This window comes from Vagococcus martis, from assembly GCF_002026305.1.
GTDB classification, from domain to species: Bacteria; Bacillota; Bacilli; order Lactobacillales; family Vagococcaceae; genus Vagococcus; species Vagococcus martis.
Window position 1 is genome coordinate 2,290,686 of the sequence record NZ_MVAB01000001.1, and the last position, 57,671, is coordinate 2,348,356.

A 57,671-nucleotide genomic window follows, 5' to 3' on the forward strand; every position below is an offset into this window, starting at 1 on the left:
TTTCAAATCATCAATTTCCACATTCTTATACGACATTGTTAAAAGATATTCAGCAAACGGTGGAAAATATTCCGATTGAAGAAGAGTTAACCACGTTTCCGTTTGAATTAAAAGCGGAGTTGACCAATGCCTATACAACACTTGTTCCAATTTTTGGAGCAGGTGCTAGGCTTGGCACAATTCTTTTAGGGCGTATTAATAAAAAATTTAATACTGAAGATTTTATTCTTTGTGAGTATAGTGCAACAGTAGTTGGAATGCAGATGCTTTATCAAAAATCTGGTGATATCGAAAAACAAGTGCGTGAAACAAGTATGGTTCAAATGGCGCTTAAATCATTGTCATTCAGTGAGTTAAAAGCCATTAAAGCTATTTTCGAAGAACTAGATGGTGATGAAGGCATTTTAACGACATCAAGTGTTGCTGATAGAATCGGTATTACACGTTCTGTGATTGTAAATGCACTAAGAAAACTTGAATCTGGTGGGGTTATTGAGACACGGTCTCTTGGAATGAAGGGTACGTTTATCAAAATAACAAATCAACAGTTAATTGACCTACTTGATAAAGAAACGGTCGTTTAGGAGGTTTTTCATGACGATATATTTAGAATCAGATACGGCTAAAGTCAGCATAAATGAATTTGGAGCCGAATTATCAAGTTTTATTTTAAAAGAAACAGGTGTTGAGTATATTTGGCAAGCTAATCCAAACTATTGGGGACGTCATGCACCAGTATTGTTTCCGATTGTTGGCAGATTGAAAAAGAATACATACACATATAAAAGTCAACCATATCGTATGAATCAACATGGATTTGCTCGAGATATGACGTTTGATGTCATTGAACAAGACGCTTCTTCTGTTGTCTTTGAATTAAAAAGTAATCAAGAAACATTAGAAAAATACCCATTTGAGTTTCGTTTGTTGATTGGCTATAAACTTGTAGATAATGAGCTAACAACAAGTTATGAAGTATCTACACTTTCTGATGAGATGTATTTTTCAATCGGGGCCCATCCAGCATTTAATGTTCCGTTAATTGAAGGAACAACAATCGAAGATTATTATTTGCATTTTTATCCGTTGAAATCAAGAATTAAAATTCCGCTAGAAGGTGCTTATATTAATAGTGAGAGTAAAACGTTAGCACAGACAAACACATCAATTCAGCTAAATCATGGATTGTTTAAAGAAGATGCACAGATTTTAGAAACAAAAGGGAAAAACACTTTTTCAATTTTATCTGAGAAGCATCCTCATGGGGTAAGAGTTAGTTATGAGGATTTTCCATTTGTTGGCTTTTGGAGCCCGAATACAGTTGACGCACCATTTATTTGTATAGAACCTTGGTGTGGTATTGCAGATGATGTTTCAGCTTCAGGTGCCATTGAAGAAAAAATAGGGATAAACAAATTATCAAAAGGTGACATTTTTAATCGAAGTTATACAATTGAAATTATATAAAAAACAAGACGAGAAACCGTCTTGTTTTTTTAACCAAAATAACTGGTATCTTCAATATTTAACTCACTTAATATAATAGAAGCTGTTTCTTCGATAGAAAGTTGAGCCACATTGATAACGAGACATCCAAGTTTTTTATATAAATCATTAGCAAATTCCAATTCACGTTTAATCTTATCAATATCAGAATAGGCCGTGTCGGGATTTAATCCATATGATTTCATTCTTTCACGTCGAATACGATTTAAGACTTTTGGATTATTTGTTAGACCGACAATTTTTTTAGGGTCAACTTCCCAAAGTTGTGGTGGAATGTGAGCTTCTGGAATGAGTGGCAAATTAGCCACTTTCAAGTTTTTATTTGCTAAAAATAAACTTAGTGGTGTTTTTGACGTACGTGACACCCCTAAAAGAAGAATATCTGCTTCTAAAAAACCTTTAGGATTTTTACCATCGTCATATTTAACGGCAAATTCCATCGCACTAATGCGTTCAAAATAATTTTTACTTAAAAAATGCATTGCACCAGGCAAACGACTTGGTTCTAATCCTGTTCTATTTGATAACTCATCAACTAGTCCAGATAATACATCAATGGTAAATAGATTATGCTCTTTTCCGTAGTTGTTGGCTATATTAACTAAATCTTTTGAAACAAGTGTATGTAAGATAATAGCATTCACTGCTTTTGCTTCTTCAAGTGCTTGTATTAGTTCATCTTCATGATAGATGAAAGCTCTTTTGACAATTTGGATTTTTATTTGAGCATCTTCATATTGCGCCATTGATGCTTGTGCTAACTTTGACGCAGTTTCACCGGCAGAATCAGAAATAATAAATATACTAATGCGTTGATCTGTCATAAATGATTCACATCCTTAATTTTTTTACTTTACTTAAATTATAGCATATAATATAACTCAAACGATGATTATTATGAAGAGAGGGAAAAGATTTTGACAAAAGAATTAGATCACGCAATCGCAATAATGAAAGACAATGGACTGAAATATACAAAAAAACGTTCGGATATACTTTCTTTTCTTATTAATGAAAATCGTTATGTAGCAGCTCTTGATGTGTTTAATTTTATGAACGATAAATACAAAGGAGTCAGCTATGATACTATTTACAGAAATTTAAGAGACTTTGCAGATTTGAATATTTTAGAAGAAACAGATTTACAAGGTGAGAAGAGATACCGATTCCATTGTGATGTTCACGGCGAACACCATCATCATCATTTTATTTGTACCTCGTGTGGAGCGACGCGTGAAATTCATATGTGTCCGATGGATATGTTTAAAGAGCAATTACCAGGGTGCTCAATTGAAGGGCATCGGTTTGAAATACTAGGTAAATGCGAGAATTGTTTAAAAAATTAACATTAGGTAGTTGACGAGAAAAACTCAATTAGATATAATATATTGTGAACAGTTTTTTGTTTAATATTACTTTATATAAAAAACGGTTACCAAAAGTTTGGAGGGAGGGATTTATATGTCAAAAACTGTTGTTCGTAAAAACGAATCATTAGATGACGCTCTTCGTCGCTTCAAACGTTCCGTTTCAAAAACTGGTACTTTACAAGAGTACCGCAAGCGTGAATATTACGAAAAACCAAGTGTTAAACGTAAGAAAAAGTCTGAAGCTGCAAGAAAACGTAAAAAATACTAGTTTTAATGAATGGATCTGATATTATGACTCTACTCGATAGGTTAAATAATGATATCAAAGTAGCGATGAAAGCAAAAGATAAAGAAACCTTATCCGTTTTAAGAATGATGAAATCTTCTATTCAAAATGAGGAGATTAAAAAAGGTGAGTCTTTATCATCAGATGAAGAATTAACTGTATTATCTAGAGAGATGAAACAACGTAAAGATTCTCTTCAGGAATTTAAAGATGCCAAGCGTGATGATTTGGTTGAAAAAGTTTCTGCCGAAATTAAAATTGTAGATAGATATATGCCTGAACAATTTTCAGAAGATGAATTGCGTTCAATTATTGAGTCTGCAATAGATGAAACGGACGCGTCATCAATGAAGGACTTTGGTAAGGTTATGGGGATTGTCATGCCAAAAACTAAGGGGAAAGCTGATGGACAAAAAGTTAATTCTTTAGTAAAAGAAAGTTTAACTAGTCTGTGAACATGTCTTTATTGGTCGTTTTAATTTTTCGTTACTTATTTTCGAAAAATTAAAATGTTAAAATTCGGAATCTAGAAAATTAGATGGATGAGTCAAGACTAAAAGATGATAAATTTGAACGTAAATTCAAATTTATCATCTTTTTTCGATTTTTTTGGCTCTTTGTCAACTACTGTTAGTAAGAATTGATGGTTTTAAAGTTTGTATCAATGATTAGAAGAAATATTTCATTAAACAGATAGTATCCTAAAAAAAGAGGCTAACTTAAAAGTAATTATTAAATGAAAATCATTAAACTAGCAACATAGAAATCCCATGAAGTCAGTTTTTAATAGACTAATGTCATGGGATTTTCCTATTGTATGGTTTTTGGAATCAGTGTCTAAAAATGATAGAGTCTATTTGTTAAACTAATTTTTGAGCTTCTCTTACACGTTCATTTAAATCAATGGTTTCGCCAGCTTTTTTCTTATCATAAAATTCAGCTGTGGCTGCAAATAAAAGATCGGCTGCAGAGTTAAGAGCTGTTTCAACAGAATCTTGCACCACACCAATGATGAACCCAATCCCAACAACTTGCATGGCAATATCATTTGAGATATTAAATAAACTACATGCTAGAGGGATAAGTAATAAACTTCCGCCTGCAATACCAGATACACCAGTTGATGAAATGGCTGCTAATAAACAAAGTAGAAAAGCAAGAGGAAACGGAACATCCATCCCCATTGTATAAGCAGTTGCTAGTGTCATGATAGAAATGGTAATGGCAGCACCACCACTGTTAGCAGTTGCTCCAAGAGGAATAGAGATAGAGTATGATTCTTTATCTAACCCTAATTTCTCACACAATTCCATATTGATTGGAATATTTACCACTGAACTACGTGTGAAGAAGGCAGGAATACCACTTTCTTTCATACAGAACATCGTTAAAGGATAAGGATTTTGTTTTAATAGTAAGAATACCATCAGTGGATACACGATGAATGACACAAACAACATCGTTCCAACTAATAATAAAATTAACTTACCGTACTCAGCTAAACCTTTGATTCCGATTTCTGAAATAGAGTTAAATACCAACCCAACAATCCCAATTGGAGCAAATTGAATAATGATTTGAATCACTTTAGAGATCGTTCCAGAAATATCAGCGATCACATTTTTAGTTGTTTCGGAAGCACTTCGCATACATGCTCCAATAACTGCTCCCCAGAATAGTAATGATAAATAATTTCCTTCAATAATGGCTTGAACAGGATTCATTACTGCCCCAATAATAATGTCAGACAAAATCTTCCATAAATCATCAGGTGCTTGTTGATCAACGACTACATCAGGTAATACTAGTTTAACCGGGAATAACTCAGAAGCAAATACAGCGATTAAAGCCGCAATGAAAGTGGCACTTAAATATAAAATAATGACCGTTTTCATATGCGTTTTAATGCCTTTTTGATGTTTAGATAATGATTCGATGATTAGGAAAAATACCAATAATGGCGCAATAGCTTTCAGTGACCCAATAAAGAGATCACCTAATATTTTAATCCAAGTCCAGGAAGGTACCAACATCCCTAAAATTGCCCCGACGACAATACCGATACAGATTTTCTGGATTAATGATAATTCTCTAATCTTTTTCATAGCTTTCTCTCCTTTTTATAATATTAATATAATATACTTTAAAAATTCACAAAAAGAAATACCCCTTTTTAAAATAATTTTAATTTTTTTAAAGATGATTTTTGACAGGTAATATTATTCAGTACCAATCTGTCTAAGTGAAATTGATGTATTAAAGTTTGTGAGAGTAAAAGGGACATATTGTTCCAGTAGATTGATAATTTAATTTTTAAAAATTTTTTCAGTTTTCAAAAAAAGAATGTGATTCTGTCAAAAAGAAACAAAATGAAAGAGATGAACGTATGTTTGTTTGAAATTTTAAAAGGACAAGAAAAACTGAGACAAATATAGTATAATGTGAATGATGAATTAAAGGAGAGAGATTATGGCAAAAAAGAAAACAAAAAGAGCTCCTACTAAAAAGCAACAAGCACAACAAGAGCGAACAACCTATTTCTTAATTGGTCTGTCATTTATCGTATTTGGTATTTTAGGAGGATTAAGATTAGGATTTTTAGGGATGCTGATGACTAATGTGTTTCGTTTTTTTGTTGGGAACATGCACTTAGTAATGGCTCTTTATTTAATAGTATATGGTGCCCTTTTGATGTTGATGGGCAAAGACCCAAAGTTTAAACGAAAGAGTCTGGTAGTGGGATTATTTGTCTTTTTCTTAGGATTATTATTATTCTTAGAGATTGGTTTGTTCAAACAAATCAGTCGTGACACAAATATTTTAGGGATGACATGGCAAAAAATATCTTCAGACATAAAAGCAAGTAGTGTGACACAATCAGTTGGTGGAGGAATGATTGGTGCCTTGCTTTATACAGTGACTTATTTTTTAGTATCAAAAGCTGGTTCATACGTCGTGGCCGTTTTAGCAATGATTGCTGGAGGATTGCTGGTATCAAATATCGGCATCTCTCAAGTTGCTGATAAAGTGGTTGAATTTGGCACAAACTTTTTTCATTCGCTTAAAGAAAAAAAGGTAGAGCGAGATGAAAAAAAAAAACTGAATGAGAAAAATCAATCAAAAGTTTCTGAAAATCGTGTCAGAGAATCAACAGAGCATGAGAAAAAAGAACAAGAACTCGTTGTCAATGAAGACGACGAAGTGGAGAAAGAACAGTTAACACTAGAGATTGATAGTTATCAGGATCATTATAAAAAACGCGTTCAACAAACTGTTGAAAGACCTAAAAAAGAACCAAAACCAAAAACTGATGACGTGGAAAAAGATCAACCGTTGTTTTTTGACTTACCTGAAGGGGAAGAAAATGAGGATTATGAATTACCACCAGTTGAGTTATTAAATGATATTCCATTAACTGACCAGAGTGCTGAATACAAATTAGTTGAAAAAAACGTCAAAGTGTTAGAACAAACTTTCGATAGTTTTGGCGTAGATGCAAAAGTCGTTCGTGCAAGTCTTGGACCATCTGTGACGAAGTTTGAAATCCAACCGGCTGTGGGGGTTAAAGTAAGTAAAATTGTGGGATTAACAGACGACTTAGCATTAGCACTTGCTGCTAAAGATATCCGAATGGAAGCCCCTATTCCAGGGAAATCATTGATTGGGATTGAAGTGCCAAACCAAACAACTAGTATGGTGTCATTTCGTGACGTTGTGGAATCTGAAAACAATCATGATGACTTATTACTTGAAGTGCCACTTGGTCGAAGTATTTCCGGTGAAGTGATGACGGCAGATTTAACGAAAATGCCCCATCTATTGATAGCTGGTTCAACAGGTAGTGGGAAATCGGTGTGTATCAACACGATTATTTCCAGTATTTTAATGAAGGCTAAACCACATCAAGTTAAAATGATGATGATTGATCCAAAGATGGTGGAATTAAATGTCTATAATGGTGTGCCCCATTTGTTGACACCTGTTGTGACAAATCCTAGAAAAGCCGCACAAGCTTTGCAAAAAGTGGTAGAAGAGATGGAAAGACGTTACGAATTGTTTGCCGGTTTTGGAGTACGAAACATGAACGGCTACAATGACATGGTCAAAAAACATAACCAAACAACTGGAGAAAATAAATCAAGCTTACCTTATATTGTGGTAATCGTTGACGAGTTGGCTGACTTGATGATGGTCGCAAGTAATGAAGTCGAGGATGCGATTATTCGTCTAGCACAAATGGCAAGGGCTGCAGGAATTCATATGATACTTGCTACTCAACGACCTAGTGTGGATGTTATTACAGGGATTATTAAAGCGAACGTCCCATCACGTATCGCATTTGCTGTATCAAGTGGGATTGATTCTCGTACGATTATAGATAGCAACGGTGCGGAAAAATTACTTGGACGTGGAGACATGTTGTTTGTTCCGATGGGGGAAAATAAACCAATTCGTGTGCAAGGTGCGTTTATTTCGGATGATGAAGTTGAACACATTGTGGAGTTTGTGACCAATCAACAAGAAGCAGACTATCAAGAACACATGATGCCCTCAGAAAGTCCAACAAGTAGTGCCTCAACTGAAGAATTGGATGAATATTTTGACGAAGCAAAAGCACTAATCATTGAAATGCAAACAGCCAGTATCTCACTATTACAACGTCGATTTAGAATAGGATATAACCGAGCCGCACGATTAATTGATGAACTTGAAGAACAAGGTGTTGTCGGCGCTTCAGAAGGCAGTAAACCAAGAAAAGTCTTAATGACATATAGTGATGATGAGGTAATAGAAGAATAAACTAAGAAGAGGCTGACCCAAAAGTAACTTTACAGAAAACAAGCATTCCAAAATGAAACCTCTCATTTCAGAATGCTTGTTTTTTCGTGATCTCTTACTAATATCCTTCCTATTTTTTCTCAGTTTTCTTAAATTTAGTGCCATTAACGCAAATCCCAGCTCCTGTGAAATCTTATCTTTTCCTCTTACAGAGAATCGATTGAATGCCAAATTAGCCTTCAGATTTCCAAAGGCTGGTTCAACATCTATTTTTCTTTGACGATATATTTCTCCTGTGACATCCTCTTTCAAAAGCTCTCTTACGTGAGCTTTAAAATATTCCCAATTCCCATTTCTTTGAATCACTCGATTTTTACTACTCTTCGCACGAGTACATAATGCTCTAACTGGGCAATTTAAACAAGACTCACATTCATATATTTTAAGTTGTCTTTTGAATCCAGATTTATCCGTTCGAGTAGAGTAATTTCTAAATTTGACTTCTCGATTATTCGGGCAAATATAAGTATCTGCCAATTCATTATAAATCCAGTTATCTGGAATGAATGGATTTTGTTTATATTTTTTAGTGTGTTCTTTCTGATACATTGTATAAGTAATTAATGGAGTTCTTTCAAAATCATCTAAAATTGCTTGATAGTTTTCTTCACTACCATAACCTGCGTCAGCCACAATGTATTTAGGTAAGTCAAAATAAGATTTCTTGATAGTATCTAAGAAGGGAATCATTGTTTTAAAATCCGTTGGATTTGAAAATGTTTCATATGCTAAAACGTATTGATGATTGGTTGCAATTTGAACGTTATATCCAGGTTTTAACTGACCATTCATCATGTGGTCATCTTTCATTCTCATAAAAGTGGCATCATGATCTGTTTTAGAGTAGCTATTTCTACCGTTATAAATATCATGTTGTTCTTTATATTTTTGCTTTCTATAGATAAAGTCAGAAAAAGCTTTCAATGCTTTTTTAGGCTCTTTACGCTCAGAACGAAGTTCTTTTCTCTTTTGAACATCTGAAGTATTTTCAATTTTAGTACTTAAATCACTTACTTTCATTTCCAACTCATCAATGATTTGTTTTAAATTTCCTGTGTTTAACTCATCATCTTCTGAACAAATAGATGGGATAATTTGATCTTCTACAAGTTGTTGATAATAGGACTTTGACTTCTCTCTCAAAGATTCTTCATAACGTTGTGTGCTCTTTTTCCAAACGAAGGTATATTTATTTGCGTTGGCTTCTAACTTTGTTCCATCAATAAAAATAGCTTCTTCATCAATTAATTGTTGAGAAACAAGCTGATTTCTAAATTGAATAAAACATTCTTGAAGTATCGGTTGAACCAGTGGGTTCACTCTGAATCGATTAATTGTTCTGAAGTTAGGTGTCTGTGATTGCGTTAACCACATGGCACGAATGCTATCTTTAGACATAGCTTCTATCTTTCTGCCTGAAAAAATAGATTGAGTGTAGCCACACAGAATAAGCTTCAACATCATTTTTGGATGATAAGACGAAGTTCCCATTCGATGCTCAAAAACTGAGAACACATCCACAGGGATGCTTTCTACTAACTCATCAATCGCAAAAGCGATATCATTTTCTTCTAAATAAATATCTAAATTCAGTGATAAAGTAACCTGTTTCGTGTTATAATTCTTATACATAAATAGCACTCCTTTTTAGTTGGTTTCGTCACTTTAATTATATAGGATAGTGCTATTTTTTACGTCAAAAAAGGAAGAAAATCGAAAAAAGATTTTCTTCCTTTTAGTTTATTCTAGAGACTTTTGGGTCAGCCTCTTTTTGTATTTAATTCACCAAATAGATGGATGTATCAAAGTATTGTTCAATAAAATGGACTTTGTCACTTAGTTCTTCTGTTGTGTATGTTTCACCAGGAGCGGAGATAATCCATTTGGTTTCATTGTCGTCATGTCGTTTGACGATTGCAATCAACACACCTTCAAATGATTCAATCGGTCCATTGACCGTGTTTGAGATGACATAAGCATCTTGTTCTTCACCATCTCCGGCAATAATATTTTTGACATAGCCATAATTTATCGGATAAACAGTCCCTTTTTCATTCTTGTAGCCAATGGGTCTATCTATGGTTACGTTTATTAAACGGCTCATTATTACTCTCCTTTTTTCATAAATTGTAATCCATATTAACGAATTAAGCAATTCAAAAAGAAAAATAGAAAGAAATTATCTTAAGAATTTGCTATAATAGAAAAGGATTTGATCAGAAAGGGTGTTCGTACCAAATGACGCAAAAACATAATTTATTGGCAGGTCTAAATGACAAACAACAAGCTGCCGTTCAAACGACACAGGGCCCGTTATTAATCATGGCTGGTGCAGGTAGTGGGAAAACAAGAGTACTAACACATCGTGTGGCTTATTTAATAGATGAAAAAGGGGTTAATCCTTGGAATATTTTAGCTATCACTTTTACAAATAAAGCGGCGAAAGAGATGAAGGAACGTGTGGTTTCGATTCTTGGTTCGGTCGGTGAAGATGTGTGGGTATCAACGTTTCACTCAATGTGCGTCAGAATGTTACGACGTGATGCCGATTTGATTGGTTACAATCATCAATTTACGATACTTGATGCCAGTGACCAACAGACATTGATTAAACGGATTTTAAAAGAAGAAAATATTGATCCAAAAAAACATGATCCGCGCAGTATTTTATCGCAAATCAGTCAGGCAAAAAATGAGTTATTAACGCCTGAATTATATGAAGAACGCTACACAGGTTATTTTGAACAGATTGTGGCAACATGCTATAAGCGGTACCAAAAAGAACTTCGCAATAATCAATCAATGGATTTTGATGATTTGATTATGTTAACGATTCGTTTGTTTAAGGAAAGTCCTGAAACGTTGTCTTATTATCAAAATAAATTCCAATACATTCACGTTGATGAGTATCAAGATACAAACCATGCTCAATATACGTTGGTTAATTTACTGGCGAAACGTTTTAATAATTTATGTGTTGTGGGGGATGCTGACCAAAGTATTTATGGTTGGCGTGGAGCTGATATGCAAAATATTTTAGATTTTGAATCAGATTATCCTGATGCTAAAACAATTTTACTAGAACAAAATTATCGTTCAACTAAACATATTTTACAAGCGGCAAATAGTGTGATTAACCACAACCAAAACCGTAAGAAAAAAGAATTATGGACAGATAATCAATCAGGCGAAAAAATTGTGTATTATCGTGCTAATTCTGAACGAGAAGAAGTTCAATACATTGTGACCACCATTCAACAATTGAAACAACAAGAACAACGCTCATATGGCGATTTTTGTGTGTTATACCGGACGAATGCGATGTCCCGTGTGATTGAGGATACGTTCTTAAAAGCAAATATCCCTTATAAAATGGTGGGTGGACATAAGTTCTACGACCGTAAAGAAATCAAAGACATTTTAGGTTACTTAAAAGTGATTTCAAATGAAATGGATTCATTGAGTTTTGAGCGTGTGGTTAATAGTCCAAAACGAGGTATTGGTCCTGGAACCATTGAAAAAATTAGAGAGTTTGCTGATATGCATGGTTGGTCGTTACTTCAAGCAACAGTTGACATTGATTTGACACCAATTACAGGAAAAGCTAAAAAAGAGCTTGGTAATTTCGGGCAAATGATTATGCAATTAAGAAAGATGATTCCATTTTTAACGATTACGGAATTAGTCGAACAAGTGTTAGATAAAAGTGGTTACCAGGAAGATTTGGTGAAACAAAACTCGCTTGAATCTCATTCACGTTTAGAAAACTTGGAAGAGTTTTTAACTGTAACCAAAGAATTTGACAAGCGTTATGAAGCGGGAGATTATGAAGACGAAAGTGAAAATGATGAGGACAAACTCGCGTTATTCCTAAATGATTTGGCACTTGTTTCTGATATTGATTCATTAGAAGACGACCAAGGACAAGTCACTTTTATGACACTTCATGCGGCTAAAGGGCTTGAGTTTCCATATGTCTTTTTAGTTGGAATGGAAGAAAGTATTTTCCCACTATCTCGTGCTGCTTTAGAAAGCGATGAACTAGAAGAAGAACGTCGTTTGGCTTATGTGGGAATTACCCGAGCTGAAAAGCAATTATTCTTAACGAACGCATCAAGTCGTATGTTGTATGGACGCACACAATACAACCGTCCATCACGCTTTTTAGAAGAAATTGACGATGACGTGTTAGAAAAAGTTGGGGCAGTCCATAAAGTGTCTAGTCAAAAACCGATTGGTGAAAAATACCGTCGTGCAACGTATCAACAACCAACGACAACAGCTGTTACGGCGAAAAAACAAACAGGTGGCGAAAAAGCACCATGGCAACCAGGTGATAAAGTTGAACACAAAGCGTGGGGCGTTGGAACGGTTGTTAAAGTGAGTGGGGACGCCAAAGATATGGAGTTAGACGTGGCATTTCCTTCTCAAGGAATTAAACGTTTATTGGCCGCTTTTGCACCAATTACAAAAGTAGATTAAAAAGAGGTGACCATTTTGGGTATTGATGAGGCAACAAAACGTGTGGGCGAGTTACGTCACACTTTAAATGAATGGGCACGCGCTTATTATGTGAAAGATGCGCCACTCGTTAGTGACCATGAATATGATAAGTTATACAAAGAATTAGTGAGTTTAGAAGAGCAGTTTCCAGAACTTGTAACAAGTGACTCTATCACGCAACGAGTGGGTGGAAAATTACTCGACGGGTTTCAAAAAGTCGAGCACACGACACCGATGATGAGTTTAAGTAATGCCTTTAACGAGCAAGACTTACGTGATTTTGATAAACGCGTGAGAAAAGGCACGAGCAAACCAATTAGTTACATGGTAGAATTAAAGATTGACGGCTTGGCGATTAATTTAACTTATGATAATGGACAATTTGTTCAAGGTGCAACTCGTGGAGATGGTGTTGTAGGTGAGGACATTACGCAAAATTTGCGTACCGTTCATTCTATTCCATTATCACTGCAAACACCTGTGACACTTGACGTTCGTGGTGAGTGTTTTATGCCAAAAGAGTCGTTCGTTAGATTAAACGAGGAACGTGACAAAGACGGCGAAAGTGTGTTTGCGAATCCGCGTAATGCAGCAGCGGGGAGTTTACGTCAACTTGATTCATCTGTCACAGCCAAACGTCAGTTAAGTACGTTTTTATATACGATTGCTAATCCTGAAGAATTAGGATTAACCACCCAAACAGACGCATTAGATTATCTAGATAGTTTAGGGTTTAAAACCAATCATCAACGTGAACTTTGTGCCACGATTGATGACGTGTGGCAATACATTGTCGAATTTAGCGACAAACGTCACACGCTTGATTATGAAATTGATGGTATCGTGATTAAAGTCAATGACTTTGACGCGCAAAATGAATTAGGTTATACAGTAAAAGCGCCTAAATGGGCGATTGCGTATAAGTTTCCGGCCGAAGAAGTTCAAACTGTCTTGCGAGACATCGAGTGGACAGTTGGACGAACAGGTGTTGTGACACCAACTGCGGTGATGGATCCGGTACAATTAGCTGGAACAACCGTTTCTCGAGCGAGTTTACATAATTGTGATTTGATCGCTGAAAAAGACATTCGATTATTGGATACAGTCGTGATTCATAAAGCTGGAGATATAATTCCTGAAGTCACACAAGTTGTGTTAGATAAGCGACCTGAAGACAGTCAGACGTATGAGTTTCCAACACATTGTCCAACATGTGATGCTGAGTTGGAACGCATCGAGTCAGAAGTGGCATTAAGATGTTTAAATCCAGCCTGTCCAGCTCAAATCAAAGAAGGACTGAATCACTTTGTGTCGCGAAATGCGATGAATATTGATGGCTTAGGTCCTCGTGTGTTAGAGCAAATGTATGAAAAAGAATTGGTAAAACAAGCCGCTGATTTATACTATCTAACACAAGAGCAATTATTAACGCTTGATAAAATCAAAGAAAAATCAGCGAATAATATTTTAGAAGCCATTGCAAATAGCAAAGGCAATTCATTAGAGCGATTGTTGTTTGGTTTAGGGATTCAACATGTTGGCTCAAAAGCCGCTAAAATTATTTCAAGTGAATTTGGTACGATTGATAAAATTATCGAAGCAGATAAAGAAGATATTTTTACGATTGATACGATTGGACCAGTGATGGCTGATAGTATTACCAAATATTTCTCGATTCCAGAAACATTGGAACAAATTGACAAACTAAAACAAGCTGGGGTAAATATGACGTATCTTGGTGTGACAAAAGAAGACATCACATCAATCGAGTCCCCGTTTAAAGATAAAATAATTGTCTTAACCGGAAGTTTGACACAATTTAAACGAGCTGAAGCCAAACAAAAGATTGAGTCGTTAGGTGGAAAAGTGACGGGTAGTGTGTCGAAAAAAACGGATATTGTTGTTGCTGGCGAGGAAGCTGGTAGCAAGTTAACCAAAGCACAAGAATTAGGAATTGACGTTTGGAGCGAACAACAAATGGTTGATGCCATAAACGCGTCACATAAAACAGAGTAAAAGGAGAATTTTGATGGCAATTTCAAAAGAAGAAGTACTACACGTAGCAAAATTATCGAAATTACGTTTTTCAGATAGTGAATTAGATGAGATGACAAAACATTTAGGGAAAGTTACTGACATGATGGCAAATTTAAGCCAAGTCGACACAACAGATGTGCCATTTACTTCAAGTGTGACAGAAGAAACAAATGTCTTTAGAGAAGACATCGCCATTAAAGGTGAAAGCCGTGACGAATTATTTAGCAATGTTCCTGAAACACAAGATGGTTACATTAAAGTGCCAGCAATCATGGATAACGGGGAGGCAGGAGCATAATGACTGAGTTACAACAATTAACAGTAAAACAACTAAGTGATGCATTAAATAAAAAAGAATTAAGCTCACAAGAGATTGTAAAAAGTGGGTTTGATTACATCAAAGAAACAGAGCCAACGATTGATGCGTTTATCACATTAAGTGAAGAAAAAGCATTAGCAGAAGCGAAAAAAATTGATGACTCACCACGTAGTGAATTAACACCTTTAGCTGGTATTCCAATTGGGATTAAAGATAATATCGTGACAAAAGACGTGTTAACAACCGCAGCAAGTAAAATGTTGTACAATTTTAACCCAATTTATTCTGCGACGGCAGTAGAAAAATTAGAATCAGCTGGACTTGTGTCTATGGGTAAATTAAACATGGATGAGTTTGCGATGGGGTCTTCAACTGAAACTTCTTACTTCAAGAAAACAAAAAATGCATGGGACCAAACAAAAGTACCTGGTGGCTCTTCAGGAGGGTCTGCTGCGAGTGTGGCAGCTGGACAAGTTCCTGCATCATTAGGGAGTGACACAGGTGGAAGTATCCGCCAACCAGCGTCATTTAACGGTATCGTGGGGATGAAACCAACTTATGGACGCGTTTCTCGTTATGGGTTAATTGCCTTTTCATCAAGTTTAGACCAAATTGGGCCAATGACTCGTACGGTGGAAGACAACGCCATGATTTTAAATGCCATTTCTGGACATGATGCAAAAGACAGCACAAGTTCTCGTCGTGACACACCAGATTTTACAAACTTAATTGGTCAAGACATCAAGGACATGAAAATTGGGGTACCAAAAGAATTCATGGGTGAAGGGGTTCATCCTGATATTCGTCATGCAGTAAAAGAAGCGGTGAAAACATTTGAAGCGCTTGGTGCAACAGTGGACGAAGTTAGTTTACCAAATGCGGTTTATGGCGTGGAAGTTTACTATATTATTGCTTCATCAGAAGCGTCATCAAACTTACAACGTTTTGATGGTATTCGCTATGGTTACCGTTCAGAAAATATTTCAAACTTAGAAGACGTATATGTTAACTCACGTTCTGAAGGATTTGGTTCCGAAGTGAAACGTCGTATTATGCTTGGAACATTCTCTCTAAGTGCTGGATTTTATGATGCATACTTTAGAAAAGCTGGACAAGTTCGTACCTTGATTGTCAATGACTTTAAAAAAGTCTTTGAAAACTACGACTTGATTTTAGGACCAGTATCACCAACTGTGGCATTTGAATTTGGTGCTGCTCAAGATGATCCAATCACAGCTTACATGCGTGATATTTTGACAATTCCAGTTAACTTAGCTGGCCTACCAGGGATGAGTGTTCCTGGCGGATTTTCTGAAGGATTACCAATTGGGATTCAATTAATCGGAAATCATTTTGATGAAGAAAAAATGTATCAAGCAGCTTATGCGTTTGAACAAGCAACTGATTTCCATAAAAAACAACCTGTTATTTTAGGAGGTAAAGCATAGTGAATTTTGAAACAGTCATTGGGTTAGAAGTCCATGTGGAATTAAAAACCGAATCAAAAATCTTTTCAACGTCTGCCGCTCACTTTGGTGCAGATCCAAATACTAATACAAACGTGATTGATTTTTCAATGCCAGGTGTTTTACCTGTTTTAAATAGAGGCGCACTTGAATATGGTATGAAAGCAGCATTAGCACTTAACTGTAAAATCAACCATCACACAAATTTTGATAGAAAAAACTATTTCTATCCTGATAATCCAAAAGCTTACCAAATTTCTCAAGATGACAAACCAATCGGCTATGATGGTTGGGTTGAAATAGAAGTAGAAGGTAAAAAGAAAAAAATCCGTATTGAACGTGTGCATTTAGAAGAAGATGCGGGTAAAAATATTCATGGTACTGATGGTTATTCATATGTTGATTTAAACCGTCAAGGCACACCACTTATTGAGATTGTCTCTGAAGCAGATATGCGTTCACCTGAAGAAGCCTATGCTTATTTAGAAGCCATTCGCTCAATTATCCAGTTTACTGGTGTTAGTGATGTGAAAATGGAAGAAGGGTCAATGCGTTGTGATGCCAATATTTCTCTAAGACCTTATGGACAAGAAAAATTTGGAACAAAAGCAGAACTTAAAAACTTGAACTCACTTAACTACGTGAAACAAGGACTTGCTTTTGAAGAACAACGTCAAGCAAAAGTGTTAATGTCAGGTGGCATTATCCAACAAGAAACACGTCGTTATGATGAATCAACTAAATCAACTATCTTGATGCGTGTTAAAGAAGGAGCAAGTGATTACCGTTACTTCCCAGAACCAGATATTCCATCAATTGATATTAGTGAAGAATGGGTGGAAGAAATCAGAGCATCATTACCAGAGATGCCAGCAGCCAGACGTATTCGTTATGTGAGTGAACTCGGTTTACCTGAATACGATGCAATGGTATTGACTCTATCTAGTGATATGTCAGACTTCTTTGATGCAACAGTGAATAACGGAGCAGATGCTAAACAGGCCTCTAACTGGTTAATGGGTGAAGTGTCAGCTTACTTAAATAGCGAGCACTTAGAGTTACTTGAAACAAAACTAACACCAGAAAATCTTGCTGGTATGATTAACTTAATCGCTGATGGAACAATTAGTTCTAAAATTGCGAAAAAAGTCTTTAAAGAATTAATCGAAAACGGTGGCGACGCTAAAGAAGTCGTTGAAGCAAAAGGATTAGTCCAATTATCTGATCCAGCGCAATTATTACCAATGATTAATGACGTCTTGGACAAAAATGAACAGTCAATCGAAGACTTTAAAAATGGAAAAGATCGTGCCGTTGGGTTCTTAGTTGGTCAAATTATGAAAGCAACAAAAGGAAAAGCAAATCCAGGAGTCGTGAACAAATTACTAAAAGAGGAATTATTGAAACGTTAAATTGATAACGTTCGATATGAAGGAGCAAGTTAAATGAGAGCAAGATTAATTTATAATCCAACATCTGGAAAAGAGTTGTTAAAACGAAATTTAGCAGATATTTTAATGGTGATTGAAAAAGCTGGATATGAAGCTAGTGCCTTTGCGACGACACCGGAGCCTTTTTCTGCCAAAAAAGAAGCAGCAAGAGCCGCGAATGCTGGTTTTGATTTGATTATCGCAGCAGGAGGTGATGGCACGATTAATGAAGTGATTAATGGTATTGCCCCACTAGAAAAGCGTCCTAAATTAGCGATTATTCCTGGTGGAACAACCAATGATTTTGCTCGTGCGTTGCAAATCCCGCGTGATAATGTGGTGAAAGCTGCAGAGGTGATTTTAAAAAATCAAACCATTAAATCAGATATTGGAAAAGCTGGAAACACATATTTCATGAATATCGCAGCAGGTGGTTACTTAACTGAATTGACCTATGAAGTACCATCTCATCTGAAAAGTGTTTTTGGCTATCTTGCCTATTTAGCAAAAGGAGCAGAGATGTTGCCACGAGTGAAACCAATCAAAATGCGTCTGAAATATGATGATGGTGAATTTGATGGAAAAGCATCGATGTTTTTCTTAGGGCTAACCAATTCAGTTGGTGGCTTTGAACAAATTGTTCCCGACGCTCAATTAGATGATGGAAAATTTTCACTGATAATCGTGAAAACAGCCAATGTGTTAGAAATTATGCATTTAGTTGCTTTGATGTTAAACGGTGGAAAACACATTGACGACCCTAGGATTGAATACATTAAAACGTCAAGATTACATGCTGAAGCCTTTGATGATGATTATCGTATGATGATTAATTTAGATGGGGAATATGGTGGAGATGCACCAATGGAATTTATAAATTACAAACAACACATAGAAATTTATGCTAATCTGGATGCAATACCTGAATCGGCTATTTCAATTGATGAAGAAGAAGCGTCTGATCGATTTATTGAAGAAGTCGAACAACTCACTCAAGAAGATATTAATGAAGATGGTACTATTTTTGGCAATAAAGAGTAGTACGTGCACTGTTTAAAAGAGAAAGAGGATTTTATGAAAAAACAAAAAATAGAAGCACCAGTGAAAAAAAATGAGCGTTTAGTTGTTGATATCGTCGATATGACCTATGACGGACGTGGAGTAGCAAAAGTGGATGGTTTTCCCATTTTTGTTGAAGAAGGGATTACAGGCGAGCGAGTAAAAATTCATGTGATGAAAGTCATGAAAAAATTTGCCTTCGCAAAAATTATGACATGGGAAACAACAAGTGAAAATCGTGTGGAATCAGTCGAAAAAGATTTAATTCGTACAGGGATTGCCCCACTACATCATATGAGCTATGACGCTCAACTTGATTTCAAGAAAAATCAAGTGACTCAAGCGATGAAACGTATCGGTGGCTTTGACGAATTAAACGTTTCGGACGTTTTAGGAATGGAACACCCATTTGCTTATCGTAATAAAGCCCAAATTCCAGTACGTATGATTGGTGCTGACATTGAACTTGGTTTCTTTAGAAAAAATAGTCATGACTTAATTGTGGTAGAAGACTTTTTAATTCAAGATAAAATGATTGATGAGATTTTATTATTCCTGAAAGAAAGACTAAGAAAATACTCAATCAAACCATATGATGAAAGCCAACATTCAGGACATCTGAAAAGTATCGTGATTCGTAAAGGTCATTACTCAAATGAAGTGATGGTAACCTTTGTGACACGTAAAAAGAAAATTTTCTACTTACATGATATTGTAACTGAACTTGTGGCAGCCTATCCAAACGTGGTATCTGTGATGCAAAATATCCAACCAAACGTGACAAACAAAGTCTTAGACGAACGTTTGAACGTGTTATACGGTAAAGATAGCATTAGTGATGAGTTATTAGGTAAAACATATCATATCTCAGCACAGTCATTCTACCAAGTGAACACTGAACAAGCTGAAAACCTTTATAAAAAAGCGATTGAATTAGCTGATTTAAAAGAAGATGACGTGGTTCTTGATGCGTATTGTGGTATTGGAACAATCGGCTTGAGTATGGCTAACAAAGTGAAGAAAGTATACGGCGTGGAAATTGTGCCAGAAGCGATTGAAGATGCGATTCATAACGCTGAAATCAATGACATCACAAATGTTGAATTTAAAGCTGGAGCAGCCGATAAAGTTCTAAAAAATTGGACAGCAGATGGCATTAAATTTGATGTGATAGTCGTTGACCCACCAAGAAAAGGCTTAACAGAAGACTTCATCAAACAATCAGTTGAATTAGAACCAGAAAAAATTGTCTATATTTCATGTGATCCAAGCACCATGGCACGTGATATGAAATTATTTGCTAGTTTAGGTTATACAACTGACACCGTTTATCCAGTTGACATGTTCCCGCAAACAACACATATTGAGTGTGTGACAGTGTTGACGAATTAAATATTATTTTGTGAGATTTAGGGAGTATCCTAAGTCTCTTTTTGTATAAAAAATTCTTAATAGTTACAATTCAATTATATTTAGCCTCTATAGTAAAGGTATCAAAAGGAGGAACATAAAATGACAAATATAATTGAAATAAAAGAGGTATCAAAACAGTTTAAACATCAAACTGTTCTAGATAATATCTCATTAACGATAGAAGAAGGCACAGTCTATGGCTTATTAGGACCAAATGGGGCGGGAAAATCAACTTTATTAAAAATTATCACCCAAGTAATTAAACCAGATTCTGGAACGATTTACTTTGACTCACATGAATTAAACCAAGCTGACTTACTTGAGATAGGTGCGATCATTGAAAATCCAGCTATTTATCCGAATTTAACAGCTTATGAAAATTTAGACGTTTTAGCGACATTACTTAATATAGAAAAAACACGTATTAAAGAGGTTCTATCCATTGTGTCGTTAGAAAATACTGGAAAAAAATTAGCAAAAGATTTTTCTTTTGGGATGAAACAACGCTTAGGAATTGCGATGGCATTGATTCATCAGCCACGGTTACTAATTTTAGATGAACCAACAAATGGTTTAGATCCTGTCGGGATACAAGAATTAAGAGAGTTAATTAAGTCATTTTCAAAACAAGGGATAACCGTGATTTTGTCTAGTCATATTTTAAGTGAAGTACAACAAGTTGCTGATAAAGTTGGTATCATCAATCATGGACATTTACGTTACGAAGGGAAAAATGATATGACGGATACTCATTTAGAAGACTTGTTTATGTCTATCATCAAAAAGGATGGTAAGGATTATGAATAACTATATAAAGGCAGAATTCATTAAAGACAAACGTTCTGCTAATGCGACCTTGATGAAACTTGTTCCAGTGATTGTTGTAGTGTTTAATTTATTGATGGTCAGTCTAATGGGAGTAGCACCAACTGGTAAAAGTTACGTGATGGCAACGACCTTTAATTGGTATCCAATCTTGATTTTACCTGTCATATTAAGTTTATTGGTAGTCAATAGTTGCAGTAAGGAAACACCGTCACACCTTGTTAGTCAAAAGAGTTTGGGACTCAGTGGAAGTAAAATGTTGTTTGCAAAAAATGTGGTGGTATTAGTTGAATTATTGGTTATGTTAATTATCTCTTCTGTACTGGCAGATGGTTTAGGAATATTTATTTTTAAGGAAACAATTCACATTAAGACATTAATCATGGCTACCATCACACTTTTTATCGGTAGCTTACCTGTAGTTGGAATGTCGTTTTTATTATTTTATGTCTTTCATAAAAAAGTAGTAGTTATCTTGATAAACTTTTTATTGGTTTTTCCGTCAGCATTAATAGCAGTTCAATCAAAATGGGTCTTTTTCCCATGGGCTTATAGTTTACGTATGCTTGCACCAATCATAGGCGTCCATCCAAATGGCACATTTTTAACTGAGGAGAATCCATTGATGACTACTCATGCAACTTATTTAGGTATTTTGCTAAGTTTAATGGTTTATCTACTTATTTTAATTACTTTGAACATTCTTATTAGGAGGAAAAATCATGACTAATCTCTTAAAATCATATTGGCTACGCACTAAAAGGACTCCAGTGAGAGTGTTGATGATCCTTGCACCAATTTTATATTCACTTATCATGTGTCTGTATTTCTTTTCTACAAATACTTTGAAAGGACAGGAAGTCCTCTCGTTTTATGCGATGTTAGCCATTATATCGACTTTTACATTAAGTCTTCTTGTCCCAATGATTTATGACCCTGATAAAGCAGCCAGTCATTATGCCAATGATTTACGAATCGGAATCAATAGACGACGAGTATTTTTTACCCGATTTGTTTTTATCACACTGATTTGTCTAGTGATTATTCTTTTAGCAGTGAGCTTTTTTTTATTCTTTTTTTATTTGTTACAAACAGTGAGTTTAACCTGATACAAGTTATTACCTTAACAGTTATCCTGTTAATGACATTAATGCCCATGATTGCTATGTATCAATATTTATCTTTACGATTTAATTATACTGGTAGTATTTTGGCAGGATGCTTGATAACATTAGCAGCAATTTTACTTGGTACAACGAATTTGGGTGAAAAAGTGTGGCTGTTTTTACCATTTACTTGGCCAATTAAAATAACTTTTGAAATAGGAAAAGGAACAATGAGTCTTCATATTGTCAGTCTAGTGTTAATAGGGACAGTTTTAGTAATAGCAATCACACTATGGGGATTGTCACTTTGGTATAATAAGTGGGATGGTGTCACACGATTGGAGGAATAGTGATGAAAATATTAGTCATTGATGATGACGAGGATTTATTAAAACTAATAGAAAATGCGTTAAGTAAAGAGTACACAGTGGAGACTAGATTAGGTGCAAATAGAGTTAATCCTGATGAGTTAAAACATTATGATTTAGTGATATTAGATGTGATGATGCCAGAGATGTCAGGCTTTGACTTTTTAAAACAATACAGAGAACTGATTGATGCACCCATCATTCTTTTAACAGCAAAAGATTTTGAAAAAGATAAACTTGAAGGATTTGCTTTAGGGGCGGATGACTATGTGACCAAACCATTTTCTATCAAAGAAATAAGAGCACGAGTTGCCGCTCATCTAAGAAGAGAGCAACGACAAAAGCATCATCGACTGATTGATTATCCGATGTCCTGTGACTTGATTGCCAAGCAGTTTTTTTACGAGGAAACGGAAGTATCACTTACCTCAAGTGAATATGAGTTATGTGAATTGCTATTAAAAAATAAAGGACAAGTTTTTTCGAAAGAACAGCTTTATACGTCTGTTTATGGATTAGAAGCAGTGGGAGATAGTCAAACAACGATTACAGAGCGAGTGAAGCAGATTCGAGCAAAATTTGATTTAGTTGGCATTAATCCAATTAAAACAGTATGGGGAGTTGGGTATAAATGGCAAATAGAAAAGGACTGACTCGTTTAATAACAACATATGCTGTAATGGAGTTGCTTTATACGTTTTTCGTGATAATTTTTTTCTTTTTACTACTAAATATATTGGTCAATACTGGTATTGTTTACCCAGCTAATTATCCTGAAAGTCAGTTGGGTAAGGTTGAAAAAGACTTTAAATCTGAGAGTTGGACACCAAATCAACTTCCATTTTTTTATGAGTATGAGTATATTAAAAATGGGCAAGTGGTGGATAGTAACATCAGTGAGACTTATCAACCTTATGTCAAAAAAGCACAAGAATTAGGAAGAGCGTCAAAAGATAGTTTTATTGGGGCAAGAGTGTTTCGATACTACACTACAAATGATAAAGAACTAGTTGTCAGCTACAAATTAAGTCCATTCTTTGCATCACAAAAACTTAATCAGTTGATTCCACATTTTGAAGGATTTTATTTGCTCGTTGTTTTTTTGGTTTGGATAAGTGGTTTTTTATTTTTGATTGTGAGATTGACTAAGATACTAAAAAGAGAGATAAAAAAAATATCAACAGCCAGTGTCTACATTCAACAACAAAATCTTGATTATCCGAGAATAAACAGTGACTATAAAGAAATTAATGACGTATTATCTACCATTGATTTATTGGCAAATGATTTAAAGAAATCTTTGCAAGAACAGTGGCAAATGCAAGAAACCGAGCGAGACTTAATTGAGTCAGTGACTCATGATATTAGAACACCCATTACATTAATCAAAGGGAATCTTGAATTGTTAGATGAAGAAGAGTTGACCGCTAGTTCAAGTGAACGGGTGAAAGATATTGAAAAAGGCGTATCACGATTAGAAGTTTATGTTGAAAAATTAAAACAAATTTCAAGTCATGTCACCGAAGAAAAAATACCAGTAAGCGAAGACGTGTTAAGTCGTTGGATTGATGTCGCACGTTTATTATGTAACACTCATCAACGACAACTTAGCCTAATGGAAACTGACACAAGTTCTATTCCACTAGAAACTGAAAATGTCACGATGGCATTACAAAACATAATAAGTAATTCAATCGAGCATTCTAACCTAAATTCAACGATTACATTAGATTTTAGAGATTTAGAGACAGAGTATCGAGTGACCATAACAGATGAAGGAACAGGATTTTCGGACATATTTTTAGCCTCATCACCTAGCAAATATGTATCAAGTAAGCTAGATAATACAGCTTCTCATGGTTTAGGTTTGTATCATGTGAAAGAAATGGTTGAACGACATAATGGAACATTGCTCATCGAAAATCGTCCAGAAAAAAATCAAACAGGTGCGAAAGTGACGCTAGTATTTAAGAAATAACATCATGAAACAAGTTAGTTGTGCTGGATTATTTTTCGTAGTATAGTTACTTACATAAAGTAAGAGTTATACAAAAGAAAGAGGTTAAAGCATATGTCATTTCATAAAAATCCAGTTACCTTTGTTACTCGTGTTGAACTTAAAGTGAGCGACTTAACACAATCCACACGTTTTTATACGGAAGTATTAGGATTAAAAATAAAAGAACAAACATCAGATAGTATATCATTTACAACGAATGATCAGGATGTTTTGTTGACTATCATAGAACCAAAAAATATAACATTAAAACAAGAACAACGAACAGGGTTGTATCATTTTGCTTTGTTATTACCAAAACGATCAGACTTAGCGCAAGTCGTGAGACATTTTGTTAATCTAGGTGTCCGATTTGGTGGCGGAGATCATTTAGTTAGTGAAGCCATTTATTTAAATGATCCAGATGGCAATGGGATTGAAATTTATGTCGACAGAGATGCGAGTGTTTGGCAATGGTCAGATGGAGAAGTTGCCATGACGACTGCCCCAGTTGATTTTGATGATTTATTAAAAGAACCAGTTGACCCAATTTGGAATGGTTTGCCAAAAGAAACAGTGATGGGGCATATTCATTTACAAGTAAATGATTTAGCAAAAAATAAAGAGTTTTATGTTGATGGACTTGGGTTTGATGTTGTCAGTCGCTATGGAAGAGAGGCATTATTTTTGTCTGATTCAAACTATCATCATCATATTGCTTTAAACACTTGGTCGGGGATACAAATTAAACATGCTGAAAAAAATGAGACTGGCATCGAAAGTTATTCAATTGTCTTTCCAAATGAAGAAAAACGACAAGCTGTTGTGTCGTCATTAAGAGAATTAGGTATCCCGGTAATGGAAGATGAACATGATTTGATTGTATTTGATCCATCAGACATAAAAATTAAATTGCTTATTGGTTAAGAAAAACCATCTATCCAAATGAGGGGAGATGGTTTATTTAGATGAAAAAGTATATTTGAAAGACACATCATCGAAAAAAGTTTCAGTTAATTTATTATCAAAATCAATTGTTTTTCCATTAAAATGAGTATAGATGACAGGTTCAAACTCATCTAATGTGCCGTTTAAAACTGTTGTGACAATAGATTGTGGCACGTTGTACTCTAAAGAAATAAAAGAGTCAGTTGAGTTTGGAAAATTTACTTTGTATTTATAAGTGTTATCTAACCAATTATAGGATAAAGGGGCGTTATCAACTGAATTCTTATCAACTATTTTTGTTGAAACATAATCCGACATGTTTTTCTCGACAAGTTGGTTGAATTGATACTTTTTGAAACCAAATAGGCATCCAACCATCAGTATTATCAAACCGAAACTAATCACTACTTTCTTCATAGTATGTCCTTCTTTCAAAATGTGATATTTTGTACTAATACCATATAAAAAACAGTTCCTAATCCTATACTTAAAAAGGTGCTGTGTTTCCACTTGTGGATGATGACAATAAATAAAATAGCAAGTAATTCGGGAAACGCAAAGGATCTTGTGACGGCATCTTTCAGACAAAATATAACTAACAATCCCATTGTGGCATAAGGTAGGACATTCCCTAAATAGGTAATATAAGCTGGGGGTGTCTTATTTTCTGGAAATAAAATAAATGGTAGAAAACGAGTTAACATCGTCCCAAGGACCACAACGCCAATCGTTATCACTTGATGAGGAAAAGACATCGTTGTCATAATGTCGTCACCTCCTGTTTATCTAGATTTTTTCTATCTAAAGTAAAAATTAAAATGATTAACGCCATGGCAGGCAACATAAAATTGTCAGCACCTAATAAAATCAAACAAATAAACGAACTAATGAGTCCAATAAGAGCTGGTCTATGGTTGGATGATTCTTCCCATTGATTGATAAACATGACAACAAATAAAGCGGTCATCACAAACTCAATGCCGGTCGTATCAAAGGTTAGGACAGAGCCAAGTAATGCACCAAGTGTTGCGCCACCTACCCAATAAATCTGATTTAGTAATGTCACAAAAAACATAAACCATCCTTTGTCGACATCTTTTGGTGGTGTCACGGTACAATTTATCGTGAATGATTCATCACACATCCCATAAATTAAATAAAACTTTTTCCAACCAGTATTTTTATATTTATCTAACATTGAAATACCGTAAAACATATGTCTAGCGTTGACCAAAAGCGTCAAAACAAAGGCATAAAGTGGGTTGTAAGCTGACATGAGTAAATTAGCTGTGACAAATTCCATTGAACCAGCATAAATAAAAAAACTCATGAGGATTGGATACCACACACTAAACCCCATACTACGCATTAAAAAACCATAAGACATCCCTAAAAACAAAAACCCAACACAAATTGGCAGTGTGTAGGGTAGAGCTGTTTCGAACGCTTTTCTTTTCATTTAACTCCCCCTAATGAATGAATATTTTTTCCATCATACAGTTGTTAGAATTATCTGTCAAGTCAGTCAATTAAAGTGAGTTGTCAAAATAACCCACATCGTGTTATAGTTGTCTTAACAATTTAAGAAAGGGTGACCCAAATACATGTACAACTAAATCCTATTTATAAGCAAAATGAAGAAAACAATCAAACAAGCTTTTTTGTTATGCGTTTGTCTTTATTTGTGGAATAGGTGTGGTTGTATGAGTGTGGGTTAATGTCTTTTTGAGCATACCCTAAACACGTTTAATCCCTCCTATTTCAAACGATAGGAGGGATTTTTTTTCTCCTAAAATTAAGGAGATGGTAAGATGAAACAAATTGAGATACAAACATTTAATTATCAAATAAACCCAAATTTAGAATTAATGATAGACAACCTAAGTGTGAACAGGGGAGATAAAATTGGGTTAATTGGAAATAATGGTAGCGGGAAAACGACGTTACTACATCTTTTAGCGCAAGAAATTTTGTTAGAGACACCAAGTGTTCAGCGTTATTTATCTGTTACACTTGTTAAGCAATTTAAAGAAGGGTTTGATGATAAAAGTGGGGGAGAAAAAACGCAACGTTATTTGCAAGAAGCGTTTAAACAAGATAGCGTATGGTTACTTGATGAACCAACAACTCACTTAGACAGTCGTCATGTTGAGTGGGTTGAAAAAAAAGTGTTGACTCATCACGAAGGTGTCGTGGTCGTATCACATGATCGTCATTTTTTAAATCAAGTGTGTAATAAAATTTGGTTTTTAAAGGATGGGAAAATAACGGTTTATAAAGGAAACTATCAATCATTCTTAACGCAATATGAGGAGCAAGAAAAACGACACAAAGAAGACTATGACATTTATCAACGTGAAAAGAAAGAGTTAGAACAAGCGATTCGAGCCAAAAAGCAACAAGCAAATGGGGCCATGTCTGTTCCTAAAAATAAAAAGCAAGCTGGAGAAAAAGTTGGTAGTAGCAAACCATATTATGCAAAAAAACAGAAAAAACTAGATAAATCAGCTAAAGCACTGGAAACAAGATTATCACAATTAGAACGAGTGGAAGCGCCAAAAAAAGAAAAGTCACTCACTATGGAAACCTCTCTTTCTCATATGTCAGGTGAGCATATTATGATACGAGGGATGGATGTATCAGCTGAAATAAATCATCAAGTCCTTTTTTCTCAGAGCGATTTTTATATTAAAAATAGAGAAAAGGTCGCAATAGTTGGGTACAATGGGGTAGGGAAAACGACGTTACTAAAAATGATGTTAGATAAAGGAAGCTCTATTAAAGTGTCACCGTCAATTGAGTTTGGTTATTTCTCACAAGAAGTTGATTTACTAGATGATAACGAAACAGTATTAGAAAATGTTTTATCAAGTATGCGTGATTATAACCAGACATTAGCAAGAACGGTGTTAGCACGAATGCAGTTTTTTGACCGTGATATAGAAAAGCCTGTCAGTGTATTAAGTGGAGGAGAGCGTGTCAAAGTGACTTTAGCAAAACTATTGTTAAGCGATATTAACACTTTAGTGCTAGATGAACCGACAAATTACTTAGATATTGAAGCAATGCGAGCATTAGAAGACTTATTACAAGCATTTGAAGGCACAGTTATTTTTGTATCGCATGACCGGGAGTTTATTAACTCGGTGGCAACAAAGTTATTCATCATTGAAAATAAAAAAATAACCATGTTTGAAGGACGATTATCAGATTACAAAGAAAATTCTATGATTAAAAATAAATCAAAGGAAGAGGATAGTTTATTAGTGATTGAAACAAAAATTAGTGAAGTATTAGGTAAGTTAAGTATTGAGCCTAGTGAAGAGTTAGAACAAGAATTTCAGTCGTTATTAAAACAAAAAATGTCATACAAAAAAACACACAAGAATTAATGTCTTGTGTGTTTTTCGTTTATTTTGCGGTTGTAGAAGATGTTTCAGTGGTTCCACTACTTTGAGTCGTCACACCTTTTTCTTCTTGAATTTCTTTATAGGTCTGTGTTTTAAATAAATCAACGGTTGATTGGTTATTGTGTAGTGAGTAAACACTTGTTGATTTATCTCCTTTTTGTTGTTCGATTTGAAGGAGTTGATCTAATTGGTTTTTGTAATCAAATTTCGCAGGATCAATAGGTTTTAAGCCACTGTCCGTATTAAATCTTAACAAGTCACCATTAGTAATCGCATCAGACATATGAAGTTGGGTGTTTCCTTTTTCTTTAATCTCAGCCACTTCAGCTAATTGTTCTTCAGTTGGTGTATCAATCAATTCACCTGTTGCAGTATCGTAGATTGTTTCTCCTAAGATAGTGTATTTTGGTGTAACAATTGTGCCATTTCTAAAGGCAACAATTTGATCTTTGTCTTTAGAGAAGAAATCTTGACCAAGTTGGATATAAGATTGTGTGTCAACACCTAATAAATGTAATAGAGTAGGTAAGACGTCAACTTGTCCACCAAATGTATGATCAACGCCACCTTTTGTTTGACCAGGAACGTGGAACATAACTGGAACACGTTGAACGGCTGTATCATCAAATTCGTTCCATTCTTCTTTTGATTTACCAAGTAATTCAGCTAAAGATTTGTTACGAGAATTTGAAATACCATAATGGTCACCGTATAACACAATGACTGAATTGTCATAAAGTCCAGATGCTTTTAAGTAATCGAAGAACTCTTTAACAGCTGTATCTAAGTAGTTTGCTGTCGCAAAGTAACCATTAATTGTTGCATCAGATGTGTTAGCAATTGGGAAACCAGCATTATCATCTTTAAATTTCGCATATGGGTAGTGGTTTGATACTAAAATAAATTTAGAATAAAACGGCTGTTGCACATGCTCTAAGTATTGAATAGATTGTTCTAAGAATGGTTTATCATGTAAGCCATATTGGAATGAATTATTTTCATTTACATCATAGTAACTACCATCAAAGAAATAGTTATAACCTAAACGTTTGTAAGTTTCATTACGATTCCAGAATGAGCCGCCATTACCATGGAAGGCAACACTTGTGTAACCTTGTGTTTGTCCTAAAATATCTGGCGCTGCTTGGAATGTGTTTTTATCACCTAATTGAGTGAATAATGGTCCTTGGCTTAAACCAAAGAATGAGTTTTCTAATAATGTTTCCGCGTCACTTGTTTTACCAGAGCCGACTTGATGGAAGGCATTATCAAAACTAAATGTTTCATTTGAATGGAATAAACTGTTTAAGAATGGCGTTACTTCATGTTCCACGCCATTTTCATCTTTTAATTTATAATCAATTAAAAACTGTTGGAAACTTTCTAAATGGATATAAATCACGTTACGTCCTTTAGCAATGCCGTACATATCATCATTTGGTTTAGCATAATGAGAATCAACATATTTTTGCACATCGACTAAATCATTTTGACTTGCTTGAGCGCGTCGTTGTGTCGCGTTATATGTTTGCACACCATCATAAACGGTGAAAACATTCATCCCTAAATACTTCACGATATGATTTCTTGAGAAAGTACGTTTTAATAATTCAGGTCTATCTGTTTCCGCTAAAGTTAAGTTAGCAGAGAATAGTAGAATAGAAAAACTTGTTACCGCAAATGCTGAACGAGCAGCAATTGGTCTTTCATCAATTTTGATTTTTTTTGTCGCAAGTAAGACAATCACGACAATAATATCAATCCAGTACAACAAATCATAAGGTCTAAACATACGAAGTGCACTTTCACCTAAACCAGAGGCTACTTTTCCGGCTCCAAGCATGGTGTTGACCGTAATGAAATCTGTAAATTCTCGGTAATAAATGACATTAGAAAAAAGTAACAAGGTCGTTAGTGAGGATATAATCAGTAACGTAATGTATGCTTTTTTCGGACTCTTTACATAAAGAGCTGCTGAGAATAAAAAGACAGTCGTCGCGATTGGACTTATAAATAAAATCACATATTGGAAGAAACTTTCAATGCCTAAGTTAAAATCTACAGCGTATGCTAGTAGGTTTTTCAACCAGAATAACACAACCATCAGGGTGAAAAATCCCATCCTGGTGTTAATCCAGTTTTTATTATATTTATGTTTCAAAATAAACATCCTTTCTTAACAACTTAGATGTCTCTAGACCATCAAGTTGAATACTCCATGTTACATTTTACATATTCCTTACATGTCTGTCAATTTTCGTCATTTTTCTTAAAAAAAAATATAGAACTAACATCTTTAAAAAAAAGGGGAAAAAAAGCCTAAAAACTGATATAGTAGTATCATACAATAAATGATAGAAATTAAAGGGATTGACTGCATGAAAAAAGTATATATAAAACAAAAAAGAAGTCAAAAATATAAAGGGCATTACCCACTCATAAAAGCAGAAGATTTAGTGGATTCGAAAATTTCTTGTAAAGATTGGGTAAGCTTTTATTCTGAAAAGGAAGAATTTTTAGGATATGGTTATTTAGGACAACAACACAAAGGATCAGGGTGGATGATTAGCTTTGTCGAACAACAACCAATCGACACCACATTTTTAGTCAACCTATTTAATGAAGCAAAAGCATATCGTACTGCATTTTTTGCTGATGAGGCAACGACGGCGTTTCGTTTATTTAATGGTGAGGGAGACGGTCTTGGTGGAATGACGATTGATTGGTATGACGGATTTTTAGTTGTGTCATGGTATAATGAAACCATCTACGCGTTAAAAGAAAACATCTTAAAAGCCTTGATATCATCAAACATTGAGATTCGTGGTATGTATGAAAAAATTCGTTTCCAAGCGAAAGGTTTACCAGAGTCTACCTATATATATGGTGAACAAGCACCAGAACCATTATTAATAAAAGAAAACAATGTAACCTATGCGACTTATTTAAATGAAGGTTTAATGACGGGTATCTTTTTAGATCAGCGAGAAGTCAGAAGTCGTTTAACGGATACGTATGCGATTGGTAAAACCGTATTAAATACGTTTAGTTATACCGGTGCTTTTTCTGTAGCCAGTGCAATGGGTGGTGCGGTAGGTACAACGAGTGTTGATTTAGCGAAAAGAAGTCGACAAAAAACACAAGAACAGTTCGCTGTGAATGGACTTACAACAGACAATCAGTCTATAATAGTAATGGATGTGTTTGATTATTTTAAATACGCTTTTAAAAAACAGCTAACTTTTGATATAGTAGTAATGGACCCGCCAAGTTTTGCAAGAAATAAAAAGAAAGTCTTCACCGTAGCAAAAGACTACCAACAACTGACGACTGAAGCAGTTGAGTTGTTAAACAAAGACGGATTATTAATTGCCTCAACCAATGCGGCCAATGTGTCATTAGATAAATTTAAACAAATGGTAGAGATGGGAATTACTGATACTCATCGTTCATTTGAGTATTTAGAATTATATCAACTACCGGAAGATTTCCGTGTGAAGAAAGAATTTAATGAAGGAAATTATTTAAAAGTACTCTTTTACCGAGTGAAATAAACGTGATTATGAAATGATAGGTGGGGTTTGATGTCTAAGTTAAAAGTACGTAACCTTGAATTAGGAAAAGGAAAACCAAAAGTATGTGTGCCTCTTGTTGCCAAAAACTTTGAGGAATTATTTTCCGAGGCGCTTCGGATTAGTCAATTAGATTGTGATGTTATTGAATGGCGTGCTGATTATTTTATGTATGCTCATGATGAACGTTTTATGAAAAAAGCTGCTTATTTTGTACGTTATGCTATTGATGATAAACCGCTGATTTTTACTTATAGAACGTTGCAAGAAGGTGGTGGACAACATATTGGGTTAGACGATTACATAAAATTAAATCGGATGATGATGGACACTGGATTAGTTGATGTGGTGGATTTAGAATTTGAAATGGTGTTGGAAAAGCCATCTGATATTATGGTGCATGCAAAAGAAAAGAATGTCAAAGTGTTGTTATCCAAACATAACCATTTGTTGACACCAGAAAAAAATCATATGTATGAGACTATTAAAGACATGCATCAATTAGGTGGAGATATATCTAAATTATCAGTCACACCAAATAGCCAACAAGATGTCTTAAATGTTTTAGAAATTTCAAATAAAGTAAAAGAAAATCATCCAGAGATTCCGTTTGTGATGATTAGTATGGGAGAGATGGGACAACTATCTCGTATGACAGGGGAGTTGTATGGTTCTGTCTTAACGTATGCTTCAAATGGTAAGTACTTATCAGCTCCAGGGCAATTACCAATTTCCGTGGTAAGAGAAGGCATGGAAGTGATTGGATACAAACGAGGGAGCAAATAAGGATGTCAAAGAAAAAAGCAAAAACCAATGCAGTAAGACAACTAGAACAAAAAAAAATATCATTTGAGACACGAGAATATGAATACAGTGATTCTCATGCAGCTGCACTAGAAACGGCACATGCGTTAGGCATTGATGAAAATCAAGTGTTTAAAACGCTTGTCACAGTGGGAAATAAAACTGGTCCAGTGGTCGCAGTAATCCCTGGAAATAAAACACTAGATTTAAAAAAACTAGCCAAAGCAAGTGGCAATAAAAAAATAGAGATGCTACCAATGAAAGAGTTAGAAGAGTTAACGGGCTATATTCATGGTGGGTGTTCTCCAGTGGGAATGAAAAAATCATTTCCAACATTTTATGCGAGTGAAGCAAAACAATTTGAGACTATTCATGTGTCAGCAGGTCGTCGAGGCTTGCAGATGAGTGTGTCACCAACTGATTTAATCAATGTGACTCGTGGAACTTATGCAGACTTAACAGAAGATGATACGGTTTTAGGCTAATCCTAGAATCGTTTTTTTATTGTTATAAATAAAATATTTTATTAAATTTCAGAAAGAAACATTTAAGAATAGTTAACTAATATGATTTATTTGATATATTATGTAAGTTAAATCAAATGACTAGTAATCGTTAAATCGATTACTGTTTTATATGTAAAGATAGAAGAAGGAATTGAGATGAAAAGAAAACGTGTATTTGTCATAACTAGTTGGCTTGTTTTATCATTACTATATTTATTGCCTGTGGTTGATTTGAGCGGTTTACATCTTGCTATTATTCGTGGAGATGACTACCCATTTCATTTTGCCAGGATATTTAGTGCGATTGAGCAATTAAATACAACAGGACACATTCAACCTATCGCAAGATTCGGGGAACATGATATTTTTTATGGTGTTAATATATTTTATCCTACACTGACAACAGTGTTACCCATTGCACTCATTGCGATGATTTTTCACTCGATTATTTCCGGCGTGTATGTGTATTTATTTTTAGTCAATCTACTCACTTTTTTTATTGCTTATCGTTGTGCAGATTATATCAGTCAGCTATGTTTTCCAAAAGAAAATCACCGACTTAGAAAATTAACACCTTATGTGTTTTCTTTTTTCTATGTGTTTTCTCATTACCGGATGATTTGTTTTTATCAGCGATTTGATTTGGGGGAGTTTTTCGTTTTAACGATGTACCCATTAGTTTTTGCTGGTTTTTATAGCATTTTAAAAGATAAGGGATCAAAGAAACATTGGTTGATTATTGGCTTAACACTCATTGCTTATTCTCATTTATTATCCCTAATGCTAGTGGTCGTGGTTCTAGCTGGATTGTTTTTAATTAGTCTAATAAGAAGAAATCTAACAATCAACATGTTTAAACAATTTCTATTTAGTGCTATGATGACTGGCCTTTTATCAATAGGAGCACTACTCCCAATCGTTTATGAGATGCTGACGTTTCCTATTCGTTCGGTTAGTGTCCATGACTTAGCACGAGAGGCGAGTGGTCTAGGAACAATGCTAATGACGTCTAGCATTAATTATCTAAATTACATGAGCATCGGCTTGATTTTACTGTGCTCGTTGGTTGTGGGAGTTTATCAGATTATTTGGAAAAAAGATTCTGTTATTAGACACATTCCATTGTTAAAACAATCTCTGGTCTTTTCGCTTGTGTTTATGATTATGCTGACAACACTTTTTCCCTGGCAATTATTACAACATACGCCGTTATCCATCATTCAATTTCCGTTTCGACTAATGCCATTTCTAACACTTTTCGCGAGTTTTCTAGGGGCATCTTTATTAGCGGATTATTTAAGTCAGGTAAGAGGATTATCTGTAAAAAAAATGACGATCGGGTTAAGTGTGGGTGTTGTTATTCTTTCAACGATTAGTGTGAATGTGTTGATGATTCATCGGTCTTTGGACCGTTTGATGTTTGGTAAACATGATGTGGTGACAACTGAACGGTATCAAAAATCAGTCAACAAAGATTATTTTCCAGCCGGTCTATCAAGTGATCAAACAAAACGAATTCGAGATGAAATCGGCTTAATCAATCAACGGGAAGTATCCATGCCTTATAGTTTTGATAAAGGTACAGCCGTGATAAACGTGACGACAAAAGAAAAAATAACAAGTGTGGAGACACCAATCATTGGGTACAGTGGACTTACTGTAAGAGATGAGACAGGTAAAAAATTAAAAAGTACCTTGTCTTCAGCGCGAACGCTGGCTGTTCTTTTATCAAAAGGGCGTCATCAGTTGGCTGTTTCTTATGAGCCACCGTTAGCCATTAAATACAGTGGAATATTTTCTATTTTATTGGCTTTGTGTTATGGTTTTTATTTAGTTAAAACAAGAAAAAGAGACTTACCTTGTGATTAAAAACAGGGTAGGTCTTTTTCGATTTAATAATTAAAATAACTGGCAATTTCTGCCGCATGTTCTCCAGCAACATGTCCCGTACAAAACGCCGCGGTAATATTAAACCCACCAGTGTAGCCATTAATATCTAGTAACTCACCACAGAAAAATAGGCCGTTAACGCATTTACTTTCCATTGTTTTTGGGTTCACTTCTTTTAGACTAATCCCACCACCTGTGACAAACGATTTATCAAGTGGATAGGTTTTATTAACTGTAAACGTAAGGTGTTTGATTTCACCAACAAGAGTATCAATCTCTTTTTCCGTTACTTGTTTGAAAGGTGTTTGTGTGTCAATCCCGCTGCGAGTAAGTAAAAACTCGAGATACCGTTCTTGCATCAATGGTTTTAACGCATTTTTAATTGATTTATTTCCATCTTCTTTTTGAATAGAAACAATTTGCTGTTTGATATCTTGTTCAGATTTTAGTGGAAATAAATCGAGAGACATCGTGACATTTTTTGTCCTTTTTCTAGTAGTTGATTGACAAACATACTACAACGAAGTGCTGCAGGACCAGAAATACCAGAATGGGTAAACAACGCATCCATCTCATGAGTGACAACGACTTTTCCTTTTTCATCAATTACCGATAACCCAATATCTCGTAACGATAAGCCTTGAAGTTCGCGACTTTGGATGAATGGCTCTTCTGATAAAAGAGGTGACTCAGTGGGGAATAATTTCGTAATGGTGTGCCCAACTTTTTTAGCTAACGTGTACCCATCTCCAGTCGAACCAGTGTATTGATATGTTTTACCACCAGTGGCTAAAACGACACAAGGAGCGTTAATTTCTTCTTTTGTATCAGTCACAACGCCAGTGATATTGCCATCAGTCACTAATAATTTTTTAACGGTTGTTTTCATTTTTAACTCAACATTTAACTCAGCTAAACGGTCAAATAGCCCATTAACAATCGCTTTTGACGTATTGGCAACAGGAAACATTCTCCCGTGATCTTCTTCTTTTAAGTGCACACCGTGGCTTTCAAAAAATTCCATGATGTCATAATTGTTGAATTGTGAGAAAGTACTATATAGAAATTTTCCATTACCAGGAATGAACGAAATAATTTCTTCGGGCGCTCTGTTATTTGTAACATTGCATCGACCTCCGCCAGTTAAACGTAATTTTTTTCCAAGCATTTTATTTTTATCGATAATCATGACGCGAGCACCTTTTTCTGCGGCGGAAACGGCGGCCATCATACCACTTGTTCCTCCACCAATGACAATGACATCTACACTCATCTAGTGTCACTCCTTTCGTTATTGAATTGTTAGTCTATCATACTTTTTTTAAAATTTGATGAGAAAATATTTTTTTTTTTTAATAAAATAATATATAATACTAACTATGTTAAAGAAGGGAATGATACATTATGTCAGCAAAAGATTATGTAACAAGTATGTTGAACGAAGTAAAAGAGAAGTATGGTTACCAACCAGAGTACATCCAAGCAGTGGAAGAATTCTTAACAACAGTGACACCATTTTTAGAAAAAAATCCGGTTTACTGTGAGAAAAACATTCTAGGTCAGTTAATTGTACCTGAACGTTTAATCGAATTCCGTGTTCCATGGATGTCAGATTCAGGTGAGTGGATGGTGAATACTGGTTATCGTGTTCAATACAACTCAGCTTTAGGACCATACAAAGGTGGATTACGTTTTCATCCTTCTGTCAATCAAAGTATCATGAAATTCCTATCGTTTGAACAAATTTTCAAAAACAGTTTAACCTCATTACCAATAGGTGGCGGTAAAGGGGGAAGTGATTTCAACCCTAAAGGCAAATCAGATGGCGAAATCATGCGTTTCTGTCAAAGTTTTATGCAAGAATTACAAAAACATATTGGCCCAAACATGGACGTTCCTGCTGGTGATATGGGTGTTGGTGGTCGTGAGATTGGGTATTTATATGGTGAATACAAACGTCTTAACGGGTATCAAGCAGGTGTTTTAACTGGTAAACCATTAGCTTTCTGGGGAAGTTTAGCTCGTACTGAAGCAACCGGCTATGGATTAGTTTACTTTGTTAAGTACTTACTTAAAGACAAAGGGGATTCATTAAAAGGCAAACGTGTAATGGTTTCAGGTAGTGGTAACGTGGCAATTTACGCGATTGAAAAAGCACAAGAATTAGGTGCAACAGTATTAGGCTGTTCAGATTCTTCTGGTTACATCATTGATGAAGATGGCGTGGATTGTGAATTAGTCAAAGAAATCAAAGAAGTAAAACGTGGTCGTTTAAGTGAATACGCTGCGGCAAAACCAAATGCAAAATATGTTGAAAATGCGTCAATTTGGACAGAAGACATTGCTTATGAAGTGGCTTTACCATGTGCGACTCAAAATGAAATTGGACTTGACGAAGCGGACGTATTAATCAAAAACGGCGTAAAAGTATTAGCAGAAGGTGCGAACATGCCGACTAAACTTGAAGCTCTACACAAATTAACTCAATCAGGTGTGGTGTATTGTCCAGGTAAAGCATCAAACGCTGGTGGTGTGGCAGTATCTGCTTTAGAAATGGCGCAAAACGCACAACGTTTACCATGGACTTTCGAACAAGTTGATTCAGAACTTGATAACATCATGAAAAACATCTACGAAACATGTGCGACAACGGCAAAAGAATATGCACAAGAAGACGATTTATTAACTGGCGCAAACATCGCTGGATTCGAGCGTGTGGCTAAAGCAATGTTAGCTCAAGGACTTGTGTAATAAAAATTCTCCACGTTTTGTTATAAACTATCTGAAAAAGATGTGCAAAATTCAAAAAAATGGTAGAATAGGTATGTATTCTTGTACGAAGAATCACATATTACTAGGAGGATGATTATGTCACATATTCGTTTTGATTATTCAAATGTCGGTACATTTATTGGTGAGCATGAATTAGGTTACATGCAAGCAGAAGTTACTGCAGCCCACAATACATTGCGTGAGGGAACTGGACCAGGAAATGATTTCCGTGGTTGGATTGACTTACCAGAAAACTATGATAAAGAAGAATTTGCTCGCGTTAAAAAAGCAGCAGAAAAAATTCAATCAGATTCAGATATTTTAATCGTCATCGGAATCGGTGGATCATACTTAGGAGCTAAAGCTGCTATCGACTTTTTAAACCACTCATTCTACAATCTTTTAGATAACGAAGAAAGAAAAACACCACAAGTATTCTTTGCTGGAAATTCTATCAGCTCAACTTATTTAGCTGATTTAATCCAAATTATTGGCGACAAAGACTTCTCAGTGAATGTTATTTCTAAATCTGGTACAACTACTGAACCAGCGATTGCTTTTAGAGTCTTTAAAGATTTATTAGAGAAAAAATACGGTAAAGAAGAAGCAAACAAACGTATCTATGCAACAACTGATAAAGCACGTGGCGCTGTTAAAACAGAAGCTGACGTTGAAGGTTGGGAAACCTTTGTTATTCCTGATGATGTTGGGGGACGATTCACTGTGTTAACACCAGTTGGATTACTTCCAATCGCTGTAACAGGTGCTAACATTGATGAGTTAATGAAAGGTGCTGCTGACGCTCGTGTTGCTTACAGCTCTGATGATTTAACAAAAAATGAAGCGTATCAATATGCCGCATTACGTAACATTTTATACCGTAAAGGAAAAGTAACGGAGTTATTAATCAATTACGAACCAAACTTACAATACTTCTCTGAATGGTGGAAACAATTATTCGGCGAGTCTGAAGGGAAAGACCAAAAAGGTATCTACCCATCAAGCGCGAACTTCTCAACTGACTTACATTCATTAGGTCAATACATTCAAGAAGGACGTCGTAACATTTTTGAGACAGTTATTAAAGTAGACAAACCTCGTAAAAATGTGGAAATTCCAGTACTTGATCAAGACTTAGATGGTTTAGGTTACATTCAAGGAAAAGAAATTGATTTTGTTAACACAAAAGCATTTGAAGGAACACTTTTAGCACATACAGATGGTGGCGTACCAAACTTTGTGGTAAATATCCCTGAAACGGATGCTTATACACTAGGCTACTTAATGTACTTCTTTGAAATCGCAGTTGGTATTTCTGGTTATTTAAATGGCGTAAACCCATTTGACCAACCAGGTGTAGAAGCATACAAGAAAAATATGTTTGCTTTACTTGGAAAACCAGGCTTTGAAGAGTTAGCAAAAGAATTAAATGAACGTCTTAAATAAGACTAATATAAGTGTCTGGCAATATTGCCAGGCACTTTTTTAATGCCAGACACGATTTACAAGGTATTAAATGTAAAATTCATTCCTATAATTAGTTAAGATAAGAGGATACCACAACTAAGAAAACTAGCCTAAGAGATGATTAAAAATAAAATATAATCAACTTTTAGTTAGAGTTACTTTACACTTATCAAAAGGAGAATGTATATATGTTGATTATCTCAAGTACAAAAGAGTACTTGAAAAGATCAAAAAACCTTCCAATTAATTGGAAGGAATGATTAGGGTGCTTTAGTCCCGAACATATTCATTTTTGGTTTTGGAATTTCCTTGTTGTGCTGAGCGGCTAACTCCATTGCCTTGACGTACAAATCTAACTTTTGTTCAAGAGTCAACTCTTTTTTTTCAGACATTAAAACAGATTGAGCAAATTTTTCTTTATCAATATAAATCATACGTTTCACCCACCTTTAGTCATTCTACTATTATATTATAGCAAAAGATGAACAAAAAAAGTGTTTGAAATATGAGATTATTTTGTGAAATATTTTTTATTAGTGATAAAAGATGGTATAATACTGAGATAGGAATAATTAGACTATTAAGGAGAAAGAGTTTATGATGGCTAAAGATTTTGTTGAGGAACTATCTCATTTAAAGGCTATACTCGTTTTAGAAGAAAATGTTGATATGGGTCGTTTTAATCAGTTGTATAATACTGCAATTGATCAGATGATTCAAGGTGGGCGAGTTAACAAAGAGATGATGGAAGAATTATTATATTTTAGAAATTTAATTAATCATTAAAGATTAATAGTTATGACACAAAGTTTTTTGGGGGTGAAAAGATGAAAAATATTGTACGATTTATGAGTGTGTTTATAATTATTGGTGCATACAATACACGTTTTTCATTCTTATCATTAAATATCTTCTTAGCTTATATTCCACTAGAATTATCATTTCAGTTTTTTCGTGTGAAACATTCTTATTTAAAGCTAGGTATAGCAGCATTATTTATGCTCTATTTCCCTAATATACCATATTTAGTGACAGATATTATTCATATGGATATATTAAATATATATAATCAATTTACCGGTGATAGTATTAAAAACTTAAGTGATTGGGCGTTGACAATCGTTCTTTTTTTATCGGTTTTTAGTTTTGTTCTTTTAGGATTTGGTCAACTTCTTAAACTCATGATGTATACTAAAAAACGATATGATTTATCAACAGTACAAGTCAATCTAGCTTTAACGTCAATTTGTTTCTTATCGTCACTAGGAATTTACGCTGGAAGATTTCCACCGCGATTTCATTCGATTGATATTTTCAGTAGACCGTGGTATGTGTTTAAAACCATCTTCTTTGATTGGTCAGTTGTAAAATTAGAAATAGTGTTACTATTTTTATTTTTACATTTATGTATTATAGGTGTGATGACCATGAATCGACAGTTATCAAAATTAAACTAAAAAACTCATCGACAACTTATGAAAATAAGTTCGATGAGTTTTTTTAATAGTTTTCTGCTCCTTTTTTAAGGAACATTAAAGATGCAGCAGCTAAAATACCAAGTGCTAGGAAATAAATGAAAGCTGATAAATACGAATCTGAACTATCAACTAAGGCACCAATGATAATTTGAGCAGTCGCACCACCTAGAATACCACCAGTTGAGATGGTTGAGTAGCTTGGGGCGAAATTTTTTCCAGTAAACACTTTTAACGGAATGGTCATCAAGGTAACAAAGGCAACAGTCATACTTAATGTTGCTAAACCTAATATAAGGATGAACAAAGCTAAAGAGTGCACATAATAAGATAAAAAGACAAGAGATGAACCGATGATAGCCATTATTTTAATCACAAGCGTGTCTTTATCAGCGAAAAACTTGCTGACAACAAAACTACCACCAATTGCTCCAACCAAAGCAAATACACCAACGCATGAGCTGACAAAACCTGATTGTGTTAATGTAATCCCACGTTGACTGGTTAAAAAGCTCGGTAACCAGTTGTTAATACCATAAAGTAAGCTATTAACAAAAAAAGCAGCTGCAAATAAAGTCCAGATGTTACGGTTTTTCCAAATTTTTAGTAAGGAAACTTTTTCAGTGTCTTCTTTAATCATTTCTTCTGCTTGTTTTTGTGGAGTTGGAATTCCTTTTGCAATAATGAATGACGCTACAATGGCTAAAATAGTTAGTAATATATAAGCAAATTTCCAGTTGTATTTGTCAATGATTGGTGAGAGTAAAACAGGACCAATCACACCAGCAATACCAGAAGATGAAATGAGAATTCCTTTAGCAAATGTTCGTCGTTCTATTGGAAAATGATCGATGATTTCTTTACTTGATGCTGATGGGTAACCAGAGTGAGCTAACATTCCGGTTAATAGACGAATGGCTAATAACATCGTCACTGTTTGACCAAAGCTAAAGATTAAATCAAATACCCCAATCATAAAGACGGACCAGATTAGCACTTTTTTTGCACCAAATTTATTAATTGCAAAACTCATTGGGACTTGCATGATAGCATATCCAATAAAAAAAGCACTCAAAATAAGTCCTTTTTGGCTTTCTGTCATGGGGATGTCTTTACTAATTGAAATAATTGAAATACCAACAGACAATTTATCGATATAGACTATCACGTAGCCTAAAAATAATGTCGAGAGTAAAAGAGATAAATTTACTTGATTTTTTGTGTTGTTCATACGCATATCCTTTCCTACTAACAATATCAGTATTTATTAAATATACAGTTTTTTTAAAACGTTGTAAATTAAATTTAAAAACTTCATATAATTTTCGGAAAAAATGTGACTTTGCAAGATGTCTTGTTTTATTATAGAATAAGTGATGTTGCAAAAGAATGGGGGAATACCTGTTCTTTACATCGGCGAAAAGATAGCCTATTATTGATTAGAACAAGCAACTAACTTGTTTACGTTATGATGCTAGAAAAGGAGTTTACCTATGTCAAAAGAAATAAATAGACAATACGATGATTCATCCATTCAAGTATTAGAAGGTCTAGAGGCGGTAAGAAAACGTCCAGGGATGTATATTGGATCAACAGACTCTAAAGGATTACATCATTTGGTTTTTGAAATTTTTGATAATGCAGTTGATGAGGCGTTGTCAGGATATGGAACGGAAATTGATGTCACCATACATAAAGATAATAGTATCAGTGTGAAAGACTATGGTCGCGGTATGCCAACTGGTATCCATGCTTCAGGAAAACCTACTATAGAAGTTATTTTTACTGTGTTACATGCGGGAGGAAAGTTCGGTCAAGGTGGTTATAAAACATCAGGTGGTCTTCATGGTGTTGGGGCAAGTGTCGTAAATGCCTTATCAAGTTCACTTACGGTAGAAACAATAAAAGATGGCCAAATGGCGACACTAGCTTTTAAAGATGGTGGACACACAGATGGCAAATTTAAAAAGAGTAAAACGTCAAATAAACAAAATGGCTCAACGATTACATTTAAACCAGATGCGTCAATTTTTTCGACGACAGTGTTTTCATATGATGTGTTATCAGAGCGTTTAAGAGAGTCAGCTTTTTTACTTAAAGGCATTAAAATCACGTTAACAGATGAACGTGAAGGCCAAGAAAAAGAAGACGTCTTTTTATACGAGGATGGGATTAAAGAATTTATTGCTTACTTAAATGAAAGCAAAGATGATCTATCACCGATTGTTTATTTTGCTGGCGAAAAAGAAGGCATCGAAGTTGAATTTGCCTTCCAATATAATGATGGCTATTCTGAAAACATTTTATCTTTTGTAAACAACGTACGTACAAGAGATGGTGGAACGCATGAAGTTGGGATGAAGACAGCTCTAACCAAATCCTTTAATGAGTATGCTAGAAAAACAGGTTTATTAAAAGAAAAAGATAAAAACCTTGAAGGCAGTGACTTTAGAGAAGGATTGTCAGCGATTATTAGTGTGCGTATACCAGAAAATTTACTTCAATTTGAAGGACAAACAAAAGGTAAATTAGGGACACCTGCTGCTAGGACGATTGTTGAAACAGTTATTAGTGACCAATTAGGATTTTACTTACTCGAAAACAATGATTTATCACAAATGCTTGTCAAAAAAGCTCTAAAAGCTCGTGAAGCAAGAGAAGCCGCACGAAAAGCCCGTGAAGATAGTCGTAATGGAAAAAAACGTCGCAAGGGTGAATCCTTACTATCTGGTAAATTAACGCCAGCTCAGTCACGTAATCCAAAGAAAAATGAATTATACCTAGTCGAAGGGGATTCTGCCGGAGGATCGGCTAAACAAGGCCGCGACAGAAAATTTCAAGCGATTTTACCACTTCGAGGGAAAGTTATTAACACTGAAAAAGCAAAACTACAAGACATATTAAAAAATGAAGAAATCAATACCATGATTTATACAATCGGTGCTGGTGTTGGTCCTGATTTTCAAATAGATGATGTGAATTACGATAAAGTCATCATCATGACCGATGCGGATACAGATGGGGCACATATTCAAGTACTTCTACTGACATTTTTCTATCGCTACATGAAACCACTAGTCGAAGCAGGGAAAGTTTATATCGCTTTGCCACCACTTTATCGAGTGAGTAAAGGTCGCGGTAAGACTGAACAGCTTGAATATGCGTGGACAGATGATGAAATGGCTGATATCACAAAACGTATGGGTAAAGGTTACTTAATCCAACGTTACAAAGGTCTTGGTGAAATGAATGCAGACCAGTTATGGGAGACAACGATGAATCCTGACACAAGAACCTTGATTCGTGTGACCATTGATGACTCTGCTCGTGCCGAAAGACGTGTGACAACCTTAATGGGAGATAAAGTAGAGCCACGTCGTAAATGGATTGAAGAACATGTTCAATTTACGTTAGAAGAAGATGGTAGTATTTTAGAAAACCATGACATCATTGAGGAACAGACAACTCATGATGTAGAAGACATCGAAGAAATAAATTTATTTGATTAGTTAGTACCAATAAAAGGAGAGAACAAGAATGAATCAAGAGCATGGGATTCAAAATCTTAGTCTTGAAGATGTAATGGGGGACCGATTTGGTCGATACTCAAAATACATCATCCAAGATAGAGCCTTACCTGATATAAGAGATGGATTAAAACCTGTTCAACGTCGTATTCTATTTTCGATGAATAAAGACGGCAATACTTATGAAAAAAGTTTTAGAAAATCGGCAAAATCTGTCGGAAATATTATGGGGAATTATCATCCTCATGGGGATAGTAGTATTTACGAAGCAATGGTGCGTATGAGTCAAGATTGGAAGTTACGTGAGCCGTTAATCGAAATGCATGGGAACAACGGGAGTATGGACGGTGACCCTCCTGCTGCGATGCGTTATACTGAAGCACGTTTATCAAAACTTAGTGGTGAATTATTAAAAGATATCGAAAAAGAAACCGTGGATTTTGTTTGGAACTTTGATGACACAGAAAAAGAACCAACTGTTTTACCCGCAGGATTTCCTAACCTATTAGTTAATGGATCAACAGGAATTTCAGCCGGTTATGCGACAGAAATTCCGACACATAATTTAGGTGAGGTGATAGATGGCACTATTTATTTAGTCGATCACCCAAATGCTAGTGTGGAAAAATTAATGGAATTTATTCCGGGACCAGATTTTCCGACAGGTGCGATTCTTCAAGGGAAAAAAGAATTGAAAAAAGCCTACGAAACTGGAAAGGGACGAGTGATTATTCGCTCTAAGACAGAAATCGAACCACTAAAAGGTGGACGAGAGCAAATCGTGATTACGGAAATTCCTTATGAAGTCAATAAAGCCAACTTAGTGAAAAAAATGGATGAGTTACGTTTAACAAAACGCGTAGAAGGGATATCAGAGGTCAGAGATGAAACAGACAGAACTGGATTGCGTATTGTTGTTGAGCTACGTAAAGAAGTGGATGCAGAAGGAATTCTAAACTATCTACTGAAAAATACAGAGCTTCAAGTGAATTATAACTTCAATATGGTGGCAATTAACCAATTAAGACCACAACAAGTGGGATTAAAAGATATTTTAGAAGGCTACATCACTCACCGTAAACAAGTGATTATTGACCGAAGTCAGTTTGATTTAAATAAAGCGAAAAAACGCGAGCATATTGTCTTAGGTTTAATGAAAGCTTTGTCTATTTTAGATGATGTGATTCGTATTATTCGTCAAAGTAAAGACAAAAAGAATGCCAAAGACAATTTGATTTCAGCGCATGATTTTAGTGAAGAACAAGCAGAAGCTATCGTGTCACTACAATTATACCGCTTAACCAATACAGATATCACAGCGCTTGAGCAAGAAGCAGCTGAGTTGGAAGAGCAAATCAAAGCACTTGAATTAATCATTAATAACCCAAGCGAATTATTAAAAGTCATGAAAAAAGAGCTTCGAGAAGTGAAGAAAAACTATGATACAGATAGACGAACTGTGTTAGAAGATAAGATTGAAGAAATCAATATTGAAACAGCTGTCATTGTGCCGCAAGAAGATGTGATGGTTAGTGTCACACGAGAAGGTTACGTGAAACGTAGTAGCTTACGTTCATACGGTGCCTCAAAAGAAGACGACATCGAAATGAAAGACACCGATGAATTGATTTATTCCGGTCAATTAAATACCCATCATCACGTGTTGTTTGTTACAACAAAGGGGAATATAATTTATCGACCTGTGCATGAATTAACAGATAAGAGATGGAAGGATGTCGGTGAACATTTTTCACAAACATTGAGTACACTCTTACCAAATGAGCAGATTTTAAAAGTATTTCCATATGAAACCCTAGACGATACAACAGAATTTGTCTTTGTCACAAAAGAAGGAATGATTAAACGCACATTGATGAATGAATTTGCTAGCTGGCGAACATATAAGAGTCGCCCGTTGATGTGTATGAAGCTTAAAACAGAGACAGACGAGTTGATTAGCGCTAACTTAATTGATTCTACAAAAGCTTATGATGTCACATTAATTAGTCATTTAGGTTTTGGTTTACGTTATGATTTAAGCGAGGTGCCAACAGTTGGCGCAAAAGCGTCAGGCGTGAAAGCTATTAACTTAAAAGAGGGAGACTATTTAGTTTCCACCCATATTTTCTTAAGTGATGCGAAAGAGCATTTCGTGACACTTGTGACACAACGAGGTTCGGTTAAGAAAATGGATATTCTTGAGATTAATAAATTAGGCCGTGCCAAACGTGGTTTGATGGTTTTAAGAGAATTGAAAAATAATCCGCATCGTGTCTATGCTAGTCTTTCAACAAATGATCAAAATGAGTTAATAATAGTAGAAACTGAAAATGGTGCAAGTTATACATTGGATGTAAAAGACATACCTGTCAATGATCGGACGTCTAACGGATCATTTGCGACAAATGAAAAAACAGATGGCAAAATCACCAAGATAAGTATTTCACAAAAAGAGAACATAGAATAGTTAAAAAGAAGAAATCGTTTAATGGTTTCTTCTTTTTCTGTTATACGACACAATATGAAATGTAATCGCTGTTATAATACAGATGGTACAGTAAAGTAGAACAGTTGTTACACTTTAGCCTCCTTAATAAAACCTTAAGAAACTGTATAAACACGCGATTAAAAGCATATTGTGTTTTTTTTAACAAAAATTGTATTTTTTTTCACTATAACACTTGCGTGAATCTGTTTTTGTGTTATACTGAACATGTAAAGAAATTAAAAATAAAACTTTGAAACAACTAACTTAAGGAGGTTCTCATATTATGGGATACTGGGACGGATTTAAAGGTAGTAAATGGCGCACAACTGTGGATGTTAGAGATTTTATTCAAGCAAACTACACAGAATACAAAGGTGACGACAGTTTCTTAGAGCCAGCTGCTGACAGCACAGAAAAATTATGGACAAAACTACAAGAATTATTTGAAGTTCAACACGAACAAAATGGTGTTTATGACATGGATAATAACATCCCTGCTACAGTAACATCACATGAACCTGGTTACTTAATTAAAGAAGAAGAAAAAATCGTTGGGTTACAAACTGATGTTCCATTGAAACAAGCATTCATGCCATTTGGTGGTATTAACATGGCAAACAACGCTTTAGTATCAAATGGATACGAAGTTGATGATGAAATGACTAAAATCTTTTCTGACTGGAGAAAAACTCATAACCAAGGTGTATTTGATGCTTACACTCCAGAAATGAGAGCCGCTCGTAAAAATAAAATTATTACAGGTCTTCCAGATGCTTATGGTCGTGGACGTATTATCGGTGACTACCGTCGTTTAGCATTATACGGAATTGACTTCTTAATCGCTGAAAAGAAAAAAGACTTATCTAACGTAGGTAACAAAGTGATGACAGATGATGTTATCCGTTTACGTGAAGAAGTGTCTGATCAAATCAAAGCATTAGTTGACATTAAAGAAATGGCGACTTACTACGGATTTGATATTTCTAAACCTGCTAAAAACGCTCAAGAAGCTATCCAATGGTTATACTTCGGTTACTTAGCAGCCATTAAATCTCAAAATGGTGCAGCTATGTCAATCGGACGTATCTCTGCATTCTTAGATATCTATATCCAACGTGATTTAGAAAATGGCGTAATCAACGAAGCTGAAGCACAAGAATTAATTGACCACTTAATTATGAAATTACGTATGGTTAAATTTGCTCGTACGCCTGAATACAACCAATTATTCTCTGGATACCCAATTTGGGCAACATTATCAATTGCTGGTATGGGAATTGACGGACGTTCATTAGTAACTAAAAATGATTTCCGTATCTTACATACATTAACAAACATGGGACCATCTCCAGAACCAAACTTAACAGTATTGTATTCTTCTCATTTACCAGAAGGATTCAGAACTTACGCAGCTAAAATTGCGAAAGAAAGTTCTTCAATCCAATTTGAAAATGACGATTTATTACGTGCTAACTGGGGATCAGATGACTGTGCGATTGCTTGTTGTGTGTCTGCCACTGTTATGGGTAAAGACATGCAATTCTTCGGAGCTCGTGCTAACTTAGCTAAAGCTGTGTTATATGCAATCAACGGTGGGGTTGACGAAGTGACAAAAGCACAAGTTGCACCTCGTTTCCGTCCAATGACTGGTGATACATTAAACTATGATGAATTCATCACTCGTTACAAAGATATGTTAGATTGGTTAGCAGAATTATATGTAAATACATTAAACGTTATCCATTACATGCATGATAAATATGCTTATGAAGCACCACAATTAGCATTCATGGATACTGACTTAAAACGTACATTCGCAACAGGTATCGCTGGTATCTCTCATGCGGCTGATAGTATCATGGCTATCAAACATGGTAACGTACAAGTTATCCGTGACGAAGATGGTTTAGCAGTTGACTATGTACCACAAAATGAGTTCCCAACTTACGGAAATGACAATGAAGAAGCAGATGCTATGGCAAACTGGATCTTAGATTACTTCATGACTCAAATTAAACGTCAACATACTTATAGAAACTCAACACCTACAACATCATTATTAACGATTACTTCTAATGTTGTTTATGGTAAAGCAACTGGTAACACACCAGACGGACGTCGTGCAGGTAAACCATTAGCACCAGGTGCTAACCCAAGTTACCAAGATGGTAAATTCTTAGGTGAGAAAAATGGTCTTTTAGCATCATTAAACTCAACTGCAAGACTTGCTTACACATCAGCTTTAGACGGTATCTCAAATACACAAACTATTAACCCTAATGGTTTAGGTAAAGATGATGATACTCGTATAAACAACTTACGTAACGTAATGGATGGCTACTTCGATAGAGGTGGATACCACTTGAACGTGAACGTCTTTACAACTGACTTATTATTAGACGCTCAAGCTCATCCAGAAAAATATCCAAATTTAACTATCCGTGTATCTGGATACGCAGTTAAATTCCGTGATTTAACTCCAGAACAACAAGCAGACGTTATTTCTCGTACTGCTCATGATAGAATGTAATTAAACAATCAGTAAAATAAAAGGATGGCTGTTTTAGCGGTCATCCTTTTTTTAAAAGCAAAGTTAGGAAGTGACGATAATGACAGAATCAGTAACAGGAAGAATTCACTCAACAGAAAATTTAGGGACAGTTGACGGTCCAGGTGTACGTTTTATAGTCTTTATGCAAGGATGTAAAATGCGTTGCCAGTTTTGTCATAATCCTGATACTTGGAAAATCGGTGGAGGACGTGAAGTGACAACTGATGAAATATTAGAAGAAGCTCTACGTTATAAATCTTACTGGGGCGAAGATGGCGGCATTACAATTAGTGGTGGTGAGCCATTACTTCAACTTGATTTCATCATTGATTTGTTTAAAAAAGCAAAAAAACATGGGATTCATACAACGGTGGATACTTGTGGTAAACCATTTACTTTTGAAGAACCATTTTTTAGTAAATTCAATGAAATGTTGAAATACACTGATCTGTTTCTTTTTGATATCAAACATATCGATCAACAAGGTCACAAAGAACTAACAATGCATACTAATGATAACATTCTTGAAATGGCTAAGTATTTATCTGATATTGGTCAACCTGTATGGATTCGACATGTTTTAGTACCGCAAAGAACAGACTATGATGAATTTTTAGTTCGTCTAGACGATTTCATAAAAGAATTAAAAAATGTCGACAAAGTCGAAGTGTTGCCATATCACACAATGGGGCTTTTCAAATGGAAAGACTTAGGAATTGATTACCCATTAAAAGGAATTGACCCACCAACTCAAGAACGAGTAAAAAATGCCCAAGAATTACTTCATACTGCAGACTATAATAAGTATAAAGAAAAGCGCCCGGTTAAATAGTTAGTTAAAAAGATTAGGAACAAGTTTCCTAGTCTTTTTTTGTTTAGGAATGGCTCAACAGATGGTCTGATAGAAAATCGTTCTTAAGTTGGATTTAAATTATATTAAACGACCGTTATAATAAAAGTATGTTAAATAAAGAAAAGGGGAGAACAACACATGAAAAAAATTATTTTATTAAGTAGTGCAGTATTATCATTGGGGGTATTTGCTGGGTGCTCATCTCAGTCAACCAACTCAACAAATACAGGAAAATCATCCAGTTCACAAGTAGCTAGTTCAAGTAGTCAAACTAAGGCGTCATCAAGTCAATCCACAAGCAGCTCAACTGCCGCATCTGATGGTACTGTTTATAATGTTAGTTTATCTGATGCCATTGATACATATAAAGAAAATTACCCAGATACAGATATTACATCTATTAGCTTGGACACAAGTTTAGGCAAAAGTTTTTATTCAATTGAAGGGGTAGATGATAACAAAGAATATGAATTAAAAATTAACACAGACACAAAAGAGGTAAAAAAAGATCGCGAAGAATCATTAGATCGTGATGAAAAAAATGGCGTGAAGCGAAAAGAAAACAAATTAAATTTAGTAGATATGAAAGACATGTCAGAAATTTTTGATATTGCAGTCAAAGAAGCCGGTTTTGGTAAAGTAGTGGATTGGGAAATTAAAGAAAAACTAGGTGTTACTTATTGGGAAGTATCTGTTGAAGAAGGTATGACGAAAGAAGTTGATTACAAAATAAATGCTCAAACTGGTGAAATCATTGAAACTGACGCAGATTAATGAAAAAGATAGATTAGTGTTTGGCTAATCTATCTTTTTTTACTACATGGTTTTATTTAATTTGTTAATAAAGTAAACGGTCAAAATAGAGTGAATTGCAAATAGACCGACAAGAGTGGCTGTTACCCAAAGTGATTGTTGTGTCGCTGACGTGATTAACGATAAAATCACGACAAGGATGGATAAAATTGATCCAGATTTTGCAAGAGCCATTGTCTTGATTTCGATATTTCTTGGGTCATTTGCTTCTACTTTGTATTCTTTTGCGTATTGAGGGTTATGGACAAATTTTTTGTATTTTATAACATTCGCAACAGCCCCACCAATAAAGCCAGATCCTAACCCTATTGAAATGGGAGATAGGTCGGAGTCGACTAGTAAGCCGAAAAATAGTAGGGCAATTCCTGCGATTAGTAATAATAAACTAGCTGTTTTTTTCTTTTTCATAGTGTGTCTCTCCTTTGATTATTCGTCATCATCTTCAAGTAAAAAGATGTCTTCAACGGCTACATTAAAAAATTTTCCGATTTTTAAGGCGAGTATAATAGAGGGATTATACTTTCCTTTTTCTAAAGAAATGATAGTCTGTCGTGAAATATCTAAAGCATTAGCTAAATCTTGTTGGGTCATCCTTTTTTCTTTTCTAATTTTGGTTAAATTGTTTTTCATGGCTCCTCCTTTTGTAAAGCGTCCTTTACATTTATAGAATACAGCTTAATGGTTTTTATGTCAAGTGTCCTTTACATTTTTGGATTATAAATTTTTGAATGCTCTTTTTTAAAATTATGATATAATGTTAAATGTATGACATTAACTGGAGGGATATATCACTATGACAAAGGTATTAATTTTTGGTCATCAAAATCCGGATACAGATGCGATTGCTTCAGCGATTTCATTTGCTTATCTACAAAATAAACTAGGTGTAAACGCCGAGGCAGTAGCTCTTGGAGAACCTAATGAAGAAACGGCTTATGCATTAAATCACTTTAAAGTTGACGCGCCAAGAGTTGTTGAGAGTTGCGCGAATGAAACAACACAAGTCATGTTAGTCGATCACAATGAAGCACAACAAAGTGTGGGTGATATCAAAGAGTTAGAAGTACTAGCAGTGGTAGATCATCACCGTATTGCAAACTTTGAAACAGCAAATCCTTTGTACTATCGTGCAGAACCTGTAGGATGTACAAACACAATTATCTTGAAAATCTTTAAAGAGCATGGTGTTGACATTCCAAAAGAGATTGCCGGAATGATGTTATCAGCTATTGTATCTGATTCATTACTATTCAAATCACCAACATGTACCGATGAAGATGTTAAAGCAGCAAAAGAATTAGCTGAGATTGCTGGTGTTGATTTAGAAAGCTATGGCTTAGAAATGCTTAAAGCAGGAACCAATCTTTCAACTAAAACAGCAGTGGAATTAATCAATGCAGATGCTAAAACATTCCCAATGGCTGATAAATCAGTTCGTATTGGTCAAGTAAACACAGTTGATGTGAATGATGTATTATCTCGTCAATCAGAATTAGAAGAAGCAATGGCAAAAGAAAATGCTGATAACGGATTTGACTTATTTGTATTAGTGATTACAAATATTTTAGACAGTGATTCAGTGATCCTTGTAGTAGGAGAGCCTAAAGAAAAAATAGAAACAGCATTTAATGTGACGCTTGAAAACAATACGGCAGAATTAGCTGGTGTTGTGTCACGTAAAAAACAAGTGGTACCACCATTAACAAACGCATTTAATGCATAAAACAACAAAGAGGAAAATCTCTGAGGAAACTTGGAGATTTTTTTAAACTGAGGAGGTCAGCTGTATGTATCGGTTGGTTACATTAAATAAAACACCAGCGAAAAGACAGTTAATGAATGACGAAGCATTTGCTCAAGTCCTTAACTTCCTCATATCTGAGTCAAAGCATGTGACATTAAGAGAAGTAAAACGATCACTGCCGCAACTCAGTGAAATCGAGAAAAAAATGGAAGATTGGGTCAATCTTGGGGTGATCTCTCGTCATCATGGTCGATATAGCTTAATTGGTGACACCATATCTAAAGGTCAACAGGCTGAGCGAATGACGATGCTTGAGTCGTCTTTTATAGACTGGTTAGACGTTGCTCTTGAGCAGATTAATGCACTAAAAATAACAACTAAAGAAAGAAGTTTTTATTTAATTCATGCTTTGGTGAGCCAATTAGAGTGCAGTGAACCAAGTATATATTTTATTGAGCAGTCACCCAGTTTAGATGATATTCTCTCGCTCCCAGTTTATCTTCAAAAATTGTCCGGTATAAAAACGGATATTTATTCATATGAACGACTGGATGAATTAGATGGCACACATACATTAGCTTCATATTTTTATGAACAACGCTATCAAGTATCAACTAATAGTAAGATGTATATGATGATAAATCGTTTGCTAGGAGATGTTAATCCATCGTATTATATTCATTATGTCGAACGAAAACTCCGCCGAATCAAAAAAGGGCGTCAGATTCCTGTTGCATCGCAAGATATCTTTTTAGAAAGTTTGTTAGTATTAAATTATTTGACAGATAATGATGGCTACTATGATTCTAATCTTACGGTAATCACTGACGACTTGCTTAACCAGTTTAAAACGATTGTACAACCTTTAGTTGATGGCTTACTACTTAATGAGATTGACTTGTTGTACTTAGTGGGATGGCTAAAAAGTAATGGTTTAGTTGATGATGAATCAGTACTCGTGGGGGTATACGAATTCTTAGGCATAAAAGTTGGATAAACCGATTTCTCTTTATATAATGATAAAGAGAAAAGAGGGAAAACGATGTTTAAACAAGTAAAAGAAATAAATAAGTTAAATGAATTGGTACAAAAAGAAGGGTTGACTCTAGTGTATTTTAGTCAACCAAATTGTAGTGTTTGCCATGGGTTGAAACCGCAAGTGAAAAGTAAATTAGCTGAGTTTAGTGAAGATATCACATTTTTGGATGTCAATACATTTGATATTCCAGAAGTATCAGGTGAATATCAAGTGATGACTGTACCAGTTATTTTATTGTTTTTAGACGGAAAAGAATATTTAAGAAAGGCGAGGTTTGTTCCAGTTGTTGAACTATATAATGACGTGAAAAAAATAGTCGATGGTGTTAATAGCATGAACTAATCTTTTTAAGGAGATAGTATATGAAAGTTTTTAAACGAATTTTTTCTATTTTAATTTTATTAATTATTATTGGTGGTGTGGGGTACTACTTTTACACTGAACAAGTAAAAGGTGGTGCTCCAGATGTGGTTGCTAAAGATACAGGAAGTATTGATTTATCAAAAATTGAGCAAACAGATGATTCTAAAACAACTGAAGGCGAATATAAAGAAGAATTTGAGTCTTGGGATGCTTTAGATGAAAAAGCGAAAGATGATCAATATGTACTAGATCAGTATCCTGATAAGACGTTGTATTTGATATCAGCAACCAAACAAGCTAATGGAAAAGTCTTAGCAGTATTTGATGATCAACCAATTAAAGACAAAAAATGAAAAAAGGACAGTGTCTTTTATAGACAGTGTCTTTTTTTATATAAAAAAATTCACGTATACCACTTTTATATTGAATAAAATTTGAGTTGTTATCAGAAAATAATGGTAAGGGTTTCATAATAAATTGAAATAAAATAAGCAAGTACTCATCCGATGGTGGGGGTGAATACTTGCTCTAATAACTGGATTCGTCCAATGTCATTACTCCTTAATTAATAGATTTAAATTGTTTTTTGCTTCTTCAATAGTAGCACCAGTTGCAAAGACTTCATCGTTTGTTGCGTCAAACACAATAAAAATGTTTTCATCTGTATTTAAAGTGACACGATATGAAATAGCTTGTTGTGTAAACACCATTGTATCATTCCTCCTTTTCAAGAACGTATGGAATATATCTCTTAACCACATTTCTAATTTAACATATACCAATTTATTAATCAACAAAAATAGCGTGAAGTTTATGAATAGTTTGTAAATATTGTGTAAAAAAACATCAAGTAGACTCTTTGTGTTATTAAGTGATGTTCTTTAGAAGGGGATGATGTCACTAAAAAAACAACTCATCATGTAAAAACTATTTACAATCTGTAAAACGTTACTTATACTTCTAATTATTGTTATTTTAGGAGGGATTTTATGGAATGGATTAAATTAATTGGGATTCTAATTATTTTAGTCGGATTTATGTTTAAATTTGATACAATAGCCGTCGTGATTGTCGCAGCACTTTCAACTGCACTTGTATCAGGAATGTCATTTTATGAGTTTTTCACTATGCTAGGAGAAGCATTTGTCAAGAATCGATTGGTTACTATCTTTTTATTGACGTTACCAATGATTGGACTATCAGAACGTTTTGGGCTAAGACAACAAGCAGTTATTTTGATTAAAAAAATAAAAGGCCTAACGCCTGGTAAATTCATTACGCTTTATACAGCTTTACGTGAATTAGCTGGATTATTTGGTCTTCGTTTGTCTGGACATCCTCAATTTGTGCGACCAATTGTCAATCCAATGGCTCAAGCTGCTGCCAAACATACTTATGGTGAGATCACAAGAGAGGATGAGGATAAAATTAAAGCACGTTCAGCTGCTAGTGAAAACTTTGGGAACTTTTTTGCTCAAAATACATTTATTGCATCTGCTGGCGTGTTGCTTATTTATGGTACGTTAAAAGATTTAGGCTATGAAGTTAGTGATGCAAGTATTGCACGTATGGCACTTCTTGTCGCAGTGATTGCATTGGTGTTATCAGCTTTATCAAATTGGTTATTTGATAGAAAATTAGCAAAAAAATATAAAAAGATGAAAGGAGAATAGAAGATGGCTCAATATATTCCAGCAATTTTAGAATTTTTTTATATTTTAATCGGTTTATTATCCATGATGACAGCTGTTCGTTGTTTTAAAGATGAAACAAATGATGCACGAATTGGAACCGGGTTGTTTTGGTTAATACTAGGTGTTATATTTGCAGCAGGTCAACTAATGCCCTATGTGGTATCTGGGGTATTGCTAGCTGTTATTGGTGTATTAACATTATTTAAGCAAGTCAAAATCGGTAAGATAGCCGAATTAGATGAAGAACAAGGTCAACGTTCGGCAGAAACACTTGGTAGTTGGGTATTTTTCCCGTCAGTTTTACTGGCGATTGTTGCGGTAGTTATTTCTTATACACCACTTGGAGGACAAGTTGGGATTGGTGTGGCTTCTATTGTGGCATTGATTGTGGCAATGATTATAACAAAAGCACCGCCAAAAGTTGCGTTTGATGACACAGATCGTATGTTTCAGTCTGTCGGGACAACAGGGATTCTTCCTCAATTATTAGCAGCACTAGGTGTTGTCTTTAATGCAGCTGGTGTAGGAGAGGTGATTTCACAGGCCATTTCAGGTGTTGTACCAGAAGGAAATCGTTTAGCCGGAGTGATTGCATATTGTCTAGGGATGATGATTTTTACCATGGTTATGGGAAATGCGTTTGCGGCATTTACTGTTATTACAGCAGGTATTGGTGTACCATTTGTGATGATGCAAGGTGGTGATCCTGTTGTCGCCGGCACACTTGCGATGACGGCTGGTTTTTGTGGAACGCTCTTAACACCAATGGCCGCAAATTTTAATGCGTTACCTGTTGCATTGCTTGAGATGGATGATACAAATGGCGTTATTAAAGCACAAGCTCCGATGGCTATCGTAATGATAGTTATTCATATTGTTTTAATGTACGTGTTGGCATTTTAATAAAGGAAAGGAAGAAAACAAATGAAAATTTTAGTTACAGGTTTTGATCCGTTTGGCGGAGAATCAACTAACCCAGCTTTAGAAGCAGTTAAAAAGTTACCAGAAACTATTTTAGATGCAGACATTATTAAACTTGAAATACCCACTGTTTTTAACAAATCAGCAGAAGTGGTGAAAGAAGCAATGTCAAAACATCAACCAGATGTTGTTGTAAATATCGGACAAGCAGGTGGCCGTTTTTCGGTGACACCAGAACGTGTTGCAATTAATGTTGATGATGCACGCATTCCAGATAATGAAGGCAATCAACCAATTGATGAAGCCATTCA

54 protein-coding genes and 1 pseudogene (2 of these 55 cut by a window edge) are annotated in these 57,671 nt (G+C 35.0%); 41 read left to right on the top strand and 14 right to left on the bottom strand.

Going from position 1 to position 57,671, the window contains the following annotated elements:
- A protein-coding gene (gene codY, locus BW731_RS11130; protein WP_079348197.1) for a GTP-sensing pleiotropic transcriptional regulator CodY crosses the window boundary here: on the top strand, positions 1 to 584 show its 3' portion. It extends 211 nt beyond the left edge of the window; 584 of the gene's 795 nt are visible here — the last part of the coding sequence; its start codon lies off the left edge, out of view; its stop codon occupies positions 582 to 584.
- A 10-nt stretch (positions 585 to 594) separates the two neighbouring features.
- Positions 595 to 1,467, top strand: coding sequence for an aldose 1-epimerase family protein (locus BW731_RS11135; protein WP_079348199.1), 873 nt, complete (start codon positions 595 to 597; stop codon positions 1,465 to 1,467).
- 29 nt (positions 1,468 to 1,496) lie between these two features.
- On the opposite strand, the gene BW731_RS11140 is transcribed toward BW731_RS11135, so the two are convergent.
- Complete coding sequence (locus BW731_RS11140; RefSeq protein WP_079348201.1) at positions 1,497 to 2,330, bottom strand: pyruvate, water dikinase regulatory protein; 834 nt, start codon at positions 2,328 to 2,330, stop codon at positions 1,497 to 1,499.
- A 126-nt stretch (positions 2,331 to 2,456) separates the two neighbouring features.
- Between BW731_RS11140 and BW731_RS11145 the strand changes: the two genes are divergently transcribed.
- The 3 genes from BW731_RS11145 to BW731_RS11155 all read left to right on the top strand — a co-directional run bounded on the left by BW731_RS11145 (position 2,457) and on the right by BW731_RS11155 (position 3,617).
- On the top strand, positions 2,457 to 2,852 hold the full coding sequence (locus BW731_RS11145; RefSeq protein WP_079348647.1) for a Fur family transcriptional regulator: 396 nt from the start codon (positions 2,457 to 2,459) through the stop codon (positions 2,850 to 2,852).
- Between the two features lie 115 nt (positions 2,853 to 2,967).
- A complete protein-coding gene (gene rpsU, locus BW731_RS11150; RefSeq protein ID WP_071456767.1) occupies positions 2,968 to 3,144 on the top strand; it encodes a 30S ribosomal protein S21 in 177 nt (58 codons plus the stop codon).
- Between the two features lie 23 nt (positions 3,145 to 3,167).
- Entirely contained in the window at positions 3,168 to 3,617 is a 450-nt protein-coding gene (locus BW731_RS11155; RefSeq protein WP_079348648.1) for a GatB/YqeY domain-containing protein, read from the top strand.
- 405 nt (positions 3,618 to 4,022) lie between these two features.
- Here the strand turns inward: BW731_RS11155 and sstT are convergent, their stop codons facing one another.
- Positions 4,023 to 5,267, bottom strand: a complete 1,245-nt coding sequence (gene sstT, locus BW731_RS11160; protein ID WP_079348203.1) for a serine/threonine transporter SstT — start codon at positions 5,265 to 5,267, stop codon at positions 4,023 to 4,025.
- Between the two features lie 364 nt (positions 5,268 to 5,631).
- Between sstT and BW731_RS11165 the strand changes: the two genes are divergently transcribed.
- Complete coding sequence (locus tag BW731_RS11165; protein WP_079348205.1) at positions 5,632 to 7,962, top strand: DNA translocase FtsK; 2,331 nt, start codon at positions 5,632 to 5,634, stop codon at positions 7,960 to 7,962.
- Here BW731_RS11165 and BW731_RS11170 read toward each other — a convergent pair.
- Positions 7,924 to 9,633 (bottom strand): IS1182 family transposase, encoded by a 1,710-nt coding sequence (locus tag BW731_RS11170; RefSeq protein WP_079348207.1) that lies wholly within the window; start codon positions 9,631 to 9,633, stop codon positions 7,924 to 7,926. The two genes, BW731_RS11165 and BW731_RS11170, sit on opposite strands and share 39 nt — an antisense overlap.
- A 145-nt stretch (positions 9,634 to 9,778) precedes the next feature.
- A complete protein-coding gene (locus BW731_RS11175) occupies positions 9,779 to 10,105 on the bottom strand; it encodes an inorganic diphosphatase (RefSeq protein WP_079348209.1) in 327 nt (108 codons plus the stop codon).
- 134 nt (positions 10,106 to 10,239) lie between these two features.
- On the opposite strand from BW731_RS11175, the gene pcrA reads away from it, so the two are divergent.
- The 14 genes from pcrA (at position 10,240) to BW731_RS11245 (ending at position 25,450) form a co-directional block, all read left to right on the top strand.
- Positions 10,240 to 12,483: a DNA helicase PcrA gene (gene pcrA, locus BW731_RS11180; protein ID WP_079348211.1), complete on the top strand. Its 2,244-nt coding sequence runs from the start codon at positions 10,240 to 10,242 to the stop codon at positions 12,481 to 12,483.
- A 6-nt stretch (positions 12,484 to 12,489) separates the two neighbouring features.
- The gene (ligA, locus tag BW731_RS11185) at positions 12,490 to 14,520 is read left to right on the top strand and encodes an NAD-dependent DNA ligase LigA (protein ID WP_332881444.1); all 2,031 of its coding nucleotides are present in this window, start codon (positions 12,490 to 12,492) and stop codon (positions 14,518 to 14,520) included.
- Positions 14,521 to 14,533: 13 nt separating this feature from the next.
- Positions 14,534 to 14,839, top strand: coding sequence for an Asp-tRNA(Asn)/Glu-tRNA(Gln) amidotransferase subunit GatC (gene gatC, locus BW731_RS11190; RefSeq protein ID WP_079348215.1), 306 nt, complete (start codon positions 14,534 to 14,536; stop codon positions 14,837 to 14,839).
- A complete protein-coding gene (gene gatA, locus BW731_RS11195) occupies positions 14,839 to 16,308 on the top strand; it encodes an Asp-tRNA(Asn)/Glu-tRNA(Gln) amidotransferase subunit GatA (protein WP_079348216.1) in 1,470 nt (489 codons plus the stop codon). The genes gatC and gatA overlap by 1 nt, the downstream gene beginning before the upstream one ends.
- Positions 16,308 to 17,738 (top strand): Asp-tRNA(Asn)/Glu-tRNA(Gln) amidotransferase subunit GatB, encoded by a 1,431-nt coding sequence (gatB, locus tag BW731_RS11200; protein WP_079348218.1) that lies wholly within the window; start codon positions 16,308 to 16,310, stop codon positions 17,736 to 17,738. Before gatA ends, gatB begins: the two co-directional genes overlap by 1 nt.
- Before the next feature lie 33 nt (positions 17,739 to 17,771).
- Positions 17,772 to 18,797, top strand: coding sequence for a diacylglycerol kinase (locus BW731_RS11205; protein ID WP_079348220.1), 1,026 nt, complete (start codon positions 17,772 to 17,774; stop codon positions 18,795 to 18,797).
- Between the two features lie 33 nt (positions 18,798 to 18,830).
- On the top strand, positions 18,831 to 20,207 hold the full coding sequence (rlmD, locus tag BW731_RS11210) for a 23S rRNA (uracil(1939)-C(5))-methyltransferase RlmD (RefSeq protein ID WP_079348222.1): 1,377 nt from the start codon (positions 18,831 to 18,833) through the stop codon (positions 20,205 to 20,207).
- Positions 20,208 to 20,327: 120 nt separating this feature from the next.
- Complete coding sequence (locus BW731_RS11215; protein WP_079348224.1) at positions 20,328 to 21,035, top strand: lantibiotic protection ABC transporter ATP-binding subunit; 708 nt, start codon at positions 20,328 to 20,330, stop codon at positions 21,033 to 21,035.
- Positions 21,028 to 21,783: an ABC transporter permease gene (locus tag BW731_RS11220; RefSeq protein WP_079348226.1), complete on the top strand. Its 756-nt coding sequence runs from the start codon at positions 21,028 to 21,030 to the stop codon at positions 21,781 to 21,783. The genes BW731_RS11215 and BW731_RS11220 overlap by 8 nt, the downstream gene beginning before the upstream one ends.
- On the top strand, positions 21,776 to 22,162 hold the full coding sequence (locus BW731_RS11225) for an ABC-2 family transporter permease (protein WP_079348228.1): 387 nt from the start codon (positions 21,776 to 21,778) through the stop codon (positions 22,160 to 22,162). Before BW731_RS11220 ends, BW731_RS11225 begins: the two co-directional genes overlap by 8 nt.
- A 32-nt stretch (positions 22,163 to 22,194) precedes the next feature.
- Positions 22,195 to 22,509, top strand: a complete 315-nt coding sequence (locus BW731_RS11230; protein ID WP_143592786.1) for an ABC-2 family transporter permease — start codon at positions 22,195 to 22,197, stop codon at positions 22,507 to 22,509.
- Positions 22,510 to 22,511: 2 nt separating this feature from the next.
- Positions 22,512 to 23,180, top strand: coding sequence for a response regulator transcription factor (locus BW731_RS11235; RefSeq protein WP_079348231.1), 669 nt, complete (start codon positions 22,512 to 22,514; stop codon positions 23,178 to 23,180).
- On the top strand, positions 23,159 to 24,505 hold the full coding sequence (locus BW731_RS11240; protein WP_079348233.1) for a sensor histidine kinase: 1,347 nt from the start codon (positions 23,159 to 23,161) through the stop codon (positions 24,503 to 24,505). Before BW731_RS11235 ends, BW731_RS11240 begins: the two co-directional genes overlap by 22 nt.
- Before the next feature lie 93 nt (positions 24,506 to 24,598).
- Positions 24,599 to 25,450 (top strand): VOC family protein, encoded by an 852-nt coding sequence (locus tag BW731_RS11245; RefSeq protein ID WP_079348235.1) that lies wholly within the window; start codon positions 24,599 to 24,601, stop codon positions 25,448 to 25,450.
- Between the two features lie 33 nt (positions 25,451 to 25,483).
- Here BW731_RS11245 and BW731_RS11250 read toward each other — a convergent pair whose 3' ends face one another.
- Genes BW731_RS11250 through BW731_RS11260 form a run of 3 tightly spaced genes read right to left on the bottom strand, consistent with a single transcriptional unit; the run spans position 25,484 to position 26,930 of the window.
- The gene (locus BW731_RS11250; RefSeq protein WP_079348237.1) at positions 25,484 to 25,888 is read right to left on the bottom strand and encodes a hypothetical protein; all 405 of its coding nucleotides are present in this window, start codon (positions 25,886 to 25,888) and stop codon (positions 25,484 to 25,486) included.
- A 14-nt stretch (positions 25,889 to 25,902) separates the two neighbouring features.
- Positions 25,903 to 26,235, bottom strand: coding sequence for a branched-chain amino acid transporter permease (locus BW731_RS11255; RefSeq protein ID WP_198931945.1), 333 nt, complete (start codon positions 26,233 to 26,235; stop codon positions 25,903 to 25,905).
- On the bottom strand, positions 26,232 to 26,930 hold the full coding sequence (locus BW731_RS11260; protein WP_079348239.1) for an AzlC family ABC transporter permease: 699 nt from the start codon (positions 26,928 to 26,930) through the stop codon (positions 26,232 to 26,234). Before BW731_RS11260 ends, BW731_RS11255 begins: the two co-directional genes overlap by 4 nt.
- Positions 26,931 to 27,282: 352 nt before the next feature.
- Here BW731_RS11260 and abc-f point away from each other — a divergent pair, with 352 nt between their 5' ends.
- The gene (gene abc-f / locus BW731_RS11265; protein ID WP_079348241.1) at positions 27,283 to 28,863 is read left to right on the top strand and encodes a ribosomal protection-like ABC-F family protein; all 1,581 of its coding nucleotides are present in this window, start codon (positions 27,283 to 27,285) and stop codon (positions 28,861 to 28,863) included.
- Positions 28,864 to 28,882: 19 nt separating this feature from the next.
- Here abc-f and BW731_RS11270 read toward each other — a convergent pair whose 3' ends face one another.
- Positions 28,883 to 31,051 (bottom strand): LTA synthase family protein, encoded by a 2,169-nt coding sequence (locus tag BW731_RS11270; protein ID WP_079348243.1) that lies wholly within the window; start codon positions 31,049 to 31,051, stop codon positions 28,883 to 28,885.
- Positions 31,052 to 31,259: 208 nt separating this feature from the next.
- Here BW731_RS11270 and BW731_RS11275 point away from each other — a divergent pair, with 208 nt between their 5' ends.
- The 4 genes from BW731_RS11275 (at position 31,260) to BW731_RS11290 (ending at position 35,632) form a co-directional block, all read left to right on the top strand.
- Positions 31,260 to 32,435 (top strand): class I SAM-dependent rRNA methyltransferase, encoded by a 1,176-nt coding sequence (locus tag BW731_RS11275; RefSeq protein ID WP_198931946.1) that lies wholly within the window; start codon positions 31,260 to 31,262, stop codon positions 32,433 to 32,435.
- Positions 32,436 to 32,465: 30 nt separating this feature from the next.
- Positions 32,466 to 33,239: a type I 3-dehydroquinate dehydratase gene (gene aroD / locus BW731_RS11280; protein WP_079348247.1), complete on the top strand. Its 774-nt coding sequence runs from the start codon at positions 32,466 to 32,468 to the stop codon at positions 33,237 to 33,239.
- Positions 33,240 to 33,241: 2 nt separating this feature from the next.
- Positions 33,242 to 33,742: a Cys-tRNA(Pro) deacylase gene (gene ybaK, locus BW731_RS11285; protein WP_079348249.1), complete on the top strand. Its 501-nt coding sequence runs from the start codon at positions 33,242 to 33,244 to the stop codon at positions 33,740 to 33,742.
- Positions 33,743 to 33,919: 177 nt separating this feature from the next.
- Positions 33,920 to 35,632 (top strand): hypothetical protein, encoded by a 1,713-nt coding sequence (locus BW731_RS11290; RefSeq protein WP_079348250.1) that lies wholly within the window; start codon positions 33,920 to 33,922, stop codon positions 35,630 to 35,632.
- A gap of 23 nt (positions 35,633 to 35,655) precedes the next feature.
- Here the strand turns inward: BW731_RS11290 and BW731_RS11295 are convergent.
- Positions 35,656 to 36,926, bottom strand: a pseudogene (locus BW731_RS11295) (NAD(P)/FAD-dependent oxidoreductase).
- 131 nt (positions 36,927 to 37,057) lie between these two features.
- Here BW731_RS11295 and gdhA point away from each other — a divergent pair.
- Positions 37,058 to 38,404, top strand: coding sequence for an NADP-specific glutamate dehydrogenase (gene gdhA, locus BW731_RS11300; protein ID WP_079348251.1), 1,347 nt, complete (start codon positions 37,058 to 37,060; stop codon positions 38,402 to 38,404).
- A gap of 117 nt (positions 38,405 to 38,521) precedes the next feature.
- Positions 38,522 to 39,871, top strand: a complete 1,350-nt coding sequence (locus BW731_RS11305) for a glucose-6-phosphate isomerase (RefSeq protein WP_079348252.1) — start codon at positions 38,522 to 38,524, stop codon at positions 39,869 to 39,871.
- Between the two features lie 281 nt (positions 39,872 to 40,152).
- Here the strand turns inward: BW731_RS11305 and BW731_RS12665 are convergent, their stop codons facing one another.
- Positions 40,153 to 40,326 (bottom strand): hypothetical protein, encoded by a 174-nt coding sequence (locus BW731_RS12665; protein WP_158080218.1) that lies wholly within the window; start codon positions 40,324 to 40,326, stop codon positions 40,153 to 40,155.
- A 163-nt stretch (positions 40,327 to 40,489) separates the two neighbouring features.
- On the opposite strand from BW731_RS12665, the gene BW731_RS11310 reads away from it, so the two are divergent.
- Both BW731_RS11310 and BW731_RS11315 read left to right on the top strand, forming a co-directional pair.
- Positions 40,490 to 40,678, top strand: coding sequence for a hypothetical protein (locus BW731_RS11310; protein WP_079348253.1), 189 nt, complete (start codon positions 40,490 to 40,492; stop codon positions 40,676 to 40,678).
- A gap of 41 nt (positions 40,679 to 40,719) precedes the next feature.
- On the top strand, positions 40,720 to 41,349 hold the full coding sequence (locus tag BW731_RS11315) for a DUF1361 domain-containing protein (RefSeq protein ID WP_233120490.1): 630 nt from the start codon (positions 40,720 to 40,722) through the stop codon (positions 41,347 to 41,349).
- A gap of 43 nt (positions 41,350 to 41,392) precedes the next feature.
- Here BW731_RS11315 and BW731_RS11320 read toward each other — a convergent pair whose 3' ends face one another.
- The gene (locus BW731_RS11320; RefSeq protein WP_143592787.1) at positions 41,393 to 42,598 is read right to left on the bottom strand and encodes an MFS transporter; all 1,206 of its coding nucleotides are present in this window, start codon (positions 42,596 to 42,598) and stop codon (positions 41,393 to 41,395) included.
- A 262-nt stretch (positions 42,599 to 42,860) separates the two neighbouring features.
- Between BW731_RS11320 and parE the strand changes: the two genes are divergently transcribed.
- The 5 genes from parE (at position 42,861) to BW731_RS11345 (ending at position 51,560) form a co-directional block, all read left to right on the top strand.
- Complete coding sequence (gene parE, locus BW731_RS11325; protein WP_079348255.1) at positions 42,861 to 44,876, top strand: DNA topoisomerase IV subunit B; 2,016 nt, start codon at positions 42,861 to 42,863, stop codon at positions 44,874 to 44,876.
- A gap of 28 nt (positions 44,877 to 44,904) precedes the next feature.
- A complete protein-coding gene (gene parC, locus BW731_RS11330) occupies positions 44,905 to 47,361 on the top strand; it encodes a DNA topoisomerase IV subunit A (RefSeq protein ID WP_079348256.1) in 2,457 nt (818 codons plus the stop codon).
- A gap of 304 nt (positions 47,362 to 47,665) precedes the next feature.
- Positions 47,666 to 49,912: a formate C-acetyltransferase gene (gene pflB / locus BW731_RS11335; protein WP_079348257.1), complete on the top strand. Its 2,247-nt coding sequence runs from the start codon at positions 47,666 to 47,668 to the stop codon at positions 49,910 to 49,912.
- Between the two features lie 79 nt (positions 49,913 to 49,991).
- On the top strand, positions 49,992 to 50,765 hold the full coding sequence (gene pflA, locus BW731_RS11340; RefSeq protein WP_079348258.1) for a pyruvate formate-lyase-activating protein: 774 nt from the start codon (positions 49,992 to 49,994) through the stop codon (positions 50,763 to 50,765).
- Between the two features lie 159 nt (positions 50,766 to 50,924).
- Positions 50,925 to 51,560 (top strand): PepSY domain-containing protein, encoded by a 636-nt coding sequence (locus BW731_RS11345; RefSeq protein WP_079348259.1) that lies wholly within the window; start codon positions 50,925 to 50,927, stop codon positions 51,558 to 51,560.
- Positions 51,561 to 51,602: 42 nt separating this feature from the next.
- Here BW731_RS11345 and BW731_RS11350 read toward each other — a convergent pair whose 3' ends face one another.
- Positions 51,603 to 52,007: a hypothetical protein gene (locus BW731_RS11350; protein ID WP_079348260.1), complete on the bottom strand. Its 405-nt coding sequence runs from the start codon at positions 52,005 to 52,007 to the stop codon at positions 51,603 to 51,605.
- A gap of 18 nt (positions 52,008 to 52,025) precedes the next feature.
- Positions 52,026 to 52,229, bottom strand: a complete 204-nt coding sequence (locus tag BW731_RS11355; protein ID WP_079348261.1) for a helix-turn-helix transcriptional regulator — start codon at positions 52,227 to 52,229, stop codon at positions 52,026 to 52,028.
- A 163-nt stretch (positions 52,230 to 52,392) separates the two neighbouring features.
- Here BW731_RS11355 and BW731_RS11360 point away from each other — a divergent pair, with 163 nt between their 5' ends.
- From BW731_RS11360 to BW731_RS11375, 4 genes are all read left to right on the top strand, one after another.
- A complete protein-coding gene (locus BW731_RS11360; protein ID WP_079348262.1) occupies positions 52,393 to 53,322 on the top strand; it encodes a manganese-dependent inorganic pyrophosphatase in 930 nt (309 codons plus the stop codon).
- 64 nt (positions 53,323 to 53,386) lie between these two features.
- Positions 53,387 to 54,340, top strand: a complete 954-nt coding sequence (locus tag BW731_RS11365; protein ID WP_079348263.1) for a DUF1803 domain-containing protein — start codon at positions 53,387 to 53,389, stop codon at positions 54,338 to 54,340.
- A 45-nt stretch (positions 54,341 to 54,385) separates the two neighbouring features.
- The gene (locus BW731_RS11370; RefSeq protein WP_079348265.1) at positions 54,386 to 54,724 is read left to right on the top strand and encodes a thioredoxin family protein; all 339 of its coding nucleotides are present in this window, start codon (positions 54,386 to 54,388) and stop codon (positions 54,722 to 54,724) included.
- A gap of 20 nt (positions 54,725 to 54,744) precedes the next feature.
- Positions 54,745 to 55,098, top strand: a complete 354-nt coding sequence (locus BW731_RS11375; protein ID WP_079348267.1) for a hypothetical protein — start codon at positions 54,745 to 54,747, stop codon at positions 55,096 to 55,098.
- A 201-nt stretch (positions 55,099 to 55,299) separates the two neighbouring features.
- Here the strand turns inward: BW731_RS11375 and BW731_RS12750 are convergent, their stop codons facing one another.
- Positions 55,300 to 55,455, bottom strand: coding sequence for a hypothetical protein (locus tag BW731_RS12750; protein ID WP_198931947.1), 156 nt, complete (start codon positions 55,453 to 55,455; stop codon positions 55,300 to 55,302).
- A 279-nt stretch (positions 55,456 to 55,734) separates the two neighbouring features.
- On the opposite strand from BW731_RS12750, the gene BW731_RS11380 reads away from it, so the two are divergent.
- The 3 genes in view from BW731_RS11380 to pcp are tightly spaced (at most 21 nt apart) and all read left to right on the top strand, a layout consistent with a single transcriptional unit that may run on beyond the window.
- Entirely contained in the window at positions 55,735 to 56,418 is a 684-nt protein-coding gene (locus BW731_RS11380; protein WP_079348268.1) for a DUF969 domain-containing protein, read from the top strand.
- Between the two features lie 3 nt (positions 56,419 to 56,421).
- Entirely contained in the window at positions 56,422 to 57,342 is a 921-nt protein-coding gene (locus BW731_RS11385) for a DUF979 domain-containing protein (protein ID WP_079348270.1), read from the top strand.
- Between the two features lie 21 nt (positions 57,343 to 57,363).
- Positions 57,364 to 57,671: the beginning of a pyroglutamyl-peptidase I gene (gene pcp / locus BW731_RS11390; RefSeq protein WP_079348272.1), read on the top strand. 340 nt of this gene lie beyond the right edge of the window; the window shows 308 of its 648 coding nt (coding positions 1-308); the start codon lies at positions 57,364 to 57,366; its stop codon lies beyond the right edge, outside the window.

Excerpts from the sequence above, each read along its gene's own strand:
- abc-f (WP_079348241.1), top strand. The coding sequence starts at position 27,283 with ATGAAACAAATTGAGATACAAACATTTAATTATCAAATAAACCCAAAT.
- BW731_RS11260 (WP_079348239.1), bottom strand. The coding sequence starts at position 26,930 with ATGAAAAGAAAAGCGTTCGAAACAGCTCTACCCTACACACTGCCAATT.
- parE (WP_079348255.1), top strand. The coding sequence starts at position 42,861 with ATGTCAAAAGAAATAAATAGACAATACGATGATTCATCCATTCAAGTA.
- BW731_RS11290 (WP_079348250.1), top strand. The coding sequence starts at position 33,920 with ATGAAAAGAAAACGTGTATTTGTCATAACTAGTTGGCTTGTTTTATCA.
- BW731_RS11275 (WP_198931946.1), top strand. The coding sequence starts at position 31,260 with ATGAAAAAAGTATATATAAAACAAAAAAGAAGTCAAAAATATAAAGGG.
- BW731_RS11145 (WP_079348647.1), top strand. The coding sequence starts at position 2,457 with ATGAAAGACAATGGACTGAAATATACAAAAAAACGTTCGGATATACTT.
- gatC (WP_079348215.1), top strand. The coding sequence starts at position 14,534 with ATGGCAATTTCAAAAGAAGAAGTACTACACGTAGCAAAATTATCGAAA.
- sstT (WP_079348203.1), bottom strand. The coding sequence starts at position 5,267 with ATGAAAAAGATTAGAGAATTATCATTAATCCAGAAAATCTGTATCGGT.
- BW731_RS12750 (WP_198931947.1), bottom strand. The coding sequence starts at position 55,455 with ATGGTGTTTACACAACAAGCTATTTCATATCGTGTCACTTTAAATACA.
- BW731_RS11155 (WP_079348648.1), top strand. The coding sequence starts at position 3,168 with ATGACTCTACTCGATAGGTTAAATAATGATATCAAAGTAGCGATGAAA.
- BW731_RS11355 (WP_079348261.1), bottom strand. The coding sequence starts at position 52,229 with ATGAAAAACAATTTAACCAAAATTAGAAAAGAAAAAAGGATGACCCAA.
- BW731_RS11235 (WP_079348231.1), top strand. The coding sequence starts at position 22,512 with ATGAAAATATTAGTCATTGATGATGACGAGGATTTATTAAAACTAATA.
- BW731_RS11305 (WP_079348252.1), top strand. The coding sequence starts at position 38,522 with ATGTCACATATTCGTTTTGATTATTCAAATGTCGGTACATTTATTGGT.
- pflB (WP_079348257.1), top strand. The coding sequence starts at position 47,666 with ATGGGATACTGGGACGGATTTAAAGGTAGTAAATGGCGCACAACTGTG.
- BW731_RS11365 (WP_079348263.1), top strand. The coding sequence starts at position 53,387 with ATGTATCGGTTGGTTACATTAAATAAAACACCAGCGAAAAGACAGTTA.
- aroD (WP_079348247.1), top strand. The coding sequence starts at position 32,466 with ATGTCTAAGTTAAAAGTACGTAACCTTGAATTAGGAAAAGGAAAACCA.
- BW731_RS11255 (WP_198931945.1), bottom strand. The coding sequence starts at position 26,235 with ATGACAACGATGTCTTTTCCTCATCAAGTGATAACGATTGGCGTTGTG.
- ybaK (WP_079348249.1), top strand. The coding sequence starts at position 33,242 with ATGTCAAAGAAAAAAGCAAAAACCAATGCAGTAAGACAACTAGAACAA.
- BW731_RS11135 (WP_079348199.1), top strand. The coding sequence starts at position 595 with ATGACGATATATTTAGAATCAGATACGGCTAAAGTCAGCATAAATGAA.
- BW731_RS11360 (WP_079348262.1), top strand. The coding sequence starts at position 52,393 with ATGACAAAGGTATTAATTTTTGGTCATCAAAATCCGGATACAGATGCG.
- BW731_RS11350 (WP_079348260.1), bottom strand. The coding sequence starts at position 52,007 with ATGAAAAAGAAAAAAACAGCTAGTTTATTATTACTAATCGCAGGAATT.
- BW731_RS11310 (WP_079348253.1), top strand. The coding sequence starts at position 40,490 with ATGATGGCTAAAGATTTTGTTGAGGAACTATCTCATTTAAAGGCTATA.
- BW731_RS11370 (WP_079348265.1), top strand. The coding sequence starts at position 54,386 with ATGTTTAAACAAGTAAAAGAAATAAATAAGTTAAATGAATTGGTACAA.
- BW731_RS11245 (WP_079348235.1), top strand. The coding sequence starts at position 24,599 with ATGTCATTTCATAAAAATCCAGTTACCTTTGTTACTCGTGTTGAACTT.
- BW731_RS11240 (WP_079348233.1), top strand. The coding sequence starts at position 23,159 with ATGGCAAATAGAAAAGGACTGACTCGTTTAATAACAACATATGCTGTA.
- BW731_RS11205 (WP_079348220.1), top strand. The coding sequence starts at position 17,772 with ATGAGAGCAAGATTAATTTATAATCCAACATCTGGAAAAGAGTTGTTA.
- BW731_RS11385 (WP_079348270.1), top strand. The coding sequence starts at position 56,422 with ATGGCTCAATATATTCCAGCAATTTTAGAATTTTTTTATATTTTAATC.
- rpsU (WP_071456767.1), top strand. The coding sequence starts at position 2,968 with ATGTCAAAAACTGTTGTTCGTAAAAACGAATCATTAGATGACGCTCTT.
- BW731_RS11380 (WP_079348268.1), top strand. The coding sequence starts at position 55,735 with ATGGAATGGATTAAATTAATTGGGATTCTAATTATTTTAGTCGGATTT.
- pflA (WP_079348258.1), top strand. The coding sequence starts at position 49,992 with ATGACAGAATCAGTAACAGGAAGAATTCACTCAACAGAAAATTTAGGG.
- BW731_RS11250 (WP_079348237.1), bottom strand. The coding sequence starts at position 25,888 with ATGAAGAAAGTAGTGATTAGTTTCGGTTTGATAATACTGATGGTTGGA.
- BW731_RS11220 (WP_079348226.1), top strand. The coding sequence starts at position 21,028 with ATGAATAACTATATAAAGGCAGAATTCATTAAAGACAAACGTTCTGCT.
- parC (WP_079348256.1), top strand. The coding sequence starts at position 44,905 with ATGAATCAAGAGCATGGGATTCAAAATCTTAGTCTTGAAGATGTAATG.
- BW731_RS11140 (WP_079348201.1), bottom strand. The coding sequence starts at position 2,330 with ATGACAGATCAACGCATTAGTATATTTATTATTTCTGATTCTGCCGGT.
- BW731_RS12665 (WP_158080218.1), bottom strand. The coding sequence starts at position 40,326 with ATGATTTATATTGATAAAGAAAAATTTGCTCAATCTGTTTTAATGTCT.
- BW731_RS11375 (WP_079348267.1), top strand. The coding sequence starts at position 54,745 with ATGAAAGTTTTTAAACGAATTTTTTCTATTTTAATTTTATTAATTATT.
- pcrA (WP_079348211.1), top strand. The coding sequence starts at position 10,240 with ATGACGCAAAAACATAATTTATTGGCAGGTCTAAATGACAAACAACAA.
- BW731_RS11215 (WP_079348224.1), top strand. The coding sequence starts at position 20,328 with ATGACAAATATAATTGAAATAAAAGAGGTATCAAAACAGTTTAAACAT.
- BW731_RS11315 (WP_233120490.1), top strand. The coding sequence starts at position 40,720 with ATGAAAAATATTGTACGATTTATGAGTGTGTTTATAATTATTGGTGCA.
- BW731_RS11345 (WP_079348259.1), top strand. The coding sequence starts at position 50,925 with ATGAAAAAAATTATTTTATTAAGTAGTGCAGTATTATCATTGGGGGTA.
- BW731_RS11175 (WP_079348209.1), bottom strand. The coding sequence starts at position 10,105 with ATGAGCCGTTTAATAAACGTAACCATAGATAGACCCATTGGCTACAAG.
- BW731_RS11270 (WP_079348243.1), bottom strand. The coding sequence starts at position 31,051 with ATGTTTATTTTGAAACATAAATATAATAAAAACTGGATTAACACCAGG.
- gdhA (WP_079348251.1), top strand. The coding sequence starts at position 37,058 with ATGTCAGCAAAAGATTATGTAACAAGTATGTTGAACGAAGTAAAAGAG.
- rlmD (WP_079348222.1), top strand. The coding sequence starts at position 18,831 with ATGAAAAAACAAAAAATAGAAGCACCAGTGAAAAAAAATGAGCGTTTA.
- BW731_RS11230 (WP_143592786.1), top strand. The coding sequence starts at position 22,195 with ATGACATTAATGCCCATGATTGCTATGTATCAATATTTATCTTTACGA.
- BW731_RS11165 (WP_079348205.1), top strand. The coding sequence starts at position 5,632 with ATGGCAAAAAAGAAAACAAAAAGAGCTCCTACTAAAAAGCAACAAGCA.
- gatA (WP_079348216.1), top strand. The coding sequence starts at position 14,839 with ATGACTGAGTTACAACAATTAACAGTAAAACAACTAAGTGATGCATTA.
- BW731_RS11225 (WP_079348228.1), top strand. The coding sequence starts at position 21,776 with ATGACTAATCTCTTAAAATCATATTGGCTACGCACTAAAAGGACTCCA.
- BW731_RS11170 (WP_079348207.1), bottom strand. The coding sequence starts at position 9,633 with ATGTATAAGAATTATAACACGAAACAGGTTACTTTATCACTGAATTTA.
- BW731_RS11320 (WP_143592787.1), bottom strand. The coding sequence starts at position 42,598 with ATGAACAACACAAAAAATCAAGTAAATTTATCTCTTTTACTCTCGACA.